Below are 46,411 nucleotides of genomic sequence, written 5' to 3'. Positions count from 1 at the left end.
TAATTTATACGAAGCAGCCGGAAGCATATTAGTACTTATGTTGTGGGTGTATTATACTTCTGCAACATTTTTATTTGGGGCGGTTATAACCTACAATAGGTCCAAGTTTATGGAAGATAAAAACCAAGCCTAAAGGCTTTTCTTTTTAATTGCTCACGTATTTGTGAAAACAAGTTTTACAAATAGCTCACAACCAAAAAACCAGTGCTTTTGCACTGGTTTTTATCTATTCGTACTCGAGGCGTAGAATTACCTCCCGTGATAGTTATCGGGATCGCTGAGTCCTCGCCCGAACATTTTGAGAACAAATCACAATTCGTGTAAAGGTTTTTCTGAGGATTTTCAGAAATGATATAAAAACTGTGAATCTAGGGATTCCTTTTTCCGTGGTGTAGTGAACATTGGCGTTAATAATTATTGAAACCTTGGAAATAATTTAGGCAAGGTGAGCGGTTTTTAAAATGTTTTATTTTAATAAACACATAGTGAAAAAGTGCCTTTTATTTTGGTTCGTTTTCTTTGGGCAAGCAAAGAAAATGAACAGTAAGAAATCGTTCGGCGGGAATTGCTCTCCCGATAACTATCGGGATCGCGAGTCCTCGCTCGAACATTTTGAAAACAAAAAAGCCAATTCTTTCGAATTGGTTTTAATTCCACAAAATTTCACTCAAGCAAGCTTGGTTCATTTTGTTGCATAAAAAAACCAAAGCTTTCGCTTTGGCTTTTTTGTTCATCTGTACTCGAGGCGGGACTTGAACCCGCACGGCCATAATGGCCATTGGATTTTAAGTCCAACGTGTCTACCAATTCCACCACTCGAGCCTAACTACCTTGGTAGCGGCTGCCTGAACACGGGCAACGGGCAGCACGTGGTTCTTAATTTGAGCGAAAAACGGGATTCGAACCCGCGACCTCCACCTTGGCAAGGTGGCGCTCTACCAACTGAGCTATTTTCGCATTTTTCGAAAATAGCCCTTCAGTTTTCGAACCCTAATTGCTACGGCAACATGGCGCTCAACTCCCGATAACTATCGGGAAGCTATTTTCGCATTTTTGGAAAATAGCCCTTCAGTTTTCGAACGCTAATTGCTACGGCAACATGGCGCTCAACTCCCGATAACTATCGGGAAGCTATTTTCGCTTATTTTTTAAAGAACTTTACATCCGATGAACAGATGCGGACGCAAATTTAATACAATTCTATAAATAGTAAAGAACTTTTGTCCAAAAAGAATAAGCGTCCGTTGAATATTCCTGAAATTGTTTTAATTCAATAACCAGAGCTCTATCCAATGGCCTAAATGGAGCGTTTAATCAGGAACTCGCTTTCTTATTCTTTCGGAGCATTCGCTTAATTTCATTGAGCTTCATCAAAGCCTCCACAGGTGTCAGGGTATTGATATCTATATGCAGTAGTTCCTCCTTAATTCGTTCTAATAAGGGATCATCCAGATTAAAAAAACTGAGTTGCATTTCATTCTGTACTGCTTGTAAATTATCTGTAAGCTCCTCACTGGAATGCGACTTTTCTAACTTTTTCAAGATTTTCTCGGCCTTATTTATTACCTGCTGTGGCATTCCGGCCATTTTGGCCACATAGATCCCGAAACTGTGTTCACTGCCACCGGGAACCAGTTTTCTGAGGAACAAAACCGTATCTTTTAATTCCTTGACGGCCACATTAAAATTCTTGATTCGCTCAAAGGTGGCGGCCATTTCGTTGAGTTCATGGTAATGTGTTGCAAATAAGGTTTTCGCCCTGCTTGGATGCTCATGTAAGTATTCTGAAATGGCCCACGCAATAGAAATACCGTCATAAGTGCTGGTCCCCCTTCCAATTTCATCCAGGAGGATAAGACTCCTTTCGGAAAGGTTGTTCAGGATGGAAGCTGTTTCATTCATTTCAACCATAAAAGTGGATTCCCCAAGAGAAATATTATCACTTGCACCTACCCTTGTAAAAATCTTGTCAACATAACCAATCTGAGCTGATTCAGCAGGTACAAAACTACCCATTTGTGCCAATAAGACGATAAGGGCGGTTTGCCTCAAAATAGCCGATTTACCACTCATGTTAGGTCCGGTAATCATGATAATCTGCTGAGACTCCCTGTTTAAAACCACATCATTGGGAATATAGGAATCACCTAATGGAAGTTGTTTTTCAATTACAGGATGCCGACCATTTTTAATGGCTATTTCAGTGCTATCATTTATAGAAGGTGCAACATAGTTGTTTTCTTTTGCCAATCGTGTAAAGCCAGAAAGGCAATCGAGTTTTGCAATCTGATGTGCATTTTTTTGAATTGGTGTAATATATTCCTGCAGCCATACAACCAATTGTGAAAACAATTGTTGTTCCAAGCTTAAAATGCGTTCCTCAGCACCTAAGATCCTGGATTCATATTCCTTTAGTTCCTCAGTGATATAGCGCTCTGCATTTACCAGGGTTTGTTTTCGGATCCAATCTTCTGGGACTTTATCCTTATGGGTGTTTCTGACTTCAATATAATAGCCAAACACATTATTGGATGCTATTTTTAGCGATGTGATTCCCGTTCGCTCTGTTTCTCTTTTGAGCATCTGGTCCAAATGGTCTTTGCCTTTATAGGCCAGATCTTTGAGTTCATCCAGTTCTTCAGAATAACCTGGTGCAATTACATTCCCTTTAAGGATATTCACCGGTGCATCTTCCTGCAGAAGCTTTTTAATTTTTTCCCGTACAGGATCACAGGAATCAAGTTGATCTCCTATTAATCTTAAAGATTCGTTTTTGCTTTTTATTATTAGTTGCCTGATCGGGATTATAGCTTCCAGCGAATTTTTTAACTGTACCGTTTCCCTGGGATTTACTTTTCCTGTTGCAACTTTGGAAATCAGTCGTTCAAGATCGGCAATATGTTTTATGCCAAACTGTATCTTTTGAAGAGTACCTTCATTTTCAATGAGATAAGAAATTACTTCGTGCCTCCGTCGTATGTGTTCAATATTCTTTAATGGAAGGGCCAACCAGCGTTTCAGCATTCTTCCACCCATGGGTGAAATGGTCTTATCAATAACATCTAAAAGAGTGACCGCATTTTCATTTTGCGATTGATATAGTTCCAGGTTTTTTATGGTAAACCTGTCCATCCAGATATATTCTTCTTCCGCCACCCGTTGTAACTTACTGATATGCTGCAACTGGCTGTGTCTTGTATCGGAGAGGTAATGCAGAACTACGCCTGAAGCAATGATACCATACTTTAATTGTGAAACACCGAATCCTTTTAAAGAGGTTGTTTTAAAATGGCTGGTGAGTGTCTCAAGAGCATAATCTTCCTGAAATACCCAATCTTCCAAAAAGAAGGAATGAAACCTGGCGCCAAAAGTTTCCTTAAAATCGGCCTTATGGTTTTTGGAAACCAAAACCTCATTAGGTGAGAAGTTTTGCAGAAGTTTGTCAATCTGTTCTAAATTACCTTCGGCTGTTAGGAATTCACCCGTTGAGATATCCAAAAAGGAAACACCATGAATATTTTTCCCAAAATGCAGTGCTGCCAGAAAATTGTTAGACTTGGCACTCAGGATATCATCATTTAAGGCAACTCCGGGAGTAACCAGTTCTGTAACACCCCTTTTAACAATAGTCTTCGTTAATTTGGGATCTTCCAACTGATCACAAATAGCAACTCGTTGGCCCGCCTTAACCAGTTTTGGAAGATAGGTGTTAAGAGAATGATGTGGGAAACCGGCTAATTCCGTTTTATCGCCTCCATTATTTCTATGAGTAAGCACAATACCTAATATTCCCGCCGCTTTTACGGCATCTTCTCCAAAGGTTTCATAAAAATCACCCACCCTAAACAGCAAAAGCGCATCAGGATATTTTGTCTTGATTGTATTGTACTGCCTCATCAGAGGCGTTACTTTCTTTATTTTTCTGGTTTTGCCCAAAGTAGTTTAATCCTTTATTTTTACCCGTCGGGGAGTAAACGAAAATACTATTTTTCCCATGGATTCTTAACCCTTGTTGATATTTTCGGATAACTTCGCGTAAGTTAATTTATGGGGATAAATAATTAAGCTAAGTGTTTAAAAGACCATAACAATCAATTTAATTTTAAAGATCTAAGTCGAGACATGCGAAAATTAAAAAACAGTGAGTTAGACCGTTTAGACATTGATCAGTTTAAAAAAGCATCAAAGACTCCATTGGTCATTGTCCTGGACAATATCAGAAGCTTAAATAATATTGGATCTGTCTTTCGGACGGCAGATGCTTTTCTTATTGAAAAAATATATTTGTGTGGGATAACTGCCACCCCACCGCATAAAGATATACATAAAACGGCTTTAGGCGCTACGGAAAGCGTTGCCTGGGAATACAGAAAAAACACTGTAGATTTGGTTAGCGAACTTCAGAAAGAATATTTATGTCTGGCAGTTGAGCAAACGGAAAAGGCATTACCTCTGAACCATTTTATTCCGGAAGATTCCAGGAAGTATGCCATTATTTTCGGCAATGAGGTAAAAGGGGTCTCACAGGAGGTTATAGATTCCTGTGGTGGTGTTTTAGAAATACCACAGTATGGAACCAAGCATTCTTTAAATATAGCTGTAAGTGCTGGAGTTGTAATTTGGGATCTGTGGTCTAAACTTCAGCAATTTTCCGAGACGGATAACAACTAGACTCAATCTTTTTTAGGGTGTAAAAAAAAAGCCCTGACATAATAGTCAGGGCTTTCGGAATATAGTTTGAGTTAGTTAGTTTCTCTAAAATGGACGTGCAATAAAGTGATTCCAATTTAACTATGCAAGAAATTTGCCAAATATTTGTTAAATAAATTCTGCTTTTCTGCAAAAAAGATGGGTAAAAAAAAGGCTTTATTCTGTTAGCGCCTGTTCCAAAATTTTATCTATAATAAGGTCATAGTCTTCCGGATTTTGAACAAAATCGAGCTCGGCAATATCAATTACCAAACTCTTGGGATGTGGAAAAACCTTTAAAAAATCAAGATAACCCTGATTTATTTTTTCCAGGTAATCCTTATCTATTCCTTGTTCATATTCCCGTCCTCTTTTTCTGATGTTCTCCAATAAGCGTTCTGTACTCTGATAAAGGAAAATATATAGATCAGGTTTTTTAACTTCATTATACATGAAATTAAACATTTTACGGTAAAGCTTAAATTCCTCTTTTTGAAGTGTTATTTGGGCAAAAATCAGGGATTTGTAGATATCATAATCACTTACCATAAAATTTTTAAAAAGATCAAATTGGGTAGTGTCATCCGTAAACTGCTGATATCGGTCTGCCAAAAAGGACATTTCCAAAGGAAATGCATACCTGCTTTGATCTGCATAAAACTTGGGTAAGAAAGGATTATCTGCGAACCGTTCTAATACCAGCTTTGCGTTATGATCACTGGCAATTTTCTTAGCCAACGTAGTTTTTCCTGCCCCAATGTTACCTTCAATAGCAACTAAATGAAGTGTGGAGAGGAGTAATTCCCTGCTGGCAAATAATTTATGAGTTGTTTGCTGTAAACTGCTCTTGTCTTTACACTCCTGCAACAAATTCCTTGTATCTTTTTGGAATACAGGGTGATAGAATTGAGGAGCAATATCTGCCAGAGGTTTAAGGACAAACTTTCTTAAATGCATTTGAGGATGAGGTACAGTAAGCGTATCGGTATTAATAATTTCAGAATTATAATACAACAGATCAATATCTATACTCCTGGATTGATAGCCACCTTCTTTAGAGCGTATCCTCCCCATTTCCTGCTCCACTTTCAGTAAAATATGTAATACTTCGGTAGCTGAGCTTCGGGTATTGATAGACAGGCAGGCGTTCAAAAAATCTTCGCCATCAAATCCCCAAGAAGGACTCCTATATACACCAGAAATAGCGCTGATACTCCCCAACTTTGTCTGCAATAGAAGTATAGCTCGCTGCAAATTATACAGCTTGTTTCCTAGGTTGCTGCCAATTGAAAGGTATATAGTTTTAGCTTCCTTCATTTTATATCCGGATCGGTTGCAAAGGTAAGCCAGTTGATAGCTAAAATTCAATAAAGTAATACTATTTATTAGGCGTTTGAAGTATTTTTTGTGGATGTAAATCTGAGTAAGGTTTAAAAAATAACTTATTTACATCAACCTAAGTTTGGTTATCTTTGGTGCGAATTAATTAAATGTAGTATGAATTTTTTAAGAAACCTACTAGCGGCAATCCTTGGGACATTAATAGCCTTTGGAATGATATTCTTTATGTTTATCATTTTTGTAAATCTTCTAAATGCCGAAGAAACAGTTACCGTTAAGAAAAATTCCGTTTTGGAACTAAAACTAAAAAATCCCATCGCTGACTTTACCGGTTCGGATGACGCAGACCCTTTTGGGGTATTTTTTGATGAGAAACAGGGATTGGATGAAATTCTTCATGCCATAAAGGTGGCAAAGGGTGATAAGGAAATAAAAGGAATAAGTATTAATAACAATTATATTTCTGCCGGGATTTCTACAACACGCGCTATAAGAAATGCATTGGCAGACTTTAAGGAGAGTGGTAAGTTCATTTATGCCTATGGGGACTATTATCCTCAGAAAGACTATTACCTTGCGAGTATAGCGGATAGTATTTTTATAAATCCCGTTGGCGCTTTGGATTTTAAAGGTCTTGCTGCAGAAGTGCTTTATTTTAAAGATTTACAGGATAAGACCGGAGTTAAGATGGAAGTTATAAGGCATGGAAAATACAAAAGTGCAGTTGAACCTTTCCTCTCCAATGAAATGAGTGAGGCCAACAGAAGTCAGATTAAAGAACTCATGGGTTCGATATGGAATTCAATTATTACAGAAATTGAGGAAGAAAGAGGAATAACTAAGGACAACATAAATATAATTGCCGATACCCTGGGAGGTAGAAAACCGGAATATGCGAAAAAATCGGGCTTGCTGGATGATGTTATTTATTACGATGAATATGAAAACCGATTAAAACACGCACTGGGAATTGATACTTCTGATAAACTTAATTCTATTACCCTGCAAGATTATACCAAGGTTTCCAATAAGAAGAAATTGCAAACCGGTAAAGACCGAATAGCTATCATTTTTGCGCAGGGTGATATTATCTATGGCGAAGGAGACCCGGATTTTATTGGCCAGGGTATTATGAGCGAGGCGATTATTAAAGCAAGAGATGACAAGTCTGTAAAGGCAATTGTCCTCAGGGTAAATTCTCCCGGGGGTAGTGCGCTTGCTTCAGATATAATTTGGCGCGAAATTGAATTGGCAAAAGAGAAAAAACCCGTAGTGGTCTCCATGGGAGACGTGGCCGCCTCAGGGGGTTATTATATTTCTGCAGGGGCAAATAAGATTTTTGCAGAGCCTACCACCATTACCGGATCTATCGGAGTCTTCGGGGTTATTCCAAACATCAATAAACTAGCCGGCAATATTGGAATAAATGCAGAACAGGTAGGTACCAATAAGAATTCTGTGGATTACTCTTTGTTTGAACCCATGAGCGATGAATTCAGGGGCTTTGTAAAAGAAGGGATAGAAAAAACATATCAGACTTTTCTGCAGAAAGTAGCTGAAGGACGTAATATTACCATAGCCGAAGCCGATAGTATTGCCCAGGGCCGTGTATGGAGTGGTGCTGAAGCCATGGAATTGGGATTGGTAGACCAATTGGGTGGGCTTGAGGACGCCATTGAAGAAGCAGCCGTATTGGCTGATGTGGATACCTATTCAATTAGGAAATATCCCAGGTATAAAACGAGTTTTGAACGGTTTATGGAAGATTTTGGCGGGGCAAGTATGCTAAACAAAGAACAGATAATCCGGAATGAACTTGGCACCGAAGTTTATGGCATTTATAGGGAAGTTAAGTCTGCCATGGAACAGCAAGGAATTCAGGCACGCTTACCGTTTACATTAACGATCAAATAAATTAATGACTCCCAAAGACAGAAAGGAAGCATATAGGATCTATATTTATCTTGGGGCTCTCTTTATCACGTCCTTGGTCGTTTCAAATTTAATTTTTCAAAAATTCTTTTTTTGGTATCCTTTTGGGGATGTTACCGTATTTGGTGCTCCTTTATTTGAAATTTCAGTTGGCGTTTTGCCTTATCCAATTACCTTTTTGATTACCGACTTAATTTCAGAAATATTTGGACAGAAGAAAGCAAATCAAATTGTTACTACAGGTATTTTTGCTTCCTTTTTTTCTATGGGTATTATTCTGATTTCCGATCTTGCACCGGCCATCCCATCGTCTCCTGTAGACGATGCAGTTTTTAGAAGTGTTTTTGCCTTATCTCCCTTAGCTGTACTAGCCTCAATGCTTGCATACCTGAGTGCTCAATATGTGGACATAGCGATTTATCACTTTTGGAAACGACTTACAAAAGGAAAATATTTATGGCTACGCAATAATTTCTCAACCTTTTCCTCCCAGATTATAGACACGACTACTGTGGTGGGCCTACTTTGTATTTTTGGAGTTATACCATGGAAGATGTTCCAGGGATTGGTTATTAGCGGTGTTATTTTCAAAATCTTCATTGCATTTCTGGATACCCCCCTACTTTATTTGTTTGTCCATCTCTTCAGGAAACGTTTTAAACTTGCGGTTGGTGAAGAAATAAAGCTCGATGTCTAGTTCTGTTTTTCAGAATTCTTTTTAGGCCTTATACAAGGGTCCAATGGCGTTTCATTTTAGTTTTTCAAGTTTTCGATAAAAGGTATACTAATACCTGTTTTTTTTAGTTCTATTCGGACCGAGCTTTAAATCGTATGAAAAAGAAAATTTTAAAAATTACCGGCATCCTTCTTTTACTTGTATTGGGAGTCCTGATTGCCGTACCCTTTTTTCTGGAGACAAAGATTGGTGACCTCATTAAAAACAATGTAAATAAGAACATTAATGGCACATTGGATTTTTCCGAAGTCAACCTAAGTCTCTTGAGAAGTTTCCCGAAGGCAGAACTTCAAATTCAGGACTTGTATTTGTTAGCTAATAGTCCGTTTGAAGGTGATACGCTCTTTAGGTCCCATTCTATTTCTTTAGAAATGGGTATTAAAGAAATATTTAAAGGGGCTGGTGAGACAATAACCATTAGTAAGCTGATCTTTGACGAAGCCGTATTGAAGCTGAAAACTGATAAGCAGTTAAATGCCAATTACGATATAACCAAAGGGAGGGAAACAAAATCCAAAAATGAAACTGCATCCGGTGGTTTTACTTTTGGTCTGGAATCTTTTCAGTTGATGAATTCCGAAATTAGTTATGAAGACTTAAATTCAGGTTTGCTGCTTGAATTAAAAGAGATTGAACACAGTGGCCGGGGAGACCTTTCTTTGGAAATAAGTGAATTAAATACCCAAACAAGTGCTTTGGTATCCTTGGAATTAGACGGAACCCGTTATTTGGACAATACAAGTGTTATGCTGCAAGCGCTCTTAGGAGTTGATCTCAATACGGATACCTATTCCTTTTTAAAGAACGAGGGCTTTATAAATGAGCTCCCATTGGTGTTTGAGGGATTCGTCAGGAATTTGGATGAAAAGCAGGAAGTAGCCATTAAATTTAAAACCCCATCTTCAGGGTTTGATAATTTTTTAGCAGTTATTCCCAATGTTTATACTCAAAGTATAAAGGATGTAAAAACCACGGGAATTTTCAATATTGAAGGTGAATTTGAAGGTATTCTTGACGAAGAACATATTCCAAAATTTGCGATTCAGATCGATGCAAGCGATGCTTCTGTGAAATACCCCAACTTACCAAAAACTATAAAGGACATCAATATGGACCTCAGTATTAAAAATACTTCCGGTTTTGCCGAAGATACGTATGTTGATATAAATAAGGCATCCTTTGCGATAGAAGATGATAGCTTTGAATTGAACTCAAAGCTTACAGAATTATTGGGTAATACCAAAGTACGTTCGCATATATTATGTAATATGGATCTTGGCAATATTGCGGAGGCTTACCCGTTGCCCGTGAATGTAGATTTAAAAGGTCTGTTGGGTGCTGATATTTCGGCCTCTTTTGATATGGAATCTATTGAAAAGGAAAGGTATGAGAATACCATTCTAAATGGTCATTTAAAAGTAAGAGAATTAGAATACAGTTCGGAAAATTTATCCCAGCCTCTGGAAATTCACGATGCAAGTATGGAGTTTTTCCCGGAGCAGGTGTTGATAAAGAATTTGAATGGACAGCTCGGAAAAACAGATTTTAAAATTGACGGAACAATTAAAAACCTTTTAGGTTTTTTGTTTAATGATGAGAAGGTGGCCGGTAGTTTTAAATTGAATTCCAACACTTTTGATCTTAGCGATTTTATGTCAAAAGAAGCCGCAGTGAAATCGGGAGCAGATAAATCTGAATTAGCAAGTGAAGGCACTAATTTAACTTCGGAAAAGATAGAAATTCCGGCATTTCTGAACTGTTCTATAGATGCCAGGGCAAATTCTGTTATTTATGACAAACTGGATTTAAGAAATGTTAAAGCGCAAATAAAAATTGCTGATCAGCAGGCAGTTCTTTCCAATTTCCAGTCATCATTTTATAATGGATCACTCAATATGAACGGGTTTACGAGCACCAAAGGAAAAATACCTGGTTTTGCGATGGAACTGGATATGAGCAGTTTAGATTTAGAATATGCTTTTAAAAACCTGGAACTTTTCAGGGTATTGGCACCAATGGCAGCAGCACTTAAAGGAAACCTGAATTCGTCTATACAGATTTCGGGAAACCTTAAAGATGATTTTACCCCGGATTTGAATACAATCTCCGGAGATGTACTAGCAGAAGTAACGGCCATGGAATTAAATCCGGAAAAGGCGAAAATTTTAAACAACCTGAATTCTCAATTAAATTTTATCGAAGCGGATAAATTTAAGTTAAAGGGCTTAAAAACAATTTTTTCATTTGAAGATGGGACGGTAAATGTAAAACCATTTACGGTAAAATATGATGATATCGCTATTTCTGTGAATGGTAGTCATACATTTGATAAAAAGCTGAATTACAATTTAAACATTGAGGTCCCGCGCAAGTATTTAGGCAAACAACTTAATTCGCTTATCGCACAAATTGACGAAAAAGAACTGGAAAATTTAACGCTCCCGGTAAAGGCATCTGTTAAGGGATCCTATAATGCGCCGGTTATAAATACAGACCTTTCAACTGCAATAAAGGAACTAACTTCACGATTGCTGGCTGTACAAAAACAAAAAATGATCAATAAAGGTTCTGAGAAGGCCGGAGAATTGCTTGGAGGCCTTTTATCTAAAGGTAATGAAAAGGACTCTTTGAGTGAGGAGCGCACTGAAAATGTAAAATTAAATGATGTGCTGGGAGACGTGCTGACAAATAAGGCAGAAAAGGAAGACAGTGCAAGTTTAGGTAAAGACACACTCCAAAAGGAAGATCAACTAACAAAAACGGCTAAAGGAATCCTCGGCGGAATATTGGGAGGAAAGAAAAAAAGTTCAGGTGATTCCGGGAAAGATAAAGATTCAATTAACTAACTTCCAATGAGACATATAAGCCTTCATTTCCCCGAACATTAAAAACAGTATTATCCCCAAAGATCAGGTATTGTCCTTTTATGCCTTTTAAAATCCCTTTAAACTCCCCCGTTTTTCCAAGATTAAGACTTTTGACTTTTTCAGGGTATTTTAATACAGGAAACTCCATATGCGTTTCCTGGTTGCTTTCTATAAAATAATCTTTGGCTTCTTCCGGGATGTATTTACTTAGCTTATTTCTCCATTGAACTAGGTCAGCATCTTCAATAGTATTTGTTAGCATTTTACGCCAATTGGTTTTGTCGTTGACATGCTCTTTTAACGCTACCTCGGTAATTCCGGCTAAATAACGATTGGGGACTTCAACAATTTCAATGGCTTCATGTGCTCCCTGATCTATCCATCTTGTGGGGACTTGTGATTTACGCGTAACACCAACCTTGACATTGCTGGAATTTGCTAAGTATACAATATGTGGCTGTAATTGTACTTTTTTTTCATATTCTAAATTGCGGTCTTCTTTATTTAAATGGGCCATACTAAGTTCTGGTCGCATAATCCAGTCTCCGGCTGCAGGGGTTTCAAAGAAACAGCTTTGACAAAAACCCTGCCTGAAAATTGGGTTGTCTTCATTACAATTCAAACACTGGTATTTAATAAAATTGAATTCCAGTTCTTTGTCCAATACCTGATTGACATTAATAAAGTCGTTGTTAAATATCATATAGTATTGAATAGGTTGCCCCATTTCAGACTGCATTTTACGTAAAACTCCTTCGTAACGCATGTAACATGATTATTTTTAAAAATTCATTTAATAATACTAACTTTAGTCGTTAGAATTATGCAGCTAAAGATACCCAAAAATGCCGATACCTTTATTTAATTCTATTGCGTCGTGGTTATTGAAAAAACGCTATCACCAGATAGAACTTTTCCTAAAGTATCCCGGTGAAGTGCAGGAGGAGGTTTTATTTCAATTACTGGGGATTGCTGAAGATACAGAGATTGGCAGGAAACATGAATTTGGGTCAATTGAAGCTTACCAAACCTTTAAAGAACGTATTCCTATTATTTCCTATGAGGAAATGGAACCTTTAATAGAACGTACTAGAAGAGGGGAACAAAACATCTTCTGGCCAACCAACATTAAGTGGTTTGCAAAAAGTAGCGGAACAACTAATGCTAAAAGTAAATTTATACCCGTAAGTGCCGAGGCTTTGGAAGATTGTCATTATAAATCTGGAAAGGACTTGTTATGCCTCTATTTAAACAATAACGAGAATTCTCAGTTATTTACAGGCAAGAGTCTTCGCTTAGGAGGAAGCAAGGAGCTATATGAGGATAATGGAACATTTTTTGGGGATCTTTCAGCCATTTTAATAGATAATATGCCATTTTGGGCAGAATTAAGCAGTACCCCCAGTAGCAGAGTTTCTTTGATGGGTGAATGGGAAACCAAAATGAATGCTATAATACAGGAAAGCATACGTGAAAATGTTACCAGTTTGGCCGGTGTTCCGTCCTGGATGTTAGTTCTTTTGAACAGAGTATTGGAAGAAACATCTAAGAAAGACTTATTTGAGATTTGGGAAAATCTGGAAGTATACTTCCATGGCGGGGTAAGTTTTAATCCATACCTGGAACAATACAATAATCTACTCCCAAAGCAAAGTTTTAAGTATTACGAGATTTATAACGCTTCTGAAGGGTTTTTTGCCATTCAGGACAGGAATAACGCGAGTGATTTATTACTAATGCTGGATTATGGAATTTTTTATGAGTTTATACCAATGGAAACCTATGGTCTTCCAAATCAAAAAGTACTTCCTTTGTGGGAAGTAGAGGTAAATAAGAACTATGCCATTATTATTACAACCAATTCCGGACTTTGGCGCTATAAAATAGGGGACACTGTTCGTTTTACTTCAACCAATCCGTATAGGATAAAAATTACAGGCAGAACCAAGCACCATATTAATGCATTTGGGGAGGAACTCATCATTGAAAATGCTGAAGAAGCACTTAAGAATAGTTGCCAAAGGACTGGTGCTGAAATAATAGATTATACTGCGGCTCCTGTTTTTATGTCTCGAAATGAAAAAGGAGCACACGAATGGATAATAGAATTTCGGAAAGCTCCGGAAGAAATTCAATATTTTACAGAAGTGTTGGATAATGCCCTTAAATCATTAAATTCTGATTATGAAGCCAAACGCTATAATAGTATGACTTTAAAAATGCCAAAGGTTCATGCCGCCAGAAAAGACCTTTTCTACGATTGGTTAAAGTCCAAAGGAAAACTGGGAGGTCAACATAAAATTCCCCGATTATCTAATGATAGGGTATATGTGGACGAATTACTGGAAATGAACACCTGTTAAAAGCTCATAATTCCCCTTCTAATAACTTTATAATACAAGTAATTAAGCTACTATATCGATGAAATGCATCAAGTGAACAAAAAAATGATGCAAATAGACCATTATTCATGAAATTGAGGTTCCTAACTTAACCCGTTTATTAATAAACATTACTTTTATGGCAGAAAGATTGGTAGTATTATCAGACATGTGGGGGGCAAAAAAAGGCTTGTGGATTACTTCGTATCTGGGCTATTTGCAACAATATTTTGATATTGTATTTTATGATATCGGTAAACTTTCCGATGTAAATCTTATAAGTAATTCGGCAGATGATCTCTATGAAGCCTTTACCAAAGGAGGCTTGAATACGGCAACGGCTCAGCTTTTAATTAAGGAAAGAGAAGAAAGCCATTATCTCACCTTTTGTGCCGGTGGTACTGTTGCCTGGAATGCGGCCTTATCCGGTTTGCCGATGAAATCATTAACGGCAATATCTCCATTGAACCTCCATTTACTCAAAGAAAAGCCAGATTGTAAGATTAATTTGCTTTATGGCGAATATCAGGAGGATAAACCTTCTCCGGAATGGTTGTCTGAAATGGATGTTAATATGGAAATCATGCCTAGATTCGGCAGGGAATTATATAGTGATGACAGTATAATCCAAAAAGTATGTATGAATTTACTGGATTCTTTATTAAAAAACAGACTTAGTTTTAAGAAACGGCCTTTAGTTTCTTAATTGTTTCAAAGGATAATTTATTCTCCGCGTAAGGTTTGGTTACCTTAAATTCTGTTTCATCGCTGCTGGGCATCTCAAACATTGCATCTGTAAATACCGCTTCACATAAAGATCTCAGACCTCTGGCGCCCAATTTGTATTCAATTGCTTTTTCGACTATATAGTCTAAAGCTTGTTCAGTAATTTTAAAACTTATGCCATCCATGGCAAATAATTTTTCATACTGTTTTATAATAGCATTTTTGGGTTCGGTTAATATAGCTCTTAAAGCTTTTTCATCCAGAGGATTCATATGTGTCAGGACAGGTAGTCTACCAATTATTTCCGGAATAAGCCCAAATTCTTTGAGATCTTTTGGGATAATATATTGCAGCACATTGGTGTTGTCTAAACTTTCTTCTTTTTTTGCAGCGCTGTAACCAATAGCCTGCATATTCAGGCGTTTGGTAATAATCCGTTCTATTCCATCAAATGCACCTCCGGCGATAAACAGAATATTCTCGGTATTTACTTCAATGAATTTCTGATCCGGATGTTTTCTTCCGCCCTTAGGGGGCACATTTACGACAGTTCCTTCCAGGAGTTTTAATAATCCCTGCTGTACACCTTCACCGGAAACATCCCGGGTAATAGAGGGGTTGTCACTCTTGCGTGCTATTTTATCAAGTTCATCTATAAAAACTATACCTCTTTCAGCTTTTTCTAAATTGTAATCCGATGCCTGTAATAGTCTGGTCAGAATACTTTCGACATCTTCACCTACATATCCAGCTTCAGTGAGTACTGTAGCGTCAACTATAGCCAACGGTACATTCAGCATCTTTGAAATGGTTTTAGCCATTAAAGTTTTACCGGTTCCGGTCTGGCCCACCATGACAATGTTACTTTTTTGAATCTCTATATCGTCCTCCTTAGAATGCGGTTGTAAAAGCCTTTTGTAGTGATTGTAAACGGCCACCGACAGCACTTTCTTCGTTCTTTCCTGCCCGATTACATAGGTGTCCAGAAAACTTTTGATTTCAACAGGCTTTTTTAAAATAAGCTCTGAAGACAAGTCATCATTCTTTGATTGCTTAGATTCCTCTGCTACAATACCATGTGCTTGTTCAATACACCTATCACAAATATGTGCATCCAAGCCTGCAATCAATAGATTGGTCTCTGGTTTTTTTCTTCCACAAAAAGAACATTCCAAGTTTTCCTTTGCCATAACTTTAGCTAGATTTCTATGTAATAACGAATCAAAAGCAATTTTGGTTCATTATATTAAGCCCATAGCGCTATAAATATGCGTATTTCGTCGAAATTAATCCTTATCTCTTTCTAAAATTTCGTCAATCATGCCATACGACTTTGCCTCTTCGGCTTTCATCCAATAATCCCGATCACTATCTTCATAGACTTTGTCGAACTTTTGACCCGAATGTTTGGAAATAATATGGTATAATTCATCTTTTATTTTAAGTACCTCATTGGCAGCAATCTCAATATCACTTGCCTGACCCTGCGCGCCAGACATAGGTTGGTGTATCATTACCCTGGAGTGGGTAAGGCCGCTGCGTTTCCCTTTTTCTCCTGCACACAAAAGCACGGCAGCCATTGAAGCGGCCATCCCGGTGCATATGGTAGCCACATCCGGTTTAATAAACTGCATTGTATCGTAAATCCCAAGTCCGGCATATACACTTCCTCCGGGAGAGTTAATATAAATCTGGATATCCTTAGAGGAATCCGCACTGGCCAAAAAGAGTAATTGTGCTTGAACAATATTAGCTACCTGATCATTAATGCCCGTTCCTAAAAAAATGATGCGGTCCATCATAAGTCTTGAAAAGACATCCATTGCAATTGCGTTCAATTGCCTTTCTTCAATAATGTTTGGCGTCATGTTAACCGGATACATACTGCGTATGATATTTTCGTAGTACATGCTATTTATACCCTGGTCTTTAATGGCATAATTCTGAAATTCTTTACCGAAATCCATATTTAATCTGATATTTTTTTAAAAAAAAGGTGCCGAAATTATTGCTTTCCGGCACCGTAAAGATACTTAATTTATTTTTGAAACTACCCGTAAACCTCTTTGACAAAATTATCGTAGGTAACCTCTTTTTCCTTCAAATTTGCTTTTTCCTTATATAGGGCAAGAAGTTTTTGACTCATTAACTGTTCGGAGAGTCTTTTAACTTCCTCCTGGTTGCCTAAAACACGGGTTGCAATAGTATCAAGTTCTTCTTCTTGTGGATTTAACTGACCGTATTGGGCCATTTGTGATTTTATAAACCCTTTGGCAAATTCTTTAAGCTCATCAAATTGAATTTCTATATTATTATCCTTTATGATTTTGCCTTCAATTAGTTGATAGCGTAGTCCTTTCTCTGATTTTTCGTATTCATCGTTAGCCTCTTCCTCAGAAAGGGTTTTTTCACCCGTAGTCTGAATCCATTTTTTAAGGAATCCGGCAGGAAGATCAAACTTAATAGTTTCAATAAGTCGCTCGGTCACATCATTCAGTAATTTCTGATCTGATTGCTGCTCAAACTGTTTTTCTGAGTCTTCCTTGATACGGTTCTTGAGTTCTTTTTCAGATGTTACGGCGTCTTTGCCAAATAGTTTGTCAAACAATTCCTGATCTAAGTCGGCAGACTCTCTCTCATTTATTTCGTCGATTGTAAAACTAACTTCTATATTTAGTTTTTCAGCTTTCTCCCTTGCTATCCCCAGAACGCCAGACAAAAGATAATCTTCTTTGAAGAGTCCTTTTGTTTTTATGCTCAAAGTATCACCTGCTTTTTTCCCAATAAGGCTATTCAGTGCTTTTTTACTTTTCACTTTAGACATTTCAAGCGTAGACTTGTGATCTATTTCTTCATCCTCGTTTCTAAAAGTTCCTGTAATTTCATCATTCTTTCCTACTTCAGACTTGCTAATCAGTTTCCCGTATTGTTTTCTTATGCGCTCTACCTGCTCGTCAATCATCTTCTTATCGGCAACAATTTTATAATGCGTTACCGGTTTTTTTGTTTTGAGGGAAACTTCAAAATTTGGAGCCAGACCCAACTCAAATTCGAATGAAAAATCTTCTGTATCCCAATCAAAATTATCCTGTTGCTTAGGCAGTGGATTACCAAGGACATCTAATTTTTCTTCCGTCAGATATTTGTTAAGATTATCCTGGAGAAGTTTGTTTACTTCATCTACTAAAACAGCCCTGCCATATTGCTTCTTGATTAGTCCCATTGGAACCTGACCCTTTCTAAATCCGGGAATATTGGCTTGTTTCTTATAATCCTTGAGAATTTTATCTACCTTATCGCTATAGTCTTCTTTTGTAATAGCAACTTTAACTATCGCGTTTAACTCGTCTATCTGCTCTTTCTGAATATTCATTGATCTCTCTTATTTGCTTTCTAATAATGGGATGCAAAAATAGAACATTTTATGTACCGGGACAAGTTTTTAAATCCCTGATTATCAATTGAAGAATTCAGGGATTCAATCCTCTTTTAAAAATGAGAAAAAGATAGATTCAAGGAAGGTTAGCAAAAGGCTAAACAGTAGTGCCCACCAAATAGAATCCACTGTAAAACCTGTAATAAATCTGTCTGCCAACAATATGATTAGGGCGTTAATTATTAGTAAGAATAAGCCCAGGGTTAATATGGTAATGGGTAGGGTGAGAATAATCATTATAGGCTTGACTATAAAATTTAAAAGACCTAATACAATGGCCACAATTATTGCTGTAGAGTAAGAATCTACTCCAACACCCGGAAGGATTTTGGAGAGGATAACCACCGCAAGGGCACTCAGTAGGATTCGTATTATTAATTTCATCTTATTAGCATTTAGGATTAATAAAAAGGATGCCCTTAATTAGGCATGCTTAAAAGTAGTTATAATTTTAATGTATTTAATGTAAAGTCTTATGTAATCGAGTGGTTCTTGCCTTGTAGGTTTGCCCCGAAATTTCTTGTGATAGTTCTGATAATCCATTTCGGTACAATTACTTAAAATAAAGATCTATTCTATTTTAAGAATTCAGAAAGAGCATTGACTTCTCAATAAACTGCTGCGGATTTTCTGCATGTAACCAATGCCCTGCATCATCAATGGTCTCAAGTTCTGCATTTGGAAAATGACGCTTTATTTCAGACAAGTCTTCGTTACCAATATATTCCGATCTGCTACCGCGTAGAAACAAGGTAGGGCCATTAAAAAATTCTGTATGTCCTAAAGGTTCCCCAATTTCTTCCATTTTTTGTGCAAGTACGTCGAGATTAAATCGAAAGGCTAATTTTCCTTTTTCTACCCAATGCAGGTTTTTTAGTAAAAACTGTCGTATGCCCCAATCATGAAGATGTTCTGCCAGAAGAAAATCGGCTTGATTTCTTGAGCTAATATCATCGAGATCAAGCGATTGTAAGGCATCGATAATATACTGATGATGCGCGGGATAAAATTTTGGAGCAATGTCAGCAATGATCAATTTATCCACAGAATCTTGATAATTGCACGCAAAGTTCATGGCAGTTTTACCGCCCATGGAATGCCCAAGGATGCAAGCACTTGAAAACTTATGATGTTCAAAATAGTTATACAAGTCCTCAGCCAAAATGGTATAATTAAACTCTTCGGACCAAAAGCTTTTACCATGATTACGTTGGTCGATAAGATGAACCTCATAGCCATTTTTGGCATATTGTGTACCCAGGGTTTTCCAATTGTCAGACATTCCCAGGAAGCCATGCAATATTGCCATCGGTTGGCCCTTGCCTATGATATTAGAGTGAAGCAAAGCCATTATCTTAAACGGTGTAAATACATATTAATCACATTTTCAAGTCCCAGATACAAGGATTCGCAAATTAATGCATGTCCAATGGAGACTTCAAGAAGATTAGGGATATTTTCTTTGAAATATTTTATATTATTTAGACTTAAATCATGCCCGGCATTAATACCCAATCCTAGTTCATGGGCGGCTTTTGCCGCATCAATAAATGACTGAATAGCTTGTTTGTTACCATCCTCATAATTTTTAGCGTAGTGTTCGGTATAGAGTTCAATTCTATCAACTCCTGTTTTCGCAGCACCATTAACCATACTCACATCAGGATCTACAAAAATTGAAGTGCGAATATTTCTTGCTTTAAAAGTACCTATTACTTCCCTTAGAAAATCCTGGTGGGTAATAGTGTCCCAGCCTGCATTGGAGGTAATTGCAGTGACGGAGTCTGGAACTAAGGTGACCTGAGTGGGCGCAACCTCCAGTACTAAATCAATAAATTTGTCGATAGGGTTTCCCTCCATATTCAATTCTGTTGTTACTGTCTTCCCAAGTTGACGCGCATCTTCATATTTAATATGTCTTTCATCTGGTCTGGGATGAATAGTGATTCCTTGCGCACCAAAGTCTTCTATATCCGAGACTACCTGTAATAGGTTAGGTACGTTCCCACCTCGGGAGTTCCTAAGAGTCGCTATTTTGTTAACATTAACGCTAAGCTTTGTCATTTTTCGAATTTTACATTTATCAAGGCCAAAAATACAAATAAGGCATGCTTTTTGACATTTAAAATTAGTATTTTGCGAAAGATTAAAAGGACATGCAAATTCAATCTCACATAATTACCACAATTCCGGTTTTTGAATTGGAAGGATCACTTAAAGAGGTTATTCACTTCTTTAAGCACAGTACCTATTCACATGTCGCCATTGTTGAGGATAAGCAGTTTTTAGGAGTCTTATCGGAAAATGATCTTGAGACATTTGAAAAAGACAAGAAGATAGAGGATTACAAATATAATCTGGAATCCTTTTTTGTATACAAGAATACTTCATGGCTTGATGCTCTTGAAAAATTTTCAAGAAATGAGTCCAACTTGTTGCCGGTTTTAGATGATGAAAACCATGTAATGGGTTATTTTGACCTTAATGATATTGTAGGTGTTTTTATAGACACCCCTTTTTTTACGGAACCTGGAGGAATCCTTGTATTGGCAAAAGGGATTAAGGATTATTCCTTTAGTGAAATTGCGCAAATTGTTGAAAGTAATAATACCAAACTACTTGGTGCATTTATTACGGATATGCAAAATGATGTTATACGGATTACAATTAAAATCAGTACTGATAATTTTAGTGAGGTGGTCAATACCTTTAGGCGCTACAACTACAACATTGTTTTTGGTAATAAAGATGATCAGTTTATTGAGAATTTAAAAGAAAGATCGGATTATCTTGATAAATATCTAAATGTATAGAGTTTATGCCAGTTTACCTTCTTAAGGAGTTAACTTTATCCTCAATCTCTTATTTAGTTAAGGATTAGTTTCCAAAATCATTCTAATATGAAAATTGCAATATATGCTCAGGTATACGAGAATGAAACCTTGGACTATGTAGTTGAGTTATTGGATGAATGCAAAAATGTTGGCGCGGAGATAAGTATTGAATCCAACTTTTATGAGCAGTTATCCTCAGAAAGACAGATAGATAAATACGCTTGCTTTGATGGCAAAAGTGGCCTGGACTCTTCTTTTAATATGTTTGTAAGCTTTGGAGGAGACGGGACTATTTTAAGGGCCATCACCTATATCCGTGATTTAGGAATCCCAATAGTCGGCATCAATACCGGAAGGCTCGGGTTTTTATCTACCTTAAAGAAGGAAGAAGTAAGAAGAGTAGTTACAGAATTTGTTTCAGGAGCTTATACCCTTGTCGAACGAAGTTTGGTAGAAGTGATCGCTGATTTTGATATCCCGGAATTCAGGGATATTAACTTTGCATTAAACGAAGTTTCCGTAAGCCGAAAAGATACTACTTCGATGATAACAGTTGAAACTCACTTAGATAATGAATATTTAACCTCCTATTGGGCAGATGGACTTATAGTGGCCACACCAACAGGATCTACGGGTTATTCCCTGAGTTGTGGCGGACCTGTTATAATGCCAGGGGTGCAATCTTTGGTAATTACTCCAATAGCTCCACACAACCTGAATGCACGACCCCTTGTCATTTCAGATGATACCACCATAAGACTTAAAGTTTCAGGTAGGGAGGAAAACCACCTTGTTTCATTAGATTCCCGAATTGCTACCATAGAAAATGAACAAGAGATTACCGTTAGAAAGGCTTCGTTTACTATAAAAATGATTGCCTACACATCTGAGAGCTTTTTGGAAACCATTAGAAACAAATTGTTATGGGGACAGGACAAGCGGAATTAGATACTTCATTAAAACAATAAATAACGTCAAATACTGTTTATCAAAAGTAAATAGAGGTATAAGATAAAATGCGTAGAAAATACCATATTAGTTATATTTGCAAACTTTTGAATTTGATGAGAGCATTTATTGTTGTTATTCTTTTGCTTGGATTTGGATTACTAAATGCCCAAACTTATGAAGTTGGATTATATGGCGGTGGAACAAATAATATAGGTGATGTTGGGAGAACCAACTATATAGCACCTTCTGGTCCGGCAATAGGTGGAATATTTAAATGGAATAAAAGTAAACGATATGCATGGAGGGCTAGTGTGATTTATGGAAAGTTTACCGCAGATGATACAAAATCGAGTATTTCTTCCAGGCAACAAAGGGCATACAAGATGGATAATTCCGTTTTGGAAGCCTCTGCAGGACTTGAATTTAATTTTGTTGAATATAATTTGCATAAATTAGGACCCGCATTTACGCCGTATCTGTATACCGGGATAACCTATTTTAGGTATGGATATAAATATTTTGATGCGGGACAGGTACAGGATATAGATCAAAAAGACGGTTCTTTTGCCATTCCAATGACCGTTGGTGCGAAAGCAAGGTTAACGCAGTTTTTGGTTATAGGTGCAGAAATAGGGGCACGTTTAACTTTTACTGATAATTTAGATGGCAGTAATCCAGAAGGATCTAATTTTGAACAATTTAGATTTGGAAATATTTTTAGCGATGATTGGTATGTTTTCACAGGAATTACGTTAACTTATACCTTTGGTAGAAAACCATGTTCCGATTGCTTTGAGTAACACTTATTATGAACACTATTGATGAATTGAAAAACGGAAAACTTCCAAAGCACCTGGCTATTATCATGGATGGAAATGGCAGGTGGGCAAAACAAAGAGGACGGCTTCGTGTTTTTGGTCATGAGCATGGGGTGAAAGCAGTTCGGGATGTCGCAGTTAACTGTTCCAAACTTGGAATAGATTATCTAACACTTTATGCTTTTTCTACGGAAAATTGGAAACGACCCAAAATTGAGGTAGAAACCTTAATGAAATTATTGGTGTCTTCCTTAAAAAAAGAGTTGCCTACACTTAACAAGAATGATATAAAACTCAGTGCCATAGGCAATATCGAATCACTTCCGGCCAAGGCGCTTACTGAACTTAATGAAGTGATGGCTCAGACGAGTCAGAATTCCACTATGACCTTGACTCTTGCTTTAAGTTACGGTGCAAGAGAGGAAATTAAGAATGCAGTACAATCCATAAGTACCAAAGTTAAAAATAATATAATTTCTCCTGAAAATATTGACGAAACCATTATAAATAACCATCTTTACACGCGAAATTTACCAGACGTAGACTTGCTTATCCGCACCAGTGGTGAACATAGGATTAGCAATTTTTTGCTTTGGCAGATAGCGTATGCTGAATTATATTTTATTGATGTATTTTGGCCCGATTTTAACGAGCATCATTTGTTAGAGGCAATAAAGAATTACCAGCACAGAGAACGAAGATTTGGAAAAACTAGCGAACAACTCAACTAGCGGTATGATTAAGTTCATATCACTTGAACTTCTGATTTTACTAATACTACTCCTTTTTACTACTTTCAGCTTTGCTCAGGAAACTTCCTATGGCACGGGTAAAAAGTATATTCTTGGGGGAATTGAAGTTATAGGCCTTCAAAGCTATAATGAGCAAACGGTAAAAACCTTTACCGGACTTCGGGAAGGTCAGCCTATTACCCTCCCGGGTGACCAGATTAGTGAAGTAATTAAAAAGTTATGGGATCTTGAACTCTTTAGTGATATTGAGTTTTTTATTTCCAATATTGAGGGGGAGAAGGTTTTTCTGGAACTGAACATTGTAGAGAGACCTACTTTGTCCAAGGTTACCGTTTATGGCCTTAAGAAGAAAAAAATAGATGAAATAATAAAGGAAACTGACCTTAAGAAAGGAAAGAAGGTTACTGAGAGTTTTATCTCGAATACAAGAAATTATATTCAGAATAAATATAGAAAAGATGGTTATTTAAATACTAAAGTTACTATAGCCACAGCAGTAGATACTTCCGAAACCAATGCGGAAAGTATGGTTGTTAATATAAAAACCGGGAGTAAGGTTAAAATTAAAAATATTAACATCGAGGGGAACAAGATGCTTTCTGATAAAAAGCTTCGAAAAGCCCTGAAAAATACCAAAAAACAACAATTCGGAAGGGTTTGGAAAAAATCAAAATATATTGAAGCCGACTATCAGGAAGACCTTGCGGCAATGATAGATAAATATGCAGAGAAGGGTTATCGGGATGCCAGGATACTCTCAGATTCCATCACCATAATAAATGATAAGAAAATAAGTATTGATCTTAAAGTAGAGGAGGGAAATAAATACTATTTTGGGGAAATAGAATTTGTTGGAAATGCAGTTTATACAGATAGGCAACTAAATCAAATATTGGGTATAAAAAAAGGAGATACCTACAATGGAGTACTATTAAGAGAACGTATTGCCGATGATTCTAAGCCTGATGCAGAAGATATCACTAATCTGTACCAAAATAATGGTTACTTATTTTCGCAGATAAACCCGGTTGAAGTTTCAGCTCAGAATGATACCATTAATTTTGAGATTAGGATTATTGAAGGGAAAGAAACGTTTTTAAATCATGTCTACGTATCTGGTAATGACAAAACTAATGATCACGTTATATTTAGGGAACTAAGAACTCGTCCCGGTCAAAAATACAGCAAAGACAATATTGTTAGAAGTGTAAGGGAATTGGGACAACTTGGATTTTTTGATGCGGAACAGATAAAACCGGATATACTAAACCCTGATCCAAATGCCGGTACTGTTGATTTGAAGTATAATCTTGTAGAATCAGGTGCTAGTCAGATTGAAGTGCAGGGTGGTTATGGAGGTGGTGGATTTATTGGTACCCTTGGCCTCTCTTTTAATAATTTTTCAATTCGGAATATTTTTAATGGGAAGGCCTATAAACCTGTACCTATGGGAGATGGGCAAACTTTTGCTTTGCGTTTACAGGCGAGTAGAACTTTTAGGGTATACAGTCTTAATTTTTCAGAACCCTGGCTTGGCGGCAAAAAACCTGTTAGATTTAATATGTCATTTTCGAGGACTCAGCAATTCCTGGCATCTTTTGATAATTCCGGAAGGATACAGGTAGATAAAGATCAGCAATTTTCGATCACAGGAGCCTCTATGGGACTTGCCAAAAGACTTCAATGGCCAGATGATTTTTTCACGATCTCACACTCTCTGGGTTATCAGTTATACGATTTTAAGAACTACAATTCTGGTCTTTTTAATTTTGGTAACGGAACATCAAATTCAATTGCGTACACTTTGGGATTATCCAGGAGTTCTGCAGGACCGGGAAGAATATTCCCTTTGTCGGGTTCAATTTTCGAAATGACCGCCAAGTTAACACCTCCTTATTCACTTTTCAGTAATAAAGATTTTGGAGCTTTAAAAGATAGAAGTAATGAACTCAATTTAATTGCTCAGGAACGTCCCCTGACACCTGAAGAAGTTTCAGAACAACAGTCTATAGAGCAGGAAAGATGGAAGTGGCTAGAATATTTTAAAATTAAGTTTAAGGGAGATTGGTACACCCGAATAGTTGGTAAGCTGGTATTGCGTACAAATATAGAATTCGGGTTTCTAGCAAGTTATAATAGTGCTGTGGGGGAAGTGCCCTTTGAACGGTTTTTCTTAGGAGGTGATGGTCTTGGGGGAAATTTCACTTTAGATGGGAGGGAGACTATTCAATTGAGAGGATATGAGAATAATTCCCTGACACCAATTGATCCTATTACCGGGCAACAAGATGGTGGTATCATTTATAATAAGTACTCTCTGGAATTGCGATATCCTTTAACATTGAAGCCATCGGCGTCAATTTATGCCCTAACTTTTTTAGAAGCTGGTAACGCTTTCAACAATTTTCAGGAATATAATCCGTTTCAAGTAAAACGATCGGCCGGAGTGGGGGTCCGGATTTTTATGCCGGCCTTTGGTCTTTTGGGAATTGACTTTGGTTATGGATTTGATGAGGATCTCAGACCTCAATCGATTGGAACTGGTCCAAGCGGATGGCAAACGCACTTTATTATAGGGCAACAGTTCTGACCAATGAATTTTTTCAAGAATACGAAAAGGTAACCCACTCATTTTAATATAATTAGTATTTTTGGCACGATATTTTCTGTGTAATAAAACGAATTCAGGATGAAGACAAATGTTCTTTTAATAATTGTAGGTTTATTGCTGTCATCTTACACGTTTTCGCAACGGGGTGTTAGAATAGGTTATGTAGACATGGAGTATATCCTTGAAAATGTAGAAGAATTTCGGGATGCAACTGAGCAATTAGAAAACAAAGTTCAAAGATGGAAAGTAGAAGTTGAGCAGAAGCAAAGCGAAGTAGAGCAAATGAAGAAGGATTTAATGGCAGAGAAAGTTTTATTGACAAATGAACTTATAGAAGAACGGGAGGAAGAAATTCAAATTCTGGAAAAGGAAATGCTGGAATATCAACAAAACCGATTTGGACCTAATGGAGATTTGGTTTTGCAAAAACAAAGATTAATTCAGCCAATTCAGGACCAGGTTTTTAATGAAGTACAAAAGATAGGATCAAATAAAAAATACGATTTTATTTTTGATAAATCTGCGGATGTCGTAATGTTGTACTCCCAAAAAAGGCATGACATAAGTGATTTGGTGCTAAGAGGTATTGCCAGGACCAGAAAAGTTAGTAAACCAAAAGCAAAGGCTAAGAAAAGTCAGCTGGAAACTTTTGAGGGAGAACCGGATGAAGAGGTAGTAAGTGATGCTCTCCTGGAGAGGCAAGCAAGGGCAAAAGAGGCTGAGGAGACCAGAACTAAAAGTGCTGAAGAACGGAGGGAAGAGCAGCTTAGGATACGGGAGGAGCGTAAAAAGGCATATGAAGAAAGAAGGAAAAAATTGTTAGAGGAGCGGGAAGCAAAGAAGAAAGAAAAATTAAAGGAAAGGGAAGAACAAATTAAAAAAAACGAAGAAACTAATATCTAAAACTCAATATTTTAATTAATTAACACTTAAATAGTAAATTCAAAGATCATGAAACAAATTAAAAAAGTAGCAATAGCCATAGTATTATTAGTAGCAGCTACTAGCTTTGTAAATGCCCAAAGTAAAATTGCACACATTAATGTAACAGAATTATTGGGCGAGATGCCGGAAATGAAGGCTGCACAGGCAGAATTAAAAAAATTGCAAGAAACATACAGGGCAGATATTGAAAGTTCTATGACAGAACTAAAGAATAAATATACCCAATACTCCAATGAAGCAACTTCAAAGTCCGAAGAAGAGAATCAAAAAAGAGCTCAGGAACTACAGGGTTTTGAAAAGAATATTGGTGAAGCGCAACAAGCCGCACAACAAGAATTAGCAAAGAAACAAGCAGAATTGTTTGAACCAATTTCTATAAAAGCTAAAGCAGCCATCGAAAAAGTTGCCACAGCACAAGGCTATGATTATGTCATAGATGCAACCCAAGGAGGGGGATTGATTGTTGCCAAAGGCAAAGATCTTTTAGCGGAAGTAAAACAGGAATTAGGATTTTAAATTCTGTTCAATTCAATGTTTAGTAAAACCGTCCCTAAGGACGGTTTTTTCGTTTAATGTTGTTTAGGAAGACCTTACTTTGATGCTTTTAACTATTAATTGAATAGGAGCCAGAGGATGGTTCTATTAGAATTGAAAATGGGGATTGATATTATCTTGGTGAAGACCAATAGCTTGTTTTAGGAATGTATAACTTTGTTGTGGCTTATTATTTAAATTATTTCACTTTATAAATGAACACTCAACCAATAGGTATTTTTGATTCCGGTGTAGGAGGTACATCTATATGGAAGGCCATACATGCGCTGCTTCCTTTTGAAAATACCATTTATTTGGCTGATAGTAAGAATGCACCTTATGGTCAAAAAACCAAAGAAGAAATAATAGATTTATGTATTAAGAACACTGACCTTTTACTAAGTAAGGGCTGCAAGCTTGTTGTAGTTGCCTGTAATACGGCTACTACTAATGCAATATCATATTTACGAAATAATTACGACATCCCCTTTATAGGAATTGAACCGGCGATTAAACCGGCAGCACTTAATTCAGGTTCAGGAAGAGTTGGAATATTGGCAACCAAGGGGACTTTGAGTAGCAGTCTCTTCTTAAAAACTTCAAAAGATCACGCTAGTGAAATAACCATTGTTGAGCAGGAAGGATTAGGACTTGTTCCATTGATTGAAGCCGGAGAAATAAACGCTGATGAGACCAGGCAATTATTGATAAAGTATTTGGAGCCCATGCTCAGTGCAAATGTGGATCATATTGTTTTGGGTTGTACCCATTATCCTTATTTAATTCCTGTCTTGAGGGAATTATTACCGCCCGGTGTTAAGGTTATTGACTGTGGTGCGGCAGTTGCAAGGCAAACGAAGGTAGTTCTTGAAGATAATCAAATGCAAAATTTTAGTAAAACACCTGGTAAAATCGAGTTTTATACCAATAAGGATACAAGGATTTTAACTTCATTTTTGGAGGATGTTGATCAATTAAAACAAATAGAATATTTAAACTTTTAAGCCTTAAGAATCCCACTTCAGTTATTCATCCAACTGTAAGCATAGATTTTCGGGGGATTTTGTAATTTAAGGTGTTTTTGTTTTTAACCGCCTTTGATAGGTGAGATAAGTGAATTCATGTTTATGTCTTTCATCTCGCGGGTGAAACTCTTCTTTGGTCAGCTTCCATAATTTTTCATCTATGTGAGGAAAAAAAGTATCGGCCTCAAAGCTCTCATGCACCCTCGTAATTTCCAGGACATCTGCATATGGCATCCCCAGATCATAAATTTCACCTCCACCAATAATGTAGGCAAGGGTATCATCTCGGACAAGATCCAAAGCTTCTTTAATAGAAAATACAACAATGCAGGAGGAAAAATCAACGGTATAATTTTTGTCCCGTGTAATGATTATATGTGTCCGATTTGGCAGGGGTTTTGGAAAACTTTCAAAAGTTTTCCTACCCATGATAATTTTATGACCGGTAGTTAATTGCTTAAAACGTTTAAAATCATCCGGAAGATGCCAAATAAGATCATTATCTTTTCCTAAGCCATTATTCTTTCCAATGGCAGCTATCATCACAATTTCAACCACTAATCTTTTTTTTTAAAATTGGATAAAGGAAAATCTGATTCAATTTCTTTTTGCAATTCTTTGATCCTCTGCCTTTGTTTTGCTACTAATTTTTGGCGTTGTTCCCTTTCCCATTCAATGCCCATAAACTTTTGAATAACAAATACATTTATTACATGCACGACTAATAAGAATGCCCAAACAGTAATAGCCCAAACAAACCAATTATATTCCTCTCCATATTTCAGAACTTTATTAATTAAAATCAAAAATATGCTCCCGATTAGAAATAACACAAAATGAACATACAGATTTTTTTTCTGTTTAATTCGCTTATGCGCATATTCCAGCTGCTCATGCTGCTCTAGCTCTATTTTTGTATCACTTTTATTCTCTGAAAACACTCCAAGCTTACTTTAATTACAAAGATACAGCAATTAAAAAATTGTTTTTGCGATCATTTATTTAAAATAAATTAAAGTCAGGTTCTTTTCAAAATTATGACTAGCATATGAAAAAAACTATATCCCCGGTTTATCTGATTAACAAAACTTAACCCTTTTATGGTGTAAAAAGAAGGTCGATTCCGGTAGGGTTCGGGGTTAACAATCTAATTTCTAAGATTATAATGTATTAAAAGAGAGTGCTACGCGTTATGAAATAGTTAGAAATGTGAAGCACGAATTATCTACTTACAAAAAGAACCTGCCTCTTTTTACCAAAGTGAATTAAAAGGCTTTAATATTTTAAGAAATTAATAAATATGATTTTAATCATTGTAAATGAGACATTTAATGTATTACTTTTGCAGTTGAAAATTTTAAAATAGAAAATTATGGCAATCGCAAAACAATATTTAAAAACTAAGCCGGTATGTAAAGTTACATTTACAGTACCTGCTGAAGATGCAAAAAAAGTTGCAGTAGTAGGAGATTTCAACAATTGGAACCCAAAAGGGAGTATGTTGAAAAAATTAAAAAACGGAACTTTTAAAGGAACGTTTGATTTACCAAAAGAAACTAGCTACGAGTTCAGATACCTTGTAGACGGGAATTATGTTAATGAGACTGAAGCAGACCGTTACCAGTGGAATGATTTTGCTGGTGCAGAAAATGCTGTTTTGGAATTATAATTGACAATTAGCATTAATTAAACCGGAACATTCTATGAACGTTCCGGTTTTTTTATGGTGTAATTTTAACACCTTTCCAAAAGGCAACCCTACCCTCTATTTGTCTTGCCAATTCGCTGACCTCAGGATAATACCAGGCTGCATCTTTATTTTCTAATCCGTTGACCTGGAGTGTAAAATAGGAAGCCTCTCCCTTCCACGGACATGTAGTGTGCGTATCGCTGGGCTTAAAAAATTCTTTTTTAATGCTTTCTTCAGGGAAATAATGATTGTTTTCAATGATAACGGTATCGCTGCTTTCAGCAATAACTGTGTCGTTCCAAATAGCTTTCATTTCTACTTTTTTAAAATATAGTTTTTATACAATTTATTTTCATCACTGAATATTTTACTTATTCGCATTCCTGCTTTATCAGCGAGCCATGATACAACTTGGTCATCGTATTTCTGAGATATTTCTGTATGAATAGATTCCCATGCCTCAAAACTGACCGTAAGATCTATCTCATTTATATAGACGGTCTGTTTTTCCTTCGCGACCAGATAACTTTTAGCAGTCCCAGTTTCAGGATCATATACTTCCCAATGTATAAATTTGTCCAGATCAAAATTCGCATCCAGTTCTTTATTTATTCTGACAAGCAAATTTTTATTAAATCGTTCCGTTATACCTGAGGCATCGTTATAGGCATCTAAAATGGTTTTTGGATGCTTTTTTTGATCAAATCCAATAAAAAAAAGATCATCTTCACCCATTAATTGCTGTATGCTCATCAGGAATTCCACCGCCTGGGGATGTAATAAATTGCCGATATTTGAACCTAAAAACATAATGACCTTCCTTTTATGCTGCAAGCTGCACAACTGTTCCAGGGTTTCAAAATAAGTTCCCTGCAAAGCTTTCACATTTACAGTTGGAAGTTCATTTTTAATGGAACTCTCAAGTTGATTTAACGCATTTTGACTGATGTCTATCGGGATGTATTGGAACGGTATCTCCCGAACGGCGAGATGTTTTAATAGGATTTTTGTTTTCTTCCCATCTCCTGCACCAAGTTCAATAAGATCAAATTCTTTTGACCCTTTAAAAAATTCATTGCATATTTCATCCTTATACAAATCAAGTATTCGATACTCACAATTTGTTAAGTAATATTCTGGCATAGCCATAATTTCCTGAAATAGCTTATCTCCCCTGGCATCATAGAAATATTTTGATGATAAATGCTTGGGGAAATCACTCAGGCCTTTATATACGTCCTTGTGAAATTGAGACGTGGCATTCAAAGTTGTTTTTTGTTGCATGTTGCTTTTGTCGGAATTACTTGGCTAACCTTAATCCGGTATATTGCCATCTTAAATGTGGTTGAAAAAAGTTGCGGTAAGTAGATCGGGTGTGATTGGATGGGGTAGCAATAGAGCCACCTCTCAGTACTTTCTGATTTACCATAAATTTGCCATTATATTCGCCCAATGCACCATCCGCTTTTCGATAACCTGGGTATGGTAAGTAAGCACTTTCGGTCCATTCCCATCGGGTTCCCCAGTTAAAAGATCTATTAGCAACTTCCCATTCAAATTCTGTTGGTAACCTGCAGGCCTTCCATTGGGCAAAAGCAAAAGCCTCGAAATAGGAAAGATGTGAAATGGGTGCTTCAGGATTAATTTTTTGCAGTCCTTGTAAAGTGTAGTTGTACCATTCTCCGTCAATATTGTGCCAATACAGAGGAGAAGAAATCTGATTTTTACACAACCAGTCCCACCCTTCAGCATGCCATAATTCAAATGAGTTATATCCTCCTCCTATTATGAATTGTAAATATTCCGTATTGGTTACCAGTTTGTTTGAGATTTCATAATCTTGTAAATACACTTTATGTCTGCCTAATTCATTGTCAAAACAAAAAGTATCAAGGGCATGTCCTATTTCATAAATCCCAGCCTCAATCGGAATCCAGTCCTGATTGTAATTTTCTGTTTTATGCTCGTTTATTTCATCCGTGTATAGAGGTAAAAGAGGATTATTGCCTAAAATGTATTTGATATCTGTTAATAGAAGCTCCTGATGCTGTTTCTCGTGATGTATGCCAATTTCCAAAAGTTGCAGCAGATTCTCATCTGTATTATTTGTTAACAGCACTTCGATAGCATTCGTGACGTATTTTCTGTAAGCATATACTTTTTGAACCGATGGTCTGGAAAGATTGCCACGATCGGCCCTGATCACTCTTTTACCCACAGTTTCATAATAGCTGTTGAATACAAATGAAAAGTCTTCATCGAAAACCTTATAACCCTGGGAATAGGGTTTTAGAAGAAACTCTTCAAAAAACCAGGTAGTGTGTCCAAGATGCCATTTAGGCGGTGAAACATCTTCCACCGGTTGAACCACATAATCCTCAATTTCCAGGGGAGCACAAATAGTTTCACTTTCTTTCCGGGTAATTATAAAGGAGTCCAGGCAGGTCTCAGTTAGGAGCATGTTGCAATTTTTCCCTTAAATATAGGAAATTCTACATTTAGATAAAAGACTTTCTAATTATACGGCAACAGTCCCTTTTATGTGAGGATAAGGGTCATAATACAATAAACTAAAATCTTCAAATTTAAAATCAAAGATATTTTTGACTTCCGGATTAAGCACCATCTTTGGCAATGATCTGGGTTCTCTGCTTAGTTGAAGTTCAATTTGTTCCAGGTGATTAGTATATATGTGTGCATCACCAAAAGTATGGATAAACTCTCCCGGGGCATAACCGCATACCTGAGCCATCATCATTGTGAATAGCGCATAGGAGGCAATATTAAATGGTACACCTAAAAAAATGTCTGCACTTCGCTGATATAACTGACAAGATAGTTTTCCATCTGAAACATAGAACTGGAAAAAAGCATGACAAGGCGGAAGAGCCGCTTTACCATTTGCTACATTTTCTGAAAAAGATTTCGAAGTATCGGGTAAGACGCTTGGGTTCCATGCAGATACAAGCATCCTGCGGCTATCCGGATTTTCTTTTAAGCCTTTAATGACCAATGAAATCTGGTCTATGTGCTCCCCGTTCCAATTGCGCCATTGGTGCCCATAAACAGGTCCTAATTCCCCATCTTCATCTGCCCATTCGTTCCAGATGCGTACCCCATTTTCCTGCAGATACTTTATATTGGTATCTCCTTTTAAAAACCAAAGTAACTCATATATAATAGATTTTAAATGCAATTTTTTTGTGGTAACCATAGGGAATCCCTTACTGAGATCAAATCGCATTTGATATCCAAAGACACTGTACGTCCCGGTTCCGGTCCTGTCAGATTTTTGCGCACCATTTTCGAGAACATGTTTTAGTAGATCGTGGTATTGTTTCATAACAAAATAAACTTTCAGAAACGAAATTAGTGAAAGATAGATATGATTAGTTTTCTAATTTTAAAAACTTATTAACCAAAGTGTCTATCCAAGAATCATACCGGCAATTGTCGCCGAAAGTAAAGAAGCGAGGGTTCCGCCTAATACTGCACGCATTCCAAATTCGGAAAGCGTAGTTCTCTGGCCCGGGGCTAATGAACCTATGCCTCCAATTTGAATTCCGATTGAAGCAAAATTAGCAAAACCACATAACATGTATGTGCCCATAATAATAGATTTATTAAAAGCAAAATGTGTAGGGTTTAGGACGTTTTTTAATTCTGCTAATTGTATGTAGCCAACAAATTCACTGGCAGCCAGTTTTATACCCAGCAATTGACCCATCAGCATAATATCCTGGGTATTTACCCCAATGAGCCACATTAAAGGAGCAAAGACCGCCCCTAAAATGGCTTCCAGTGAAAAAGAATCGTATACCGTGTGGGCAGCAATCCATTCATTAAGCGTGGTAATGTCCCCAAACCAGCCCAATATTCCATTGATCATGGCAATAAATGCTATAAAAACTAACAACATAGCCCCAACATTTACGGCCAGCTTTAGTCCTTCTGTAGTTCCGTTTGCGATTGCATCAAGCAGATTGGAACCTATCTTTTCATTAGATATGTGAATCTCCTGGTTAACAGCTTCTGTTTGTGGATACAATATTTTAGATATAACAATTGCACCTGGGGCCGCCATTACGGAGGCCGCCAATAAATGTCGCGCGAATTCTAACCGAAGCATTTCATCAGTACCACCAAGAAACCCGATATATGCCGCCAATACTCCACCTGCAACAGTAGCCATTCCTCCTATCATGACCAATAGAATTTCCGAGCGGTTCATTTTCTCTAAATATGCTTTAATCAGCAGAGGCGCTTCTGTCTGCCCAAGGAAGATATTACCTGCAATAGATAGACTTTCAGCGCCTGAAATACCTAGTGTTTTTGTGAGCAACCAAGCCAGGGCCCTGACAATCTTTTGGATAATTCCCAAATAAAATAACACCGAAGTAAGTGCAGAAAAGAATATGATGGTTGGTAAAATTTGGAATGCAAAAACGTAGCCAATATTAGGATTGTCTACATTTAATAAGTTCCCCAGTAAAAATTCACTTCCCGCAAGGGTATAATCAAGAATATTTACAAAAAATTGACCTGCAGCCCTAAAAATACCCTGAATCAGAGGAACTTTTAAAATGCCTATGGCAAGAAGGAGTTGAATACTAATACCTATAGCAACCGTTTTCCAATTAATCATTTTTCGATTTGCGCTGAAAATATAGGATATCAGAATAAGGATAAACATTCCTAAAACACCTCTCCCAAATGAGTCCAACGAAAATCCCTGGTTAGGGATAATTACTTCCATTGATTCGTTTGAAATGTCATCCAAAGTAGTGGTGTCAATTGCAGTTGCAAGGGAATCAGGTGCAAGAGCTGTCTGTGCTAGCAAAGGGAATGAAATACATAATAGAATTAAAAGAATCCAAAACCTAAGGTTCATAAATGAGCTGCTAGATTATCAATTGCGTTTGGAAATTTCGTCCCTCAGTTTTGCAGCTTTTTCATAATCTTCGCTGGCAACGGCCTTGTCTAATTCTTTGTTTAGCTCTTCCAGGCTTAATTCTTTATATGGAGCAGTTGAACCCGGATCTATTTCCACAGTTTCACCTTCCTGAAGGATTTCATCAACTACAATGCTATCATCGCCCTCTTCCTTGTCTTTATCTTTCGATGAAAACTTAAGGAAAATTCCAGCTTTGTCCAAAATGGTCTTATAGGTAAAAATGGGTGCGCTAAAACGAAGTGCAAGAGCAATCGCGTCGCTGGTTCTGGCGTCTATTATTTCTTCAATTTTATCACGCTCGCATATAATACTCGAGTAAAAGACACCATCAACCAACTTATGAATTATAACTTGTTTGACTACTATATCAAACCGATCCGCAAAATTTTTGAATAGATCATGAGTTAAGGGCCTTGGTGGTTTTATTTCTTTTTCTAAAGCGATGGCAATGGACTGTGCTTCGAATGCCCCGATTACAATAGGTAATTTTCTATCGCCATCCACTTCATTAAGAATAAGTGCATAAGCCCCATTTTGAGTTTGGCTATAGGAAATCCCTTTTATTTTCAACCTGACTAAGCTCATAACTATATGTTAACCACCGGGGGCTGCTTAAATAAGCGTTGTCCAAATATTTTAACAGCCTTTTAAGGGCACAAATTAACAAAAATTAAGCGTTTTGGGCCTTAAATTCCTTTAATTTTTCAATGAGTTCAGGTACTACTTCGAAGGCATCACCCACCACGCCATAATCCGCAGCCTTAAAAAATGGTGCCTCAGGATCGGTATTGATCACAACTTTAACTTTAGATGCGTTGATTCCCGCCAGATGCTGTATGGCACCCGATATTCCGATAGCTATATAAAGATTACTGGCAACAGGTTTTCCCGTTTGTCCAACATGTTCACTATGAGAACGCCATCCCATGTCTGAAACAGGTTTAGAACAAGCCGTAGCCGCACCAAGTATATCTGCTAATTCTTCGATCATGCCCCAATTTTCAGGTCCTTTTAATCCCCTTCCTCCAGATACAACGATATCGGCATCAGCAATAGTGGCCTTGCCAACAACTTTGTCAATATTATCAGATTTTACCGCAAACTCAGACTCATTTAAACTAGGATCAAAGTCTTCCACTACCGGGCTTAACTTGTTTTCAAATACCCCATAGGCATTGTTAGATACCCCAATGATGCTTATATCCGTCTTGAACTGGGTATGCGCAAAACCTTTGTTACTGAATGCAGTTCTTTTGACGACAATAGGATTGATACTCAGGGGTGGAGCAACAACATTGGGGCAGTATCCTGCACCCAATACCCCTGCCATTACAGAAGCCATATATTTAGAATCTGTACTGGAGCTTACTACCACAGCCTTAGCTCCTTCCTTTTCAGCTGCCTGAGCAACAGTTGTCGCAAAGGCTTTTGCATTAAACACAGCTAATTTATCATTGGTAACTTTCAATATTTTTGATACCCCATAATTTCCAATTTCCTCTGAATTAGTAGCATTGATAGTTATTGCTGTCACCGATGTATTTAATTGTTCGGCTAACTTGTGGGCATAAGAAGCGGCCTCAAAGGCATTTTTTTTGAATTTTCCGTTATCGGATTCTGTATAAACTAGTACTGACATAATTTACTTTTAAATATTACTTATAAATCCAGATGAATTTTAAAATCTAAGTTTGTAGTTATATAACCTTTGCTTCATTGTGCAGGAGATCAATCAATTGGTTAATATCATCTGCATTTACCAATTTAACAGCCCCTTTAACCGCGGGTTTTTCAAATTCAATATCACCCGTACCATGAATAGCTTCAATCGGTTCGAGAACGCTTAGTTTCTTTTGCCTTGCCATCATAATACCTCGCATATTTGGTATACGTAAGTCGCTTTCCTCAACAAGACCCTTTTGACCTCCAATTATTAGGGGAAGCGATGTTGAAATCTTTTCCTTACCACCATCAATTTCCCGAACCGCAGTAGCAGTATTTCCATCAATTTCCAGGTCTATACAGGTATTTACAAAGTTATAATTAAGCATAGCAGCTATCATACCGGGAACCATACCGCCATTGTAATCTATAGATTCTCTACCGGCTATTATAAGATCATATGAACCATTTTTAATAACCTCAGCAAGTTGATGCGCTACAAACAGACCGTCTGTAGGTTCTGCATTAACCCTCATCGCCTCATCTGCACCAATAGCCAGGGCTTTCCTAATTGTGGGCTCAACTTCAGGGCCACCCACCGTGGCTACATGGATAGTAGCACCTTGTTTTTCTTTGAACCACATGGCTCTGGTTAAACCGAATTCATCATTTGGATTAATCACAAATTGTACACCGTGGGTGTCAAAACTGGTATTGTCCTCAGTAAAGTTGATTTTGGAAGTAGTATCCGGTACATTGCTGATACAAACTAATATCTTCATATTTATTTGACGTTTATGGATTCTAAAAGAGGGTGCTAAGATAACCATTAATTTTCAAATTTACTATGCATGCATAGTAAATTTTGTATCTTTTTTTAATTCTATGGAAGGGCTATTTGGTAGATATTTTCCTATTTTTGTTGGCATTTTAAAATGAAATATTTAAACAAGGGATCAGAATCAGATGAAAACCATACAATTTAGGGAAGCAATTGCCGAGGCAATGACAGAAGAAATGCGAAGAGATGAATCCATTTATTTGATGGGTGAGGAGGTTGCGGAATATAATGGAGCCTATAAGGCATCTAAGGGAATGTTGGATGAATTTGGTCCGGATCGTGTTTTGGATACACCAATTTCTGAATTGGGTTTTGCCGGAATAGGTGTTGGATCTGCAATGAACGGCAATAGGCCTATTATAGAATTCATGACTTTTAACTTTGCCCTCGTGGGGATAGATCAGATTATAAATAATGCTGCAAAAATCAGGCAGATGTCGGGAGGGCAATTTAATTGTCCGATTGTCTTTCGTGGACCAACTGGTTCAGCGGGTCAATTAGCGGCAACACATTCACAAGCATTTGAAAGTTGGTTTGCCAACTGTCCAGGCTTGAAAGTTGTTGTGCCATCGAATCCAAATGACGCCAAAGGACTGTTGAAGGCTTCTATTCGCGATGATGACCCTGTTATCTTTATGGAGTCTGAACAAATGTATGGTGATAAAGGTGAGGTTCCTGAAGGTGAGTATACTATACCTCTTGGAGTAGCTGAAATAAAAAGGGAGGGCAAAGATGTTACAATCGTTTCTTTTGGAAAAATTATTAAAGAGGCTTATAAAGCGGCCGACGAATTAGAGAAAGAAGACATCAGCTGTGAAATTATTGATCTTCGCACAGTAAAACCAATGGATCGTGAAGCCATATTGAAATCTATAAAGAAAACAAACAGATTAGTTGTTCTTGAAGAGGCATGGCCATTTGGAAATGTGGCAACGGAGATAACGTATTTGGTTCAATCAGAGGCATTTGATTATCTGGATGCCCCGGTTGTGAAAATAAATACTGCAGATACACCTGCACCTTATTCTCCTGTATTACTGGAAGAATGGCTGCCTAACCATAAGGATGTAATCAAGGCTGTTAAAAAGGTGTTATATAAATAAATAAAGTTATTTTGTAAAGGAATCTTAGCTTCGTCGACAAAGTGCGTACGGAGCTTTTTTATAAAAGGAATTCTATTCGAAGTCAATCTACCCTAAACCTTTAAAGCTAATTTTGCGTTTTCGACTATTTTGGATCGAGAATTGCAATGTACCATACTAATGAAAAGATTCCTTTTATTCATTATTGTTCTATGTCCCTTATTTATCTGGTCTCAGACCAAAGCAGGTGGCATTGTCGTGGATGAGGATGGACAACCAGTAGCCTTTGCGAATGTCGTATATAAAGGCTCTACTGAGGGTGCTATAACCAATGAGGACGGCTTATTCTATTTGGAATCTGCAAAAAATTATAGTTCACTTCTCGTATCTTTTATTGGCTATCAAACTGTAGAATTAGAACTTCCCAAACGGGTAAATTATAATCTCAAAGTTATATTGTTGCAGGGAGAACGGCTGGATGAAGTAGTGGTATATGTTGGAAAACAATCTAAGAAGAACAATCCGGCGATAGATATCCTGAAGAAAATATGGGCAAAGAAGAAGATTAATGGACTTCGGATGTTTGATCAATATCAGTATGATAAATATGAAAAGATCGAATTTGACCTTAATTCCATTGATAGTGCCATGATGAAAAGCAAGCTTTTCAAAGGAATGGAATTTGTATTTAAGGATCTTGATACATCAAGAATTACCGGGAAAACATATCTGCCAATTTTTTTAAATGAAACCTCAAGCAAAGTCTATGGAGATAACATTCTTTCTCAGAACAAGGAAGATGTCTTAGGAAATAAAAATTCCGGATTTAGCAATAATCAGGCAATAATAGGATTCGTAAAGGATCTTTATTCAGAATATGATATATACGATAAGTATTTAAAGTTTTTTGACAAGAGTTTTCCCAGTCCCGTTTCTGAGGCGGGTATTGACGCTTATAATTATGTGCTTTCTGATAGTGCATTTATAGAGAATAAATGGTGTTACCACATTATTTATTACCCCAGGCGCAAAAATGAACTCACGTTTAAAGGTGATTTTTGGGTAAATGATTCAACTTTTGCCGTAAAGAAAATAAACCTGGAGGTTACAAAAAGTGCCAATATAAACTGGGTGAAGGAAATCTATATCGAACAGGAATTTGAAGTAGTCAATGATTCCGTATTTTTATTAAAAAGAGACTATATGCTTAGCGATTTCAGCCTCTTTAAAAAAGAGGAATCGAAGGGTGTATATGGAAAAAGAACTACGGTTTATGGGAATTATAAATTTGATATAGTTAAACCCAAAAAATTCTATAAAAACAAAACAGACCCCTTTAATCCGATAACCTTTGAAAGGGATAGCGTATTCTGGGAAAATAACAGGTTGGAATCTCTCAATAAAGACGAGCAGGGCATATATGCGCTTTTGGATACCTTAAAAACAGTCCCCCGTTTTAATACTGCTTATAACATTGTAAGTATTCTAGGCTCTGGCTACGTTGAGATTGATAGATGGAATATAGACCTGGGTAGCATTTACAGTGGTTTTGGATATAACGAGGCAGAGGGAATTAGGTTAAGAGGCGGTGCCCGAACCTATTTTGGGCAAAATGATCCCTGGCGTCTTGAAGGCTACCTCGCATACGGCTTTAAAGATGAAAAATTCAAGCATGGCTTCTCCGGTAAATGGCTGATAGATAAAAAAACCAGGCTTATATTATCCGGTGGTAACCGAAGAGATATAGAACAATTGGGAATTAACCTTACACAAACCACTGATGTTCTTGGCAGGAGTGTAGCTTCTTCAGCAATTTTTACGGTGGGGGCTAATGACAGACTTACCAACATAAACCTGACCACATTCAACGTAGATATTGAACCGGTTACTAATTTAAGAATTCGATTCGGAAGTTCATATCGTACCCTGAGTTCAGCGCTACCCGATGCATTTAGCCTTGATTATCTTGATCCCTCATCTCCAACAGGAATATCTTCCGAGATTCAACAGTTTGAATTAAACACCATATTATTATATACCCCCGGTAAACGAACGATTGGTAATGGTGTGGAACGCAGAAATGTAAATGATAACTACAGCACTCTTTTACTGAATTACACGAAGGGGCTAAAAGGTTTTTTTCAAAGTGATTTTGAGTTTGAAAAAATTCAATTTTCATACACCCAACCTTGGCAAATAGGTGGTTTTGGAAGGCTGCTTAGTACTGTTGAAGTAGGTAAAACCTTTGGTGCTGTTCCACTTGGCCTGCTGAGTGTAATACCGGGAAACCAAACCTTGTGGACCATTTATAATACATTCCCGAATCTGAATTTTTATGAATTTGTAACAGATACCTATGCTACTGTTCATCTGGAACACAATTTTAATGGGCGGATTTTTTCAAGGATTCCCCTAATACGAAATTGGAATTTAAGAGAAATAGTAGGTTTAAGGGGGGCGTGGGGTACTTTGTCCGACGATAATATTTTGCTCAGCAGCCCGACAAACATTCCGTTAATGGCTCCTTCTGATAAGATTTATTGGGAATACTCCTTTGGTATTGGGAATATCTTCAAGATTTTTAGAATTGATTTTAACTTCAGGGGTAATTATCTGGAAAATCCGGGTGCTCGCTCTTTTAGTGTTAAAGGAACTTTTGGTTTTAGTTTTTAAATCCTTGAGGGAACGTATTTAAGCTTTTTTATTCTAATCTGTTTTACTACTTTTGCACCCGTTTTAAATTGTAAATAACTAACTAGTATGGAATTAATAGTACAAATTTTACCAGCCTTTGGTGTTTTAGCACTTCTTTTTGTTTATGTCAAGAATGTATGGGTTTCAAAACAGGACGATGGCGATCCGAAGATGAAACGGATTGCTAAAAACATTGCCGATGGAGCAATGTCTTTTTTAAAGGCAGAGTACAAAATCTTATCCATTTTTGTGATAGCAGTTGCTATCCTTTTATATTTTAAGGGTAATTCTGAAGAAGGTTCCAACGGAATGGTCGCATTATCTTTTATAGTGGGTGCAATTTGCTCTGCACTAGCTGGTTTTATTGGAATGCGCGTAGCTACCAAAGCCAATGTTCGAACAACACAAGCCGCCAGAAAATCCTTAGGGAAAGCACTCGAAGTGGCCTTTGCAGGTGGTTCGGTTATGGGACTGGGGGTAGTTGGTTTAGGCGTTCTTGGATTGAGCGGGTTATTTATGATTTACCAGATGATTTGGCCGGGATCGGAAAATATTCCAATGGTATTAAACGTACTTTCCGGATTTTCATTAGGAGCGTCATCCATCGCGTTATTTGCTCGTGTTGGTGGCGGTATTTATACGAAAGCCGCTGATGTTGGAGCAGATTTGGTAGGTAAGGTTGAAGCTGGGATTCCGGAAGATCACCCTTTAAATCCGGCTACGATTGCGGATAATGTTGGAGACAATGTAGGAGATGTTGCAGGTATGGGCGCGGATTTATTTGAATCCTTTGTCGGTTCCATTATTGGAACAATGGTTCTTGGAGCTTTTATTTTCACTCCTGAATTTGGAGGATTAGGCGCAGTGTATTTACCATTGGTATTAGCCGCTGTTGGGATTGTAATGTCTATTATAGGTACATTCTTTGTTAAAGTAAAAGAAGGCGGAAGCCCTCACAAAGCATTGAATTTAGGAGAATTCGGCTCAGGTGCATTAATGATTGTTGCTTCCTATTTTATAATTACTGGAATGCTGCCGGAAAGTATTGAAGGTCTGCCATTTGGAGCAATGGGTGTATTTTTTGCTACACTTTCCGGTTTAATAGCAGGTTTTGGTGTTGGAAAAATAACAGAGTACTATACGGGTACCGGTACAAAGCCGGTAAAATCAATCGTTAAACAGTCCAATACAGGGGCTGCCACTAATATCATTGCAGGTTTAGGAGTGGGAATGATGTCTACGGCAGTGCCTATACTATTAATTGCCGGTGCAATCTTGGTTTCTCATCATTTTGCAGGATTATACGGAATTGCCATTGCGGCAGTTGGTATGTTAGCCAACACAGGTATTCAATTGGCGGTAGATGCATATGGACCTATTTCTGACAATGCCGGAGGTATTGCTGAAATGGCAGAATTGCCCAAAGAGGTTCGTGAGCGCACAGATGAATTGGATGCAGTAGGAAATACTACCGCAGCTATAGGAAAAGGCTTTGCTATTGCTTCAGCTGCGTTGACGGCATTGGCCTTGTTTTCAGCCTTTATGAAAGTCGCCAATGTTACTGCGATAGACGTTTCCAGACCGGATATCATGGCCGGATTATTGGTAGGTGGGATGCTTCCTTTTGTGTTCTCTGCGCTTTCAATGAATGCAGTGGGCCGCGCGGCTATGGCGATGATAGAAGAAGTACGCAGACAGTTCAGGGATATTCCTCAATTGCATGCGGCATTAGAAGTGATGCGCAAGTATGATTCGGATATGTCTAAGGCCAGTGCTGAGGATAGAAAAATATTTGATGCTGCAGACGGAGTTGCTGAATATGATAAATGTGTTGACATATCAACCAAAGCTTCCATTAAGGAAATGGTATTCCCGGGATTATTGGCAATAGCAGTTCCAGTAGCAGTTGGATTTATTGGCGGTGCTGAAATGCTTGGAGGTCTTTTGGCCGGTGTAACTACTTGTGGGGTTCTAATGGCTATTTTCCAATCTAATGCAGGAGGCGCATGGGATAACGCCAAGAAAATGATTGAAGCCGATGGCGGTAAAGGATCTGATGCACACAAGGCAGCTGTTGTTGGTGATACGGTTGGAGATCCATTTAAGGATACCTCGGGACCTTCATTGAATATTCTTTTAAAGCTCATGTCTGTTGTAGCTTTGGTTATTGCACCAAGTATTGCAATTTCCTCAGATAGTCTAACTGCTTATAACCAGGAGAATGCAAACTTCGAAGTTAAAAAAGAAGTTCGCGTAGAGATGAAGAATAGTGATTCTGGCCTTGTAAAGGCAGTTGTTACAATAACTACTTCGGAAAATGGGACTGAAAATACCAAGGAGCTTGTTTTTGAAGGCAGCGAAGATGAGGTAAAGGCACAGATAGAAGCCTTAAATAATGATAATGATAACGCCAAAATTCAAATAGAAAAGGTGATAAAGGAAGTTAGCGAGGAATAAGGAACTACCTTGGTAGGATATCAAAAAAAAGACCCCCATGTGCACATGGGGGTCTTTTTTTGGGTTATAAGTATCATTATTTCTCAAACAATCCGTGTATTTCCGCATCTATCTTATTAATTACTTCGCCAAGATGTTCAGGATTATCTACAAAATCTAATTCATCCACATCAATTATCAACAAGTTACCTTTCTCATAACCGTGAGCCCAGGCTTCATAACGCTCATTCAACCGACTTAAATAATCTATGGAAATAGAATTTTCGTAATCCCGTCCTCGTTTATGAATTTGGTTCACCAGATTTGGAATTGAACTCCTAAGATAAATCAGCAGATCAGGAGGCTCCACAAGACTTTCCATAAGCTCAAAAAGGCTGGAATAGTTACCAAAATCCCTGTTTGTCATCAAGCCCATTGCATGTAAATTAGGTGCAAAAATGTGGGCATCTTCGTAGATTGTCCTGTCCTGGATAATATTAATTCCGGATTCCCTGATCTTTAAAATTTGTCGATACCTGCTGTTTAAAAAGTAAATCTGCAGGTTAAAACTCCAACGCTCCATTTGGTTGTAGAAATCATCTAAATATGGATTGTCTACTACGTCCTCAAAATGTGCCTCCCACCTGTAATGTTTAGCTAAAAGGCGGGTGAGGGTAGTTTTTCCGGCTCCTATATTTCCAGCAACGGCAATATGCATATAGTGTTTGAATTTATGGTTGGTGTCTTAATTTTAAGAGAAACACAATATACAAAGTATCTTCTGGAAGAGAAAAAATAGTTGTTGAAATACCAGAGATAATTATATTTTATCAAAGTTTTTATTTCAATGTCATTTGTGTATTTTTGTCAACACTAAATAAGAGGAGGGATTTGACTGATTGCAACCTCTTATACAGAACCCAGCTTCTGATCGGATAAAAACATTTTTTTAAGATCATTCAGGTTCAGTAAAAGAAAAAATGCTAAAGCAGTTTCTACAGATTAATCTGAGTTGTAAACTTCTTTTTCGGCATTCGTCAAATCAATTTAATTTTTTTAAAACATATTTATTTATGGCCTATTTGTTTACCTCAGAATCTGTCAGTGAAGGACATCCGGACAAGATAGCCGATCAGATTAGCGATGCGTTACTGGATAATTTTTTAGCATTTGACCCGGAAAGTAAAGTAGCCTGTGAAACCATGGTAACTACCGGTCAGGTTATTTTGGCAGGAGAAGTTAAAAGTCATACTTATGTAGATCTTCAGCAAATAGCCCGTGATGTTATTAATAAGATTGGTTATACAAAAGGGGAGTATCAGTTTAGTGGTGATTCATGTGGGGTGATTTCTTTAATACATGAGCAATCTAAGGAAATAAACCAGGGAGTAGACCGGGGAAAGAAAGAAGATCAGGGAGCAGGCGACCAGGGCATGATGTTTGGTTATGCAACCAGTGAAAGTGAAAATTTCATGCCTATGGCCCTGGATATTTCACATCGAATACTTCGGGAATTATCATTAATGAGAAGAGAAAATAAAGATATTCCCTATTTGAGGCCGGATGCCAAATCACAGGTTACAATATCGTACACAGATGATAATGTACCTGATAGGATTGATACTATTGTAATATCAACACAGCATGATGAATTTGATAAAGATGATGCCAAAATGTTGTCTAAAATCAAAGAAGATCTTATTGGTATTTTAATGCCCAGGGTGATAGCTAAGTTACCGAAGAACACCCGGGCCTTGTTTAATGATAAGATTATCTATCATATAAACCCTACGGGTAAATTTGTCATTGGAGGTCCCCATGGAGATACCGGATTAACCGGAAGAAAGATTATTGTTGATACCTATGGAGGCAAAGGTGCGCATGGAGGTGGCGCATTCAGCGGTAAAGATCCCAGTAAGGTAGACCGCAGCGCGGCATATGCTGCCAGGCATGCGGCAAAAAACCTGGTTGCAGCCGGAGTTTCGGAAGAGATATTGGTTCAGGTAAGTTATGCTATTGGCGTTGTTGAACCCACTTCTATTTTTGTGGATACCTATGGAACTTCAAAAATTGCTTTGACTGATGGTGAAATAGCAGAAAAAGTAGCTGATCTTTTTGATATGAGGCCTTTTGCTATAGAAGATCGCCTGAAACTGAGAAATCCGATATATTTTGAAACAGCTGCATATGGGCATATGGGCAAAGAGCCCAAAAAGGTATCTAAAGTATTTGAATCCCCTTATAATGGGAGGGTTGAAAAAGAGGTGGAGTTATTCACCTGGGAGAAATTGGATATGGTGGATAAGGTCAAATCCGCATTCAATTTGTAATTTTTTGTTCAAATATTAGGAATAACCCTTTTTCCATTCCTATATTTGCTTTTACTAAGTTCAATCACTTGTTGAAAAGTTATCAAGAAAGGTGGAGGGAATAGACCCTATGAAACCTTAGCAACCCTTTGTGTCAAATACGGA

General features: G+C 37.4%; 39 protein-coding genes, 2 tRNA genes and 1 riboswitch (1 of these 42 running past the window's edge). Of the genes, 19 read left to right on the top strand and 22 right to left on the bottom strand.

Annotated elements, in window-relative coordinates:
• Positions 1–737: 737 nt before the first annotated feature.
• The 3 genes from Q0X77_RS01150 to mutS all read right to left on the bottom strand — a co-directional run bounded on the left by Q0X77_RS01150 (position 738) and on the right by mutS (position 3,897).
• Positions 738–822: transfer RNA gene (locus Q0X77_RS01150), tRNA-Leu, on the bottom strand.
• Between the two features lie 62 nt (positions 823–884).
• Positions 885–957, bottom strand: a tRNA-Gly gene (locus Q0X77_RS01145).
• A 357-nt stretch (positions 958–1,314) separates the two neighbouring features.
• A complete protein-coding gene (gene mutS / locus Q0X77_RS01140) occupies positions 1,315–3,897 on the bottom strand; it encodes a DNA mismatch repair protein MutS (protein WP_297792016.1) in 2,583 nt (860 codons plus the stop codon).
• Positions 3,898–4,122: 225 nt separating this feature from the next.
• On the opposite strand from mutS, the gene Q0X77_RS01135 reads away from it, so the two are divergent.
• Positions 4,123–4,671 carry an RNA methyltransferase gene (locus Q0X77_RS01135; protein WP_297792006.1) on the top strand — a complete coding sequence of 183 codons (549 nt, stop codon included), beginning with the start codon at positions 4,123–4,125 and terminating at the stop codon, positions 4,669–4,671.
• A gap of 195 nt (positions 4,672–4,866) precedes the next feature.
• On the opposite strand, the gene folK is transcribed toward Q0X77_RS01135, so the two are convergent.
• On the bottom strand, positions 4,867–6,006 hold the full coding sequence (gene folK / locus Q0X77_RS01130; RefSeq protein WP_297792004.1) for a 2-amino-4-hydroxy-6-hydroxymethyldihydropteridine diphosphokinase: 1,140 nt from the start codon (positions 6,004–6,006) through the stop codon (positions 4,867–4,869).
• 180 nt (positions 6,007–6,186) lie between these two features.
• Between folK and sppA the strand changes: the two genes are divergently transcribed.
• From sppA to Q0X77_RS01115, 3 genes are all read left to right on the top strand, one after another.
• Complete coding sequence (gene sppA, locus Q0X77_RS01125; protein ID WP_297792002.1) at positions 6,187–7,944, top strand: signal peptide peptidase SppA; 1,758 nt, start codon at positions 6,187–6,189, stop codon at positions 7,942–7,944.
• 4 nt (positions 7,945–7,948) lie between these two features.
• Complete coding sequence (locus Q0X77_RS01120; RefSeq protein ID WP_297792000.1) at positions 7,949–8,659, top strand: queuosine precursor transporter; 711 nt, start codon at positions 7,949–7,951, stop codon at positions 8,657–8,659.
• A 134-nt stretch (positions 8,660–8,793) separates the two neighbouring features.
• Positions 8,794–11,544 carry an AsmA-like C-terminal region-containing protein gene (locus Q0X77_RS01115; RefSeq protein ID WP_297791998.1) on the top strand — a complete coding sequence of 917 codons (2,751 nt, stop codon included), beginning with the start codon at positions 8,794–8,796 and terminating at the stop codon, positions 11,542–11,544.
• On the opposite strand, the gene Q0X77_RS01110 is transcribed toward Q0X77_RS01115, so the two are convergent.
• On the bottom strand, positions 11,537–12,331 hold the full coding sequence (locus tag Q0X77_RS01110) for a DUF2797 domain-containing protein (protein ID WP_297791996.1): 795 nt from the start codon (positions 12,329–12,331) through the stop codon (positions 11,537–11,539). The genes Q0X77_RS01115 and Q0X77_RS01110 overlap by 8 nt on opposite strands.
• A 79-nt stretch (positions 12,332–12,410) precedes the next feature.
• Here Q0X77_RS01110 and Q0X77_RS01105 point away from each other — a divergent pair, with 79 nt between their 5' ends.
• Both Q0X77_RS01105 and Q0X77_RS01100 read left to right on the top strand, forming a co-directional pair.
• Positions 12,411–13,928, top strand: a complete 1,518-nt coding sequence (locus Q0X77_RS01105; RefSeq protein ID WP_297791994.1) for a GH3 auxin-responsive promoter family protein — start codon at positions 12,411–12,413, stop codon at positions 13,926–13,928.
• A gap of 157 nt (positions 13,929–14,085) precedes the next feature.
• On the top strand, positions 14,086–14,652 hold the full coding sequence (locus tag Q0X77_RS01100; RefSeq protein WP_297791992.1) for a hypothetical protein: 567 nt from the start codon (positions 14,086–14,088) through the stop codon (positions 14,650–14,652).
• Here the strand turns inward: Q0X77_RS01100 and clpX are convergent.
• The 6 genes from clpX to Q0X77_RS01070 all read right to left on the bottom strand — a co-directional run bounded on the left by clpX (position 14,627) and on the right by Q0X77_RS01070 (position 20,172).
• Positions 14,627–15,862 (bottom strand): ATP-dependent Clp protease ATP-binding subunit ClpX, encoded by a 1,236-nt coding sequence (gene clpX / locus Q0X77_RS01095; protein WP_297791990.1) that lies wholly within the window; start codon positions 15,860–15,862, stop codon positions 14,627–14,629. The genes Q0X77_RS01100 and clpX overlap by 26 nt on opposite strands.
• Positions 15,863–15,958: 96 nt before the next feature.
• Complete coding sequence (gene clpP / locus Q0X77_RS01090; RefSeq protein WP_297791988.1) at positions 15,959–16,639, bottom strand: ATP-dependent Clp endopeptidase proteolytic subunit ClpP; 681 nt, start codon at positions 16,637–16,639, stop codon at positions 15,959–15,961.
• An 83-nt stretch (positions 16,640–16,722) separates the two neighbouring features.
• Positions 16,723–18,045, bottom strand: a complete 1,323-nt coding sequence (tig, locus tag Q0X77_RS01085) for a trigger factor (protein WP_297791986.1) — start codon at positions 18,043–18,045, stop codon at positions 16,723–16,725.
• A 105-nt stretch (positions 18,046–18,150) separates the two neighbouring features.
• Positions 18,151–18,492, bottom strand: coding sequence for a phage holin family protein (locus Q0X77_RS01080; RefSeq protein WP_297791984.1), 342 nt, complete (start codon positions 18,490–18,492; stop codon positions 18,151–18,153).
• 196 nt (positions 18,493–18,688) lie between these two features.
• Positions 18,689–19,459, bottom strand: coding sequence for an alpha/beta fold hydrolase (locus Q0X77_RS01075; protein ID WP_297791982.1), 771 nt, complete (start codon positions 19,457–19,459; stop codon positions 18,689–18,691).
• Entirely contained in the window at positions 19,459–20,172 is a 714-nt protein-coding gene (locus Q0X77_RS01070) for a pyridoxine 5'-phosphate synthase (RefSeq protein WP_297791981.1), read from the bottom strand. Before Q0X77_RS01070 ends, Q0X77_RS01075 begins: the two co-directional genes overlap by 1 nt.
• 92 nt (positions 20,173–20,264) lie before the next feature.
• Between Q0X77_RS01070 and Q0X77_RS01065 the strand changes: the two genes are divergently transcribed.
• The 8 genes from Q0X77_RS01065 to murI all read left to right on the top strand — a co-directional run bounded on the left by Q0X77_RS01065 (position 20,265) and on the right by murI (position 28,557).
• Positions 20,265–20,921, top strand: a complete 657-nt coding sequence (locus Q0X77_RS01065) for a CBS domain-containing protein (protein WP_297791979.1) — start codon at positions 20,265–20,267, stop codon at positions 20,919–20,921.
• Positions 20,922–21,008: 87 nt separating this feature from the next.
• The gene (locus Q0X77_RS01060; protein WP_297791977.1) at positions 21,009–21,890 is read left to right on the top strand and encodes an NAD kinase; all 882 of its coding nucleotides are present in this window, start codon (positions 21,009–21,011) and stop codon (positions 21,888–21,890) included.
• A 116-nt stretch (positions 21,891–22,006) separates the two neighbouring features.
• Positions 22,007–22,693, top strand: coding sequence for a DUF6089 family protein (locus tag Q0X77_RS01055; protein ID WP_297791975.1), 687 nt, complete (start codon positions 22,007–22,009; stop codon positions 22,691–22,693).
• Between the two features lie 8 nt (positions 22,694–22,701).
• Positions 22,702–23,442, top strand: coding sequence for an isoprenyl transferase (locus Q0X77_RS01050; RefSeq protein ID WP_297791973.1), 741 nt, complete (start codon positions 22,702–22,704; stop codon positions 23,440–23,442).
• 4 nt (positions 23,443–23,446) lie between these two features.
• Positions 23,447–26,053, top strand: a complete 2,607-nt coding sequence (locus tag Q0X77_RS01045; RefSeq protein WP_297791970.1) for a POTRA domain-containing protein — start codon at positions 23,447–23,449, stop codon at positions 26,051–26,053.
• A gap of 99 nt (positions 26,054–26,152) precedes the next feature.
• Entirely contained in the window at positions 26,153–26,977 is an 825-nt protein-coding gene (locus Q0X77_RS01040; protein WP_297791968.1) for an OmpH family outer membrane protein, read from the top strand.
• A gap of 48 nt (positions 26,978–27,025) precedes the next feature.
• Complete coding sequence (locus Q0X77_RS01035) at positions 27,026–27,535, top strand: OmpH family outer membrane protein (RefSeq protein WP_297791966.1); 510 nt, start codon at positions 27,026–27,028, stop codon at positions 27,533–27,535.
• 233 nt (positions 27,536–27,768) lie between these two features.
• A complete protein-coding gene (gene murI / locus Q0X77_RS01030) occupies positions 27,769–28,557 on the top strand; it encodes a glutamate racemase (RefSeq protein WP_297791964.1) in 789 nt (262 codons plus the stop codon).
• Between the two features lie 66 nt (positions 28,558–28,623).
• On the opposite strand, the gene Q0X77_RS01025 is transcribed toward murI, so the two are convergent.
• Positions 28,624–29,136 carry a dihydrofolate reductase gene (locus tag Q0X77_RS01025; protein WP_297791962.1) on the bottom strand — a complete coding sequence of 171 codons (513 nt, stop codon included), beginning with the start codon at positions 29,134–29,136 and terminating at the stop codon, positions 28,624–28,626.
• Positions 29,136–29,519: a 2TM domain-containing protein gene (locus Q0X77_RS01020; RefSeq protein WP_297791960.1), complete on the bottom strand. Its 384-nt coding sequence runs from the start codon at positions 29,517–29,519 to the stop codon at positions 29,136–29,138. The genes Q0X77_RS01025 and Q0X77_RS01020 overlap by 1 nt, the downstream gene beginning before the upstream one ends.
• Before the next feature lie 431 nt (positions 29,520–29,950).
• Between Q0X77_RS01020 and Q0X77_RS01015 the strand changes: the two genes are divergently transcribed.
• Positions 29,951–30,247: an isoamylase early set domain-containing protein gene (locus Q0X77_RS01015; RefSeq protein ID WP_297791958.1), complete on the top strand. Its 297-nt coding sequence runs from the start codon at positions 29,951–29,953 to the stop codon at positions 30,245–30,247.
• 52 nt (positions 30,248–30,299) lie between these two features.
• On the opposite strand, the gene Q0X77_RS01010 is transcribed toward Q0X77_RS01015, so the two are convergent.
• From Q0X77_RS01010 to Q0X77_RS00975, 8 genes are all read right to left on the bottom strand, one after another.
• On the bottom strand, positions 30,300–30,581 hold the full coding sequence (locus Q0X77_RS01010; RefSeq protein ID WP_297791956.1) for a DUF427 domain-containing protein: 282 nt from the start codon (positions 30,579–30,581) through the stop codon (positions 30,300–30,302).
• 2 nt (positions 30,582–30,583) lie between these two features.
• Positions 30,584–31,552, bottom strand: coding sequence for an L-histidine N(alpha)-methyltransferase (gene egtD, locus Q0X77_RS01005; RefSeq protein ID WP_297791954.1), 969 nt, complete (start codon positions 31,550–31,552; stop codon positions 30,584–30,586).
• A 16-nt stretch (positions 31,553–31,568) separates the two neighbouring features.
• Positions 31,569–32,729: an ergothioneine biosynthesis protein EgtB gene (gene egtB / locus Q0X77_RS01000; RefSeq protein WP_297791952.1), complete on the bottom strand. Its 1,161-nt coding sequence runs from the start codon at positions 32,727–32,729 to the stop codon at positions 31,569–31,571.
• 57 nt (positions 32,730–32,786) lie between these two features.
• On the bottom strand, positions 32,787–33,611 hold the full coding sequence (locus tag Q0X77_RS00995; protein ID WP_297791950.1) for a thymidylate synthase: 825 nt from the start codon (positions 33,609–33,611) through the stop codon (positions 32,787–32,789).
• A gap of 84 nt (positions 33,612–33,695) precedes the next feature.
• Positions 33,696–35,024 carry a nucleoside transporter C-terminal domain-containing protein gene (locus tag Q0X77_RS00990; RefSeq protein WP_297792014.1) on the bottom strand — a complete coding sequence of 443 codons (1,329 nt, stop codon included), beginning with the start codon at positions 35,022–35,024 and terminating at the stop codon, positions 33,696–33,698.
• 153 nt (positions 35,025–35,177) lie between these two features.
• A complete protein-coding gene (locus tag Q0X77_RS00985) occupies positions 35,178–35,807 on the bottom strand; it encodes a bifunctional nuclease family protein (RefSeq protein ID WP_297791948.1) in 630 nt (209 codons plus the stop codon).
• 85 nt (positions 35,808–35,892) lie between these two features.
• Positions 35,893–36,861, bottom strand: coding sequence for an electron transfer flavoprotein subunit alpha/FixB family protein (locus tag Q0X77_RS00980; RefSeq protein ID WP_297791946.1), 969 nt, complete (start codon positions 36,859–36,861; stop codon positions 35,893–35,895).
• Positions 36,862–36,919: 58 nt separating this feature from the next.
• The gene (locus Q0X77_RS00975) at positions 36,920–37,666 is read right to left on the bottom strand and encodes an electron transfer flavoprotein subunit beta/FixA family protein (RefSeq protein ID WP_297791944.1); all 747 of its coding nucleotides are present in this window, start codon (positions 37,664–37,666) and stop codon (positions 36,920–36,922) included.
• 184 nt (positions 37,667–37,850) lie between these two features.
• Here Q0X77_RS00975 and Q0X77_RS00970 point away from each other — a divergent pair, with 184 nt between their 5' ends.
• The 3 genes from Q0X77_RS00970 (at position 37,851) to Q0X77_RS00960 (ending at position 43,958) form a co-directional block, all read left to right on the top strand.
• Positions 37,851–38,828, top strand: coding sequence for a pyruvate dehydrogenase complex E1 component subunit beta (locus tag Q0X77_RS00970; protein WP_297791942.1), 978 nt, complete (start codon positions 37,851–37,853; stop codon positions 38,826–38,828).
• Positions 38,829–38,987: 159 nt separating this feature from the next.
• Positions 38,988–41,480, top strand: a complete 2,493-nt coding sequence (locus Q0X77_RS00965; RefSeq protein WP_297791940.1) for a DUF5686 family protein — start codon at positions 38,988–38,990, stop codon at positions 41,478–41,480.
• A gap of 87 nt (positions 41,481–41,567) precedes the next feature.
• Positions 41,568–43,958, top strand: coding sequence for a sodium-translocating pyrophosphatase (locus Q0X77_RS00960; protein WP_297791938.1), 2,391 nt, complete (start codon positions 41,568–41,570; stop codon positions 43,956–43,958).
• 76 nt (positions 43,959–44,034) lie between these two features.
• Here the strand turns inward: Q0X77_RS00960 and Q0X77_RS00955 are convergent, their stop codons facing one another.
• Positions 44,035–44,655: a deoxynucleoside kinase gene (locus Q0X77_RS00955; RefSeq protein ID WP_297791936.1), complete on the bottom strand. Its 621-nt coding sequence runs from the start codon at positions 44,653–44,655 to the stop codon at positions 44,035–44,037.
• A 355-nt stretch (positions 44,656–45,010) separates the two neighbouring features.
• On the opposite strand from Q0X77_RS00955, the gene metK reads away from it, so the two are divergent.
• Entirely contained in the window at positions 45,011–46,267 is a 1,257-nt protein-coding gene (gene metK, locus Q0X77_RS00950; RefSeq protein WP_297791934.1) for a methionine adenosyltransferase, read from the top strand.
• A 76-nt stretch (positions 46,268–46,343) separates the two neighbouring features.
• Positions 46,344–46,411: riboswitch (SAM riboswitch) on the top strand (it continues 44 nt past the right edge of the window).

Origin of the sequence: uncultured Eudoraea sp. (assembly GCF_947258925.1) — a bacterium.
GTDB lineage: Bacteria > Bacteroidota > Bacteroidia > Flavobacteriales > Flavobacteriaceae > Eudoraea.
Note: the sequence above shows the minus strand (reverse complement) of the source record. Positions and strands in the feature narration are given on the sequence as shown.

What these genes read in the sequence shown, in the direction of transcription:
- mutS (WP_297792016.1), bottom strand. Translation starts at nt 3,897, where the DNA reads ATGAGGCAGTACAATACAATCAAGACAAAATATCCTGATGCGCTTTTG.
- Q0X77_RS01135 (WP_297792006.1), top strand. Translation starts at nt 4,123, where the DNA reads ATGCGAAAATTAAAAAACAGTGAGTTAGACCGTTTAGACATTGATCAG.
- folK (WP_297792004.1), bottom strand. Translation starts at nt 6,006, where the DNA reads ATGAAGGAAGCTAAAACTATATACCTTTCAATTGGCAGCAACCTAGGA.
- sppA (WP_297792002.1), top strand. Translation starts at nt 6,187, where the DNA reads ATGAATTTTTTAAGAAACCTACTAGCGGCAATCCTTGGGACATTAATA.
- Q0X77_RS01120 (WP_297792000.1), top strand. Translation starts at nt 7,949, where the DNA reads ATGACTCCCAAAGACAGAAAGGAAGCATATAGGATCTATATTTATCTT.
- Q0X77_RS01115 (WP_297791998.1), top strand. Translation starts at nt 8,794, where the DNA reads ATGAAAAAGAAAATTTTAAAAATTACCGGCATCCTTCTTTTACTTGTA.
- Q0X77_RS01110 (WP_297791996.1), bottom strand. Translation starts at nt 12,331, where the DNA reads ATGCGTTACGAAGGAGTTTTACGTAAAATGCAGTCTGAAATGGGGCAA.
- Q0X77_RS01105 (WP_297791994.1), top strand. Translation starts at nt 12,411, where the DNA reads ATGCCGATACCTTTATTTAATTCTATTGCGTCGTGGTTATTGAAAAAA.
- Q0X77_RS01100 (WP_297791992.1), top strand. Translation starts at nt 14,086, where the DNA reads ATGGCAGAAAGATTGGTAGTATTATCAGACATGTGGGGGGCAAAAAAA.
- clpX (WP_297791990.1), bottom strand. Translation starts at nt 15,862, where the DNA reads ATGGCAAAGGAAAACTTGGAATGTTCTTTTTGTGGAAGAAAAAAACCA.
- clpP (WP_297791988.1), bottom strand. Translation starts at nt 16,639, where the DNA reads ATGGATTTCGGTAAAGAATTTCAGAATTATGCCATTAAAGACCAGGGT.
- tig (WP_297791986.1), bottom strand. Translation starts at nt 18,045, where the DNA reads ATGAATATTCAGAAAGAGCAGATAGACGAGTTAAACGCGATAGTTAAA.
- Q0X77_RS01080 (WP_297791984.1), bottom strand. Translation starts at nt 18,492, where the DNA reads ATGAAATTAATAATACGAATCCTACTGAGTGCCCTTGCGGTGGTTATC.
- Q0X77_RS01075 (WP_297791982.1), bottom strand. Translation starts at nt 19,459, where the DNA reads ATGGCTTTGCTTCACTCTAATATCATAGGCAAGGGCCAACCGATGGCA.
- Q0X77_RS01070 (WP_297791981.1), bottom strand. Translation starts at nt 20,172, where the DNA reads ATGACAAAGCTTAGCGTTAATGTTAACAAAATAGCGACTCTTAGGAAC.
- Q0X77_RS01065 (WP_297791979.1), top strand. Translation starts at nt 20,265, where the DNA reads ATGCAAATTCAATCTCACATAATTACCACAATTCCGGTTTTTGAATTG.
- Q0X77_RS01060 (WP_297791977.1), top strand. Translation starts at nt 21,009, where the DNA reads ATGAAAATTGCAATATATGCTCAGGTATACGAGAATGAAACCTTGGAC.
- Q0X77_RS01055 (WP_297791975.1), top strand. Translation starts at nt 22,007, where the DNA reads ATGAGAGCATTTATTGTTGTTATTCTTTTGCTTGGATTTGGATTACTA.
- Q0X77_RS01050 (WP_297791973.1), top strand. Translation starts at nt 22,702, where the DNA reads ATGAACACTATTGATGAATTGAAAAACGGAAAACTTCCAAAGCACCTG.
- Q0X77_RS01045 (WP_297791970.1), top strand. Translation starts at nt 23,447, where the DNA reads ATGATTAAGTTCATATCACTTGAACTTCTGATTTTACTAATACTACTC.
- Q0X77_RS01040 (WP_297791968.1), top strand. Translation starts at nt 26,153, where the DNA reads ATGAAGACAAATGTTCTTTTAATAATTGTAGGTTTATTGCTGTCATCT.
- Q0X77_RS01035 (WP_297791966.1), top strand. Translation starts at nt 27,026, where the DNA reads ATGAAACAAATTAAAAAAGTAGCAATAGCCATAGTATTATTAGTAGCA.
- murI (WP_297791964.1), top strand. Translation starts at nt 27,769, where the DNA reads ATGAACACTCAACCAATAGGTATTTTTGATTCCGGTGTAGGAGGTACA.
- Q0X77_RS01015 (WP_297791958.1), top strand. Translation starts at nt 29,951, where the DNA reads ATGGCAATCGCAAAACAATATTTAAAAACTAAGCCGGTATGTAAAGTT.
- Q0X77_RS01010 (WP_297791956.1), bottom strand. Translation starts at nt 30,581, where the DNA reads ATGAAAGCTATTTGGAACGACACAGTTATTGCTGAAAGCAGCGATACC.
- egtD (WP_297791954.1), bottom strand. Translation starts at nt 31,552, where the DNA reads ATGCAACAAAAAACAACTTTGAATGCCACGTCTCAATTTCACAAGGAC.
- egtB (WP_297791952.1), bottom strand. Translation starts at nt 32,729, where the DNA reads ATGCTCCTAACTGAGACCTGCCTGGACTCCTTTATAATTACCCGGAAA.
- Q0X77_RS00995 (WP_297791950.1), bottom strand. Translation starts at nt 33,611, where the DNA reads ATGAAACAATACCACGATCTACTAAAACATGTTCTCGAAAATGGTGCG.
- Q0X77_RS00990 (WP_297792014.1), bottom strand. Translation starts at nt 35,024, where the DNA reads ATGGAAGTAATTATCCCTAACCAGGGATTTTCGTTGGACTCATTTGGG.
- Q0X77_RS00985 (WP_297791948.1), bottom strand. Translation starts at nt 35,807, where the DNA reads ATGAGCTTAGTCAGGTTGAAAATAAAAGGGATTTCCTATAGCCAAACT.
- Q0X77_RS00980 (WP_297791946.1), bottom strand. Translation starts at nt 36,861, where the DNA reads ATGTCAGTACTAGTTTATACAGAATCCGATAACGGAAAATTCAAAAAA.
- Q0X77_RS00975 (WP_297791944.1), bottom strand. Translation starts at nt 37,666, where the DNA reads ATGAAGATATTAGTTTGTATCAGCAATGTACCGGATACTACTTCCAAA.
- Q0X77_RS00970 (WP_297791942.1), top strand. Translation starts at nt 37,851, where the DNA reads ATGAAAACCATACAATTTAGGGAAGCAATTGCCGAGGCAATGACAGAA.
- Q0X77_RS00965 (WP_297791940.1), top strand. Translation starts at nt 38,988, where the DNA reads ATGAAAAGATTCCTTTTATTCATTATTGTTCTATGTCCCTTATTTATC.
- Q0X77_RS00960 (WP_297791938.1), top strand. Translation starts at nt 41,568, where the DNA reads ATGGAATTAATAGTACAAATTTTACCAGCCTTTGGTGTTTTAGCACTT.
- Q0X77_RS00955 (WP_297791936.1), bottom strand. Translation starts at nt 44,655, where the DNA reads ATGCATATTGCCGTTGCTGGAAATATAGGAGCCGGAAAAACTACCCTC.
- metK (WP_297791934.1), top strand. Translation starts at nt 45,011, where the DNA reads ATGGCCTATTTGTTTACCTCAGAATCTGTCAGTGAAGGACATCCGGAC.